At 56.8% G+C, this 56,866-nt stretch carries 55 protein-coding genes, 1 tRNA gene and 1 riboswitch; of the genes, 22 read left to right on the top strand and 34 right to left on the bottom strand.

Annotated features, from left to right (window positions below):
* Window positions 1-392 precede the first annotated feature (392 nt).
* The 5 genes from E8M78_RS23740 to E8M78_RS04925 form a co-directional block, all read right to left on the bottom strand.
* On the bottom strand, window positions 393-1,004 hold the full coding sequence (locus E8M78_RS23740; RefSeq protein WP_246658226.1) for a hypothetical protein: 612 nt from the start codon (window positions 1,002-1,004) through the stop codon (window positions 393-395).
* Window positions 1,005-1,107: 103 nt separating this feature from the next.
* Window positions 1,108-1,857, bottom strand: coding sequence for an ABC transporter permease (locus tag E8M78_RS04940; protein ID WP_137133993.1), 750 nt, complete (start codon window positions 1,855-1,857; stop codon window positions 1,108-1,110).
* Complete coding sequence (locus tag E8M78_RS04935) at window positions 1,857-2,792, bottom strand: ABC transporter ATP-binding protein (protein ID WP_137133992.1); 936 nt, start codon at window positions 2,790-2,792, stop codon at window positions 1,857-1,859. The genes E8M78_RS04940 and E8M78_RS04935 overlap by 1 nt, the downstream gene beginning before the upstream one ends.
* The gene (locus tag E8M78_RS04930) at window positions 2,789-3,955 is read right to left on the bottom strand and encodes an ABC transporter permease (RefSeq protein ID WP_137134015.1); all 1,167 of its coding nucleotides are present in this window, start codon (window positions 3,953-3,955) and stop codon (window positions 2,789-2,791) included. The genes E8M78_RS04935 and E8M78_RS04930 overlap by 4 nt, the downstream gene beginning before the upstream one ends.
* A gap of 76 nt (window positions 3,956-4,031) precedes the next feature.
* Window positions 4,032-4,946: an ABC transporter substrate-binding protein gene (locus tag E8M78_RS04925; protein WP_137133991.1), complete on the bottom strand. Its 915-nt coding sequence runs from the start codon at window positions 4,944-4,946 to the stop codon at window positions 4,032-4,034.
* Between the two features lie 228 nt (window positions 4,947-5,174).
* Between E8M78_RS04925 and dinB the strand changes: the two genes are divergently transcribed.
* Complete coding sequence (gene dinB / locus E8M78_RS04920) at window positions 5,175-6,314, top strand: DNA polymerase IV (RefSeq protein ID WP_281405052.1); 1,140 nt, start codon at window positions 5,175-5,177, stop codon at window positions 6,312-6,314.
* Between the two features lie 268 nt (window positions 6,315-6,582).
* On the opposite strand, the gene E8M78_RS04915 is transcribed toward dinB, so the two are convergent.
* Entirely contained in the window at window positions 6,583-7,164 is a 582-nt protein-coding gene (locus E8M78_RS04915; protein WP_246658231.1) for a J domain-containing protein, read from the bottom strand.
* Between the two features lie 61 nt (window positions 7,165-7,225).
* Window positions 7,226-8,446: an MFS transporter gene (locus E8M78_RS04910; protein ID WP_137133990.1), complete on the bottom strand. Its 1,221-nt coding sequence runs from the start codon at window positions 8,444-8,446 to the stop codon at window positions 7,226-7,228.
* Window positions 8,447-8,666: 220 nt separating this feature from the next.
* Here E8M78_RS04910 and E8M78_RS04905 point away from each other — a divergent pair, with 220 nt between their 5' ends.
* Window positions 8,667-9,092 (top strand): DUF4864 domain-containing protein, encoded by a 426-nt coding sequence (locus E8M78_RS04905; protein WP_137133989.1) that lies wholly within the window; start codon window positions 8,667-8,669, stop codon window positions 9,090-9,092.
* 1,410 nt (window positions 9,093-10,502) lie between these two features.
* Here the strand turns inward: E8M78_RS04905 and tgt are convergent.
* The 5 genes from tgt to coaD form a co-directional block, all read right to left on the bottom strand.
* Window positions 10,503-11,624 carry a tRNA guanosine(34) transglycosylase Tgt gene (gene tgt, locus E8M78_RS04895; RefSeq protein WP_137133988.1) on the bottom strand — a complete coding sequence of 374 codons (1,122 nt, stop codon included), beginning with the start codon at window positions 11,622-11,624 and terminating at the stop codon, window positions 10,503-10,505.
* Window positions 11,621-12,709 (bottom strand): tRNA preQ1(34) S-adenosylmethionine ribosyltransferase-isomerase QueA, encoded by a 1,089-nt coding sequence (gene queA, locus E8M78_RS04890; RefSeq protein WP_137133987.1) that lies wholly within the window; start codon window positions 12,707-12,709, stop codon window positions 11,621-11,623. The genes tgt and queA overlap by 4 nt, the downstream gene beginning before the upstream one ends.
* Window positions 12,710-12,830: 121 nt before the next feature.
* On the bottom strand, window positions 12,831-13,346 hold the full coding sequence (locus E8M78_RS04885; RefSeq protein ID WP_062554448.1) for a peptidylprolyl isomerase: 516 nt from the start codon (window positions 13,344-13,346) through the stop codon (window positions 12,831-12,833).
* Between the two features lie 34 nt (window positions 13,347-13,380).
* Window positions 13,381-13,947, bottom strand: coding sequence for a peptidylprolyl isomerase (locus E8M78_RS04880; protein ID WP_137133986.1), 567 nt, complete (start codon window positions 13,945-13,947; stop codon window positions 13,381-13,383).
* Window positions 13,948-13,972: 25 nt separating this feature from the next.
* A complete protein-coding gene (gene coaD / locus E8M78_RS04875) occupies window positions 13,973-14,467 on the bottom strand; it encodes a pantetheine-phosphate adenylyltransferase (RefSeq protein WP_137133985.1) in 495 nt (164 codons plus the stop codon).
* Between the two features lie 398 nt (window positions 14,468-14,865).
* Between coaD and E8M78_RS04870 the strand changes: the two genes are divergently transcribed.
* A complete protein-coding gene (locus E8M78_RS04870; RefSeq protein WP_137133984.1) occupies window positions 14,866-15,045 on the top strand; it encodes a hypothetical protein in 180 nt (59 codons plus the stop codon).
* Window positions 15,046-15,078: 33 nt separating this feature from the next.
* On the top strand, window positions 15,079-15,213 hold the full coding sequence (locus E8M78_RS24025; protein WP_280139178.1) for a hypothetical protein: 135 nt from the start codon (window positions 15,079-15,081) through the stop codon (window positions 15,211-15,213).
* 66 nt (window positions 15,214-15,279) lie between these two features.
* Here the strand turns inward: E8M78_RS24025 and E8M78_RS04865 are convergent, their stop codons facing one another.
* The 7 genes from E8M78_RS04865 to E8M78_RS04835 all read right to left on the bottom strand — a co-directional run bounded on the left by E8M78_RS04865 (window position 15,280) and on the right by E8M78_RS04835 (window position 25,141).
* On the bottom strand, window positions 15,280-16,686 hold the full coding sequence (locus E8M78_RS04865) for a YncE family protein (RefSeq protein WP_137133983.1): 1,407 nt from the start codon (window positions 16,684-16,686) through the stop codon (window positions 15,280-15,282).
* 79 nt (window positions 16,687-16,765) lie between these two features.
* A complete protein-coding gene (locus E8M78_RS04860; protein WP_137133982.1) occupies window positions 16,766-17,542 on the bottom strand; it encodes a 2,3-dihydro-2,3-dihydroxybenzoate dehydrogenase in 777 nt (258 codons plus the stop codon).
* Window positions 17,542-21,444, bottom strand: a complete 3,903-nt coding sequence (locus E8M78_RS04855; RefSeq protein ID WP_246658225.1) for an amino acid adenylation domain-containing protein — start codon at window positions 21,442-21,444, stop codon at window positions 17,542-17,544. Before E8M78_RS04855 ends, E8M78_RS04860 begins: the two co-directional genes overlap by 1 nt.
* The gene (locus E8M78_RS04850) at window positions 21,441-21,677 is read right to left on the bottom strand and encodes a phosphopantetheine-binding protein (RefSeq protein WP_137133981.1); all 237 of its coding nucleotides are present in this window, start codon (window positions 21,675-21,677) and stop codon (window positions 21,441-21,443) included. The genes E8M78_RS04855 and E8M78_RS04850 overlap by 4 nt, the downstream gene beginning before the upstream one ends.
* A gap of 11 nt (window positions 21,678-21,688) precedes the next feature.
* Window positions 21,689-22,327, bottom strand: a complete 639-nt coding sequence (locus tag E8M78_RS04845; protein WP_137133980.1) for an isochorismatase family protein — start codon at window positions 22,325-22,327, stop codon at window positions 21,689-21,691.
* Window positions 22,328-22,331: 4 nt separating this feature from the next.
* Complete coding sequence (locus E8M78_RS04840) at window positions 22,332-23,966, bottom strand: (2,3-dihydroxybenzoyl)adenylate synthase (protein ID WP_137133979.1); 1,635 nt, start codon at window positions 23,964-23,966, stop codon at window positions 22,332-22,334.
* Complete coding sequence (locus E8M78_RS04835) at window positions 23,963-25,141, bottom strand: isochorismate synthase (protein ID WP_137133978.1); 1,179 nt, start codon at window positions 25,139-25,141, stop codon at window positions 23,963-23,965. The genes E8M78_RS04840 and E8M78_RS04835 overlap by 4 nt, the downstream gene beginning before the upstream one ends.
* Before the next feature lie 324 nt (window positions 25,142-25,465).
* On the opposite strand from E8M78_RS04835, the gene E8M78_RS04830 reads away from it, so the two are divergent.
* From E8M78_RS04830 to E8M78_RS04820, 3 genes are all read left to right on the top strand, one after another.
* Window positions 25,466-26,419, top strand: coding sequence for a helix-turn-helix domain-containing protein (locus E8M78_RS04830; protein ID WP_137133977.1), 954 nt, complete (start codon window positions 25,466-25,468; stop codon window positions 26,417-26,419).
* 134 nt (window positions 26,420-26,553) lie between these two features.
* Window positions 26,554-28,062, top strand: a complete 1,509-nt coding sequence (gene adh, locus E8M78_RS04825; protein ID WP_137133976.1) for an aldehyde dehydrogenase — start codon at window positions 26,554-26,556, stop codon at window positions 28,060-28,062.
* A gap of 79 nt (window positions 28,063-28,141) precedes the next feature.
* Complete coding sequence (locus tag E8M78_RS04820; protein WP_137133975.1) at window positions 28,142-28,540, top strand: DUF779 domain-containing protein; 399 nt, start codon at window positions 28,142-28,144, stop codon at window positions 28,538-28,540.
* Window positions 28,541-28,701: 161 nt separating this feature from the next.
* Here the strand turns inward: E8M78_RS04820 and E8M78_RS04815 are convergent.
* Window positions 28,702-28,786, bottom strand: a tRNA-Leu gene (locus E8M78_RS04815).
* Window positions 28,787-28,975: 189 nt separating this feature from the next.
* Here E8M78_RS04815 and lipB point away from each other — a divergent pair.
* The 8 genes from lipB to E8M78_RS04775 all read left to right on the top strand — a co-directional run bounded on the left by lipB (window position 28,976) and on the right by E8M78_RS04775 (window position 34,792).
* Entirely contained in the window at window positions 28,976-29,698 is a 723-nt protein-coding gene (gene lipB, locus E8M78_RS04810) for a lipoyl(octanoyl) transferase LipB (RefSeq protein ID WP_137133974.1), read from the top strand.
* A gap of 68 nt (window positions 29,699-29,766) precedes the next feature.
* Window positions 29,767-30,684 (top strand): DMT family transporter, encoded by a 918-nt coding sequence (locus E8M78_RS04805; RefSeq protein ID WP_137133973.1) that lies wholly within the window; start codon window positions 29,767-29,769, stop codon window positions 30,682-30,684.
* 97 nt (window positions 30,685-30,781) lie between these two features.
* On the top strand, window positions 30,782-31,909 hold the full coding sequence (locus E8M78_RS04800) for an S-(hydroxymethyl)glutathione dehydrogenase/class III alcohol dehydrogenase (RefSeq protein ID WP_137133972.1): 1,128 nt from the start codon (window positions 30,782-30,784) through the stop codon (window positions 31,907-31,909).
* Window positions 31,906-32,367 (top strand): GNAT family N-acetyltransferase, encoded by a 462-nt coding sequence (locus E8M78_RS04795; RefSeq protein ID WP_137133971.1) that lies wholly within the window; start codon window positions 31,906-31,908, stop codon window positions 32,365-32,367. Before E8M78_RS04800 ends, E8M78_RS04795 begins: the two co-directional genes overlap by 4 nt.
* Window positions 32,364-32,822, top strand: a complete 459-nt coding sequence (locus E8M78_RS04790) for a YaiI/YqxD family protein (RefSeq protein WP_137133970.1) — start codon at window positions 32,364-32,366, stop codon at window positions 32,820-32,822. The genes E8M78_RS04795 and E8M78_RS04790 overlap by 4 nt, the downstream gene beginning before the upstream one ends.
* Entirely contained in the window at window positions 32,819-33,493 is a 675-nt protein-coding gene (locus E8M78_RS04785; RefSeq protein WP_137133969.1) for a DUF1345 domain-containing protein, read from the top strand. Before E8M78_RS04790 ends, E8M78_RS04785 begins: the two co-directional genes overlap by 4 nt.
* A gap of 21 nt (window positions 33,494-33,514) precedes the next feature.
* Window positions 33,515-34,348: an S-formylglutathione hydrolase gene (fghA, locus tag E8M78_RS04780; RefSeq protein ID WP_137133968.1), complete on the top strand. Its 834-nt coding sequence runs from the start codon at window positions 33,515-33,517 to the stop codon at window positions 34,346-34,348.
* 129 nt (window positions 34,349-34,477) lie between these two features.
* The gene (locus tag E8M78_RS04775; RefSeq protein ID WP_137133967.1) at window positions 34,478-34,792 is read left to right on the top strand and encodes a multidrug efflux SMR transporter; all 315 of its coding nucleotides are present in this window, start codon (window positions 34,478-34,480) and stop codon (window positions 34,790-34,792) included.
* A gap of 309 nt (window positions 34,793-35,101) precedes the next feature.
* Here the strand turns inward: E8M78_RS04775 and E8M78_RS04770 are convergent, their stop codons facing one another.
* The 5 genes from E8M78_RS04770 to crcB form a co-directional block, all read right to left on the bottom strand.
* Window positions 35,102-35,506, bottom strand: a complete 405-nt coding sequence (locus tag E8M78_RS04770) for a hypothetical protein (protein ID WP_137133966.1) — start codon at window positions 35,504-35,506, stop codon at window positions 35,102-35,104.
* A gap of 158 nt (window positions 35,507-35,664) precedes the next feature.
* Entirely contained in the window at window positions 35,665-36,447 is a 783-nt protein-coding gene (locus E8M78_RS04765; RefSeq protein ID WP_137133965.1) for an ATP12 family chaperone protein, read from the bottom strand.
* Between the two features lie 12 nt (window positions 36,448-36,459).
* Window positions 36,460-37,113: an HAD-IA family hydrolase gene (locus E8M78_RS04760; protein WP_137134011.1), complete on the bottom strand. Its 654-nt coding sequence runs from the start codon at window positions 37,111-37,113 to the stop codon at window positions 36,460-36,462.
* Window position 37,114: 1 nt separating this feature from the next.
* Complete coding sequence (locus E8M78_RS04755) at window positions 37,115-38,110, bottom strand: RluA family pseudouridine synthase (RefSeq protein WP_137133964.1); 996 nt, start codon at window positions 38,108-38,110, stop codon at window positions 37,115-37,117.
* An 88-nt stretch (window positions 38,111-38,198) separates the two neighbouring features.
* On the bottom strand, window positions 38,199-38,576 hold the full coding sequence (gene crcB / locus E8M78_RS04750; RefSeq protein ID WP_137133963.1) for a fluoride efflux transporter CrcB: 378 nt from the start codon (window positions 38,574-38,576) through the stop codon (window positions 38,199-38,201).
* 110 nt (window positions 38,577-38,686) lie between these two features.
* On the opposite strand from crcB, the gene E8M78_RS04745 reads away from it, so the two are divergent.
* The 5 genes from E8M78_RS04745 (at window position 38,687) to E8M78_RS04725 (ending at window position 44,384) form a co-directional block, all read left to right on the top strand.
* Complete coding sequence (locus E8M78_RS04745; RefSeq protein WP_137133962.1) at window positions 38,687-38,959, top strand: hypothetical protein; 273 nt, start codon at window positions 38,687-38,689, stop codon at window positions 38,957-38,959.
* Window positions 38,960-39,119: 160 nt separating this feature from the next.
* Window positions 39,120-39,207: riboswitch (glycine riboswitch) on the top strand.
* Window positions 39,208-39,427: 220 nt separating this feature from the next.
* A complete protein-coding gene (gene gcvT / locus E8M78_RS04740) occupies window positions 39,428-40,498 on the top strand; it encodes a glycine cleavage system aminomethyltransferase GcvT (protein WP_246658230.1) in 1,071 nt (356 codons plus the stop codon).
* A gap of 19 nt (window positions 40,499-40,517) precedes the next feature.
* Window positions 40,518-40,880 (top strand): glycine cleavage system protein GcvH, encoded by a 363-nt coding sequence (gene gcvH, locus E8M78_RS04735; RefSeq protein ID WP_137133961.1) that lies wholly within the window; start codon window positions 40,518-40,520, stop codon window positions 40,878-40,880.
* Window positions 40,880-43,744 carry an aminomethyl-transferring glycine dehydrogenase gene (gene gcvP, locus E8M78_RS04730; RefSeq protein ID WP_137133960.1) on the top strand — a complete coding sequence of 955 codons (2,865 nt, stop codon included), beginning with the start codon at window positions 40,880-40,882 and terminating at the stop codon, window positions 43,742-43,744. Before gcvH ends, gcvP begins: the two co-directional genes overlap by 1 nt.
* A gap of 316 nt (window positions 43,745-44,060) precedes the next feature.
* A complete protein-coding gene (locus E8M78_RS04725; protein WP_137133959.1) occupies window positions 44,061-44,384 on the top strand; it encodes a flagellar basal body protein in 324 nt (107 codons plus the stop codon).
* A 76-nt stretch (window positions 44,385-44,460) separates the two neighbouring features.
* Here the strand turns inward: E8M78_RS04725 and E8M78_RS04720 are convergent, their stop codons facing one another.
* The 4 genes from E8M78_RS04720 to E8M78_RS04705 form a co-directional block, all read right to left on the bottom strand.
* Window positions 44,461-45,285 carry a ferredoxin--NADP reductase gene (locus tag E8M78_RS04720; protein ID WP_137133958.1) on the bottom strand — a complete coding sequence of 275 codons (825 nt, stop codon included), beginning with the start codon at window positions 45,283-45,285 and terminating at the stop codon, window positions 44,461-44,463.
* A gap of 128 nt (window positions 45,286-45,413) precedes the next feature.
* Window positions 45,414-45,917 (bottom strand): DUF934 domain-containing protein, encoded by a 504-nt coding sequence (locus E8M78_RS04715; RefSeq protein ID WP_137133957.1) that lies wholly within the window; start codon window positions 45,915-45,917, stop codon window positions 45,414-45,416.
* A 15-nt stretch (window positions 45,918-45,932) separates the two neighbouring features.
* Complete coding sequence (locus E8M78_RS04710; RefSeq protein WP_137133956.1) at window positions 45,933-47,603, bottom strand: nitrite/sulfite reductase; 1,671 nt, start codon at window positions 47,601-47,603, stop codon at window positions 45,933-45,935.
* An 8-nt stretch (window positions 47,604-47,611) separates the two neighbouring features.
* Window positions 47,612-47,926, bottom strand: coding sequence for a DUF2849 domain-containing protein (locus E8M78_RS04705; protein ID WP_137133955.1), 315 nt, complete (start codon window positions 47,924-47,926; stop codon window positions 47,612-47,614).
* A 269-nt stretch (window positions 47,927-48,195) separates the two neighbouring features.
* Between E8M78_RS04705 and E8M78_RS04700 the strand changes: the two genes are divergently transcribed.
* Entirely contained in the window at window positions 48,196-48,783 is a 588-nt protein-coding gene (locus E8M78_RS04700; protein WP_137133954.1) for a nucleoside deaminase, read from the top strand.
* A gap of 18 nt (window positions 48,784-48,801) precedes the next feature.
* The gene (gene mazG, locus E8M78_RS04695) at window positions 48,802-49,641 is read left to right on the top strand and encodes a nucleoside triphosphate pyrophosphohydrolase (RefSeq protein WP_137133953.1); all 840 of its coding nucleotides are present in this window, start codon (window positions 48,802-48,804) and stop codon (window positions 49,639-49,641) included.
* An 8-nt stretch (window positions 49,642-49,649) separates the two neighbouring features.
* Here mazG and hflX read toward each other — a convergent pair whose 3' ends face one another.
* The 5 genes from hflX to E8M78_RS04670 form a co-directional block, all read right to left on the bottom strand.
* Window positions 49,650-50,990, bottom strand: coding sequence for a GTPase HflX (gene hflX, locus E8M78_RS04690; protein ID WP_137133952.1), 1,341 nt, complete (start codon window positions 50,988-50,990; stop codon window positions 49,650-49,652).
* Between the two features lie 238 nt (window positions 50,991-51,228).
* Complete coding sequence (gene hfq, locus E8M78_RS04685; protein ID WP_062554409.1) at window positions 51,229-51,471, bottom strand: RNA chaperone Hfq; 243 nt, start codon at window positions 51,469-51,471, stop codon at window positions 51,229-51,231.
* 329 nt (window positions 51,472-51,800) lie between these two features.
* Entirely contained in the window at window positions 51,801-53,177 is a 1,377-nt protein-coding gene (gene trkA / locus E8M78_RS04680; protein ID WP_137133951.1) for a Trk system potassium transporter TrkA, read from the bottom strand.
* Window positions 53,178-53,213: 36 nt separating this feature from the next.
* Window positions 53,214-54,578 (bottom strand): sigma-54 dependent transcriptional regulator, encoded by a 1,365-nt coding sequence (locus tag E8M78_RS04675; RefSeq protein ID WP_062554407.1) that lies wholly within the window; start codon window positions 54,576-54,578, stop codon window positions 53,214-53,216.
* The gene (locus E8M78_RS04670) at window positions 54,568-56,838 is read right to left on the bottom strand and encodes a PAS domain-containing sensor histidine kinase (protein WP_137133950.1); all 2,271 of its coding nucleotides are present in this window, start codon (window positions 56,836-56,838) and stop codon (window positions 54,568-54,570) included. The genes E8M78_RS04675 and E8M78_RS04670 overlap by 11 nt, the downstream gene beginning before the upstream one ends.
* Window positions 56,839-56,866: the final 28 nt, after the last annotated feature.

Genomic DNA, 56,866 nt, shown 5'->3' with positions numbered 1-56,866 from the left:
CCATCATCAACACCTGAGAAATCGAGCATTCACAATATAGATCATGATTACATGATAACAAATAGATATTTTGAACCAAGGCAAAGCAAATCAATGGAATAGTCTCCGTTATCTATTCGGATGCCAATAATGAAAATCGAAAATATCTAGACGCCGATTATTACACCAAATTTATATATTCTCATGTTCCTGGGAGGGTAACTTTGGAGCTTTCGTCAAACCACAATGCGACAGGTTTTCCGCTCTGGTTAACCGGTGAAAGGACAGTCTATGGCTGCGTTCATCTAGAGGTGACGGATTTTGAGCGTGCAATCGCATTCTGGCAGGGTGTTGTCGGTCTGAAACCGCGGAAACTTGGCACGGTCGCCGAGCTCGGAACAGCATGGCGCACGCTAATCGTGCTCCACCCTTGCGCTAGGGTTGCTGCGCAAAAGGGTTTTGACGGACTTCATCATCTTGCAATCCATGTTCCGTCCCAAGCGGAGTTTTCCCGAATCTTCAGGCGTCTGCTCAGCAAGAATGTAGAGGTCGAAGCAACCGACCGGGTCATTGCTAAATCTTTGTACTTCAAGGATCCTGACGGTTTGGGTGTGGAGGTCACGCTTGAGACTCCGGAGCGGCGAAGCGCGGAGCTCGAAGCAGGGTCCCGCTTCGCAGCAACTGGTGTCTCGGATCTGCCCCTCGGTCCTCCTCTTCCCCTCGATGTTGAATGGGAACTGGCGCAGGTCTGCGATCTGGCCGTCGTCGCTCCTGTTTCGGATCTTGCCTACATCGGCCATCTTCATCTCGATGTTTCCGGTTTGGAAACAGACTATGCCTTCTTCAAGGCGCTTGGCTTCCGGGAAAATCGCTTCTTGCCGGACATGGGTTTTGGCGATCTGAGCGCGGGCGGCGAATTTACCCATCGTCTGGCCTTGCAGGTTCGTCGCGACGGTGTTCGGCGCCCAGCTCCGAAAGGAATGGCCCGCATGCGCGAGTTTACGCTTTATGTGCGGGATGAACACTGTTTGCCTGTTTTCCGTGATAGCAGTGCCGCCGCCAGCGAGTCGGTTGACCTGCTCGACGGCATTTGTTTGCAGGCGCCTGGAGATGTGCTGGTTCGTCTCTTCAGTTACTCACGGGTCGTCGAAGACGTTGCATACGAAGTTCCACGATCATCAGAGTATCATGGATCAGCAAGGCAAGTGCCGCTACAAGCACTCCCCCCTGGAGAATGAAGGCGTAGTTGTAGCTTTGCAGGCCTGCAACGATGACTTCGCCCAACGTCTTCGCCGCCACCGTGGAGCCGATCGTGGCCGTAGCAACACTGATGACTGCGGACAGTCGAATACCGGATATGATCAAGGGCATGGCAAGCGGCATTTCGACCCGCATGAGCTTCTGTGACTCACTCATCCCGCTACCCCGTGCCGCCTCCAGAACCGCCGGATCTATCGTGCGTAGCGCCGTCAGCGCATTCTCAAAGATCGGAAGAAGGCCGTAGAGGATGAGTGCCACCAGGGTGGGTCCGTTGCCGAAGCCCAGAACAGGCACGCACAGGGCCAGAACTGCAACGGGCGGAAAGGTCTGGCCGATTGAAACGATGCTGCGAGAAAGCGGCATAAAGTCGATTCCGACGGACCGCGTGACGAAGATTGCGGCGGTGATAGCGACGAGAGTAGCTACCGTTGTTGCGGCAAGAACTAGGGCCAAATGCTGAAGGAGAAGAAAAAACAGATTACCCTGGCGATATACGACCGGCATATTCGGATCAACAAACAGCCCGAGAGCCGATTCAAACCATTCCGGTCTTGCCAGAAAAGCCAGAATGCCGAGGCCGAACAGCGTTCTGAAGACGATACCGGACGTGATCTGCATCATCGCTCCGCCGCAGCCGCAAGCAGACGCGACAGCGTTACCCGCCTTGGCGCCCGCCCATCCGGCTGAGCAATGGGCGCGGCATTGCGTCCGCTCCAGAGAAGTTGCGACAGTGCATCGCGCTGGTTCATGTCTGCCGGCAGCAGGTCTCCTTCTGCATGTCCATCTTCGGTAATTGCATCAATGCCGCTCAGAGACAGAAGGCGAAGTCCACGTTCTGCCTGCCCCACCATTTCCGCCACGAATGGATCTGCTGGATGTATCAGAAGCGTTCGCGGTTCTGCATATTGCAGCAGCCTACCCGCGTTCATGACCGCAATCCGATCGGAAAGACGAAATGCTTCATCAATATCGTGGGTCACCAGCAGGATCGTCGTGCCGAGTTTGTGCTGAATATCTCTTAGGTCGCTTTGCGCCTTGGCCCGGATGATCGGATCGAGCGCCCCGAAGGGTTCATCCATCAGCAGCAGTTCCGGCTCTGCCGCAAGGGCGCGTGCTACACCAACGCGTTGCTGCTGACCGCCGGACAATTCGTGTGGGTGCCGGCGGGCAAAACTATCGAAGTCAAGTTGAAAAAGGGTCAGCAGGTCGCGCACTTTTTGCTCGATACGCGATCTATGCCATTTCAGGAGACGCGGCACTGTCGCGATGTTGTCGTAGACCGTTTGGTGCGGGAAGAGGCCGTGTCCCTGTATGGCATAGCCGATCCGCCTGCGCAATTCGTGGGGCGGCGTGTCGGCAATGTCCTGACCGTTGATTTTGATCTGTCCGGAGGTGGGCTCGATCAGGCGATTGACCATGCGCATAAGCGTCGTCTTGCCGGAGCCGGATGTGCCCACGACCGCGGTGATCGTCGACGCCGGAATCTGCATCGAAACCCGGTCCACGGCAGCGCGCCCATCGTAAAGTTTGGAGATCTCGTCTATCTCGATCATGCGGTGGCAGTCTCCTTGCGAGCGCGGGTAGCAAGTTCGGTCAACGCGTCCATGATCACGGCAGCACACAGCGCGAGTGCAACGGTTGGTAGCGCCCCAAGCAGCACAAGATCAGTCGCAGTCTGACCGATCCCCTGAAAAACGAAAACGCCGAAGCCGCCACCACCAATCAGTGCCGCAATGGTTGCCATGCCGATGTTTTGCACCAAGACAATGCGAATGGCAGTGAGAATGGCGGGCATGGCAAGCGGCAGCTCTATCCGTCGCAGGATCTGGCCATCGGTCATGCCAAGACCTTTGGCGGCATTGCTGACGGCAGCATCTACGCCAACCAGACCGCTCACCGTGTTGGCCACGATGGGAAGAAGCGCATAGAGGACGAGCGCGATGAAGGCGGGCGCGGCTCCGATACCCCGGATGCCGAGTTCGGATGCGCCGGCAAGGTTTGCCGCGATCCAGCCGAGCGGCGCAATCAGAAGCCCGAAAAGCGCGATTGATGGAACGGTTTGGATAATGTTGAGGAGGCTGAGTATCGCAGCTCTCGCCTTCTCGACCCGGTAGCACAGTATGCCGAGTGGCAATCCAATGGCAAAGGCCGCTAAAAGAGAGCCAACTGCAAGCGCCAGATGTCGCCACGCTTCCCGCCAGAAACCGTCTGCTCGGGTTGAAAATTCCTTCAGCAGCGAAAGCTCGTTCCAAAGACCACTCATCACGAATGCCGCAATTGTCAGCAGGCCACCCAGCAACAAGAGCATCCGCGCGACGGGTTGCGGACGCAATCGGGCTAGCGCATCGATCAGCAGCATCGAAAGCGCAAACAGCATCAGCCAGAAGCCAGATGCCGTTGAAACACGTACAAAGCTGTTACCGTCTGGCGTCAGATGAATTGCTGCGAGACCGATGGCGATGAGCACCGTGACAAGACCAAGGCAGGCCGCAAGCACTCTCACCAGCACGCCCGTTTTTATCATAGCACTCAGGAGCACGCCGAATGTCACGCCTGTCAAACAGGCTGCTGCCCATGTTGGCAGGGCCGAATAAACCGAAACCGGCTGTCCGTGCACAATCCGGTTGGCCTTGAACGTGACGAACGGCACAAACAGGAGTGCTGGCATGGCAATTAGCGCGATGACGGCCCCCAGTTTGTCGATCCTCTGTTTGATCAAATCCACCCTGCCCGGTTTCACGTTCCTCGAATGGAGCCGAAAGCTGATCCGGCTCCTCGATGAGTTCGCGCGATTACTTCAGAAAACCGTTCTTCTTCAGAAATTCATCGGCCACCGCCTTGGCAGGTTCGCCACCCAGTTGAACGCGTCCATTCAGTTCCTGCAAAGTCATGAGATCAAGCTTCGCGAAAACCGGGTTGAGGATTTCCTCGATCTTCGGGTTTTTCTTGAGAATCTGCTCGCGAATAACCGGCGCCGGCTGGTAGACAGGCTGGACGCCCTTGTCGTCTTCCAGAACCACAAGCCCCGATGGCGCAATGCCACCGTCGGTTCCGTATACCATGGCGGCATTTGCACCATTCGTCTGATTAGCCGCCGCCGCGATTGTCGCGGCTGTGTCACCGCCGGACAGCGTAATCAACTGGTTTGGCTGGAGCTTGAAGCTGTAGGTTGTCTGAAAGGCTGGCAGAGCGGCCGGAGAATTGACGAACTCGGCAGATGCCGCGAGAACGACCTGCCCGCCGCCCGTCACATATTTTCCGAAATCCGACAGCGATTTCAGCTTGTTTTTGTCGACTACATCCTTGCGAACGGCAATCGCCCAGGTGTTGTTGGCAGGCGAGGCTGAAAGCCAAACTACCTTGTTAGCGTCGTAATCCAGCTTCTTTACGGTCTCGAACGCCTTTGCCGCATCCTTCCAGGCCGCGTCCTCCGCCTTGTTGAAGAAGAAGGCGCCATTTCCTGTATACTCCGGGTAAATGTCGATTTCGCCAGCCAGAAGCGCCTTGCGCACGATTGGTGTTGCACCCAGTTGCAGACGATCCGTCGCTTCAATGTTGTTTGCCTTCAACATGCTGAGGATGATGTTGCCCAACACGCCCCCTTCCGTATCGATCTTGGAAGACACAACCACCTGTCCCTGCGCGCCTGTCACCGAAAACCCCAGCGCCAGTATGAGCGCGCCCAATTGCTTGCGAATTCCAGTCATCGATAAACCCTTCCCCAATTCTGTACCTGCGGCCCGGAACCAATTGTCCAAGCCCGACCTCATGTAGAGCGACCGAAGCCCTCGGCGAGAGACACACGCAGAGATTCCGGAGAAACTACGCAATACCGGCACTCACCTGTTACCGAGATCTCTAATTTGGCTTCCCATTTGGAAGATTGGCTGATATGTTCCACATTTGTTCTTACATGTTCAAGCGGAATTGTCGCAGTGCAGCTCGCTGGAGAAGAAAAAACGCTAGAGAAGTCCAGAGGGCAGCAGCCCCTCGCCTCACGAGAAACCACGCCACGGAAGATCATCCATGTCGATATGGATGCCTTCTACGCGTCTGTGGAGCAGCGCGATAATCCTGATCTGAAAGGCAAGCCGGTTGCTGTTGGCGGGGCGGCGGCGCGCGGCGTGGTGGCTGCTGCCAGTTACGAGGCACGGAAATTCGGCGTCCACTCCGCCATGCCCTCGGTGACGGCAGCGCGCAAATGCCCGGACCTCATTTTCGTCCGCCCGCGCTTTGAGGTCTACAAAGCCGTGTCGCAGCAGATCCGTGAAATCTTTGCGGAATACACGCCTCTTATCGAGCCGCTATCGCTGGACGAAGCCTATCTCGATGTTACCGAGAACCTCAAAGACATGCCCATAGCCACAGAAATTGCGTTGGAAATTCGCCAGAAGATCAAGGTCGCCACGGGATTGAACGCGTCAGCCGGCATTTCCTACAACAAGTTCCTGGCCAAGATGGCGAGCGATCTGAACAAGCCCAATGGCCAGGCCGTCATCACACCGCGCCACGGTCCCGCCTTCGTCGAACAGCTGCCCGTGAAGAAGTTTCATGGTGTCGGTCCGGCGACCGCCGAGAAGATGCATCGCCTTGGCATCCACACCGGCGCCGATCTGAAGGCGAAGTCGCTGTCCTTCCTCACGGATCACTTCGGCAAATCCGGTCCGTATTTTTATGGCATCGCCAGAGGTATCGATAATCGTCAGGTCAAGCCGGATCGCGTGCGCAAATCCATCGGCTCGGAAGATACCTTCGCCACCGATATCAGTGACCTTGGTGCGGCAAAGGCTGAACTTGCGCCGCTCGTCGGCAAGATCTGGGCCTATTGTGTTGACCGCAACATGACGGCCAAAACGGTTACGGTGAAGGTCAAGTACAGCGATTTCCAGCAGATCACCCGCAGCAGAACCCAAACGTTATGCTTTGCCAGCGAGGCCGAAATTCTCGACATATCGGAATCACTTCTGGAAACTGTCTATCCCTTCCGCAAAGGCGTGCGATTGCTCGGCGTCACGCTGTCCAGCCTCGGCGAGGACGCAACAGAACCGTCCGCCCAACTCCCGCTTTTTATGTGAATGGTCTGAAACAGTCCGGGGTTGCGTCGGTTCGGCTATCGAACCCAGGCCGTGTCAAGCGGACGTGACAGGGATGGAGTACTCCTCGCATCGGACCGAAAAGTGGAAGCTGGTTTTCGGAAAATCCGATGCGAAAGCGATAGCCTGTATCATCGCGTCTTGTGAGTCTTACACGCCGATGATCCAAGCATTTTTCCGCTATCTGCCTATGGCAAACGAACAGGCAGGCGAGCTTCCCACCTGTCCAGCCCAAGATCACCCTTCCCATTTATTCCGCAGCCTTTGGAAGTTCAACTTCCAGCTCATAAGTATAGCCGTCTAGCATGGAATAGGCTTGTTCTATCACCTTGATCTCGCCCTCGGCCTTGGTGATGGCATCGGCGATCGTATCGCAACGAGCGGTCAACATGCGACCGATGACATCGCTTTCCGGGCGTTTTCCCATGCGGTCCATATGGTTGCGAATACGCCCGCGATGGCGCTCCAGTTCCAGAATATGAAAGCGTGTATTGACGATCCGGTCTGTCAATTTGCGGCGCATGGCGGCAATCGGGTCGAAGCTGCCGGGTGCCCGCTCGTCGAGAATGATCTCGTTGACCAGCGTATCAAGAACCAGCAATCCCTCCAGATCCTTGCTGTCGGTCAGTTGCGGATCATAGCCCGTGTCGTCGTAAACCTTGCGGCGCACGGGATCGAGCAGCAGTTCATAGGATGCTGTCAGCTTCGAAAATGCGTCAACATCGCCGCCCGCATCCGGATGCGCGGTCTTCGCGCGGGAACGATAGGCGGTTTTAATGGTTGCGCCGTCTGCATCGCGCGCCACGCCCAGCATCTTGTATGGGTCGATCACGGTTCCACCTGGTGCAAGATTTTCCAAGGTCACCCTCTCGTACTGCGTCACATCGCTCGCCTCAACCCCTCGCCGCATCTTGTGGCGAAACAGCGGCCAGCACCTCTTTTTCCCCATCATTCGCTGCAACAGGCACACGCCCTGTCAGCAATCGGGGCACTCGTCCCTGAGCGACCGGCGCCATGATGAAGCTTAAGACAAGGAAGGGCAAGAGCACAGCAAAGCTTGCTGGAAGCCCGGCATGTTCTGCAACAAAACCGAGAAGCGGTGGAACGCCGATATTCGAAAGCAGAAGCGTTAGCGATAGCGCGGCCAGATTGTCTGCTGGCTGCCCTTGCCCCCGCTCGATTGCCGTTGCCACGGCCAACGGAAACGCAAGCGCTACACCACATCCGATAAGGAAGAGCGCAATGCCCGCCTGCCACAGGCCCTGAGCCGTCAACAGCAGACCAATCCCAACAGCGACGCCGCTTGCAGAGCCACGCACCAGCGTCTTGGCACCGAACTTGTCCCGCAGCTTGTCACCAACAAGGCGGGTTGCGCCCATGCCAACCGTAAACAGTGCATAGAGAATGCCGGCGGTCGAGGCATCGGTAGAAAGAACTTCCCGCAGATAGAAAATCCCCCAGTCATAGACGGCCCCTTCGCTGATGCAGATGCCGAAGACCATGACGCAAATAAGAATGATGATGCGATCTGGCACTACGAAAACCTGTCGCTTGCTAGCCGTGGCCGTGACCCGCATATCCGGCGACGCGATACGCCAGACCGTAAAGCAGCAGATGAAGACCACAAGCACCGCAGCGCACTGGTGCAGAAAAGGACTGAGCCCTGCTTCTGCCAGATAACCCGAGGCCAGCGCACCAATCAGAAGGCCGATCGACCAGAAACCATGACTTCGCGAAAGCACCTTCTTTCCTGTGCGCTGCTCAATCCCGGTGGCAATCATGTTGGCGGCGACATCCTGAATGGTGCGCAGGAAACCGAACAGCAGGAAGCAGAGAAAGAACCCCCAGAAGGGCGTGATGGTCAGGAATGGCGTCGTCAGCGCTGCAGCCGAAAGTAGCAGCGGGGCCGCCACGCGAGGGGTCAGCGCGTTCACCACGCGCCCTGCAACTGGCAGCGCCAGGAAGGTGCCAATCGGCGCGCCAAGAAGCGCAAGGCCAAGCCAGGCCTTGTCCACGCCCAGGCTTTGCTGGATCGCAGGCAGACGGGTGAACAATGTAACGAAGACAATGGCGTTGCAGAAAAACAGCAACGCCGGAGCGCCAAGGATTTTCATGTCGAGATAACCGGGAGGGAGTGCGAACCAACGAATCTCACTTCGCTGTGACGGAAACAAGATCGCCGCCCAAACCAATGCATGATCGGATTCTGAATTATCGCCGTAGTTGCGTCTCGGAAACAGTTTGTGTCGGCTTTGTGAAAGGAAGGAAGGTTTCCCCTCTTCACCTCGGCAAAAACTGGATTATCCTGTTGCTCTATCTTCGAGGAGAACGCGCATGGCATTTCGACTCGCATTCGCTCTTGTTGCCCTCGTCCTTGCTTTTGTGCGCCCGGTTTCGGCGGAAGATCCGGTCGCGGAAGCGCAGAAGATCATCGCCGATCAGATCAAGGCTCTGAAGACCGATGACGCACGCACCGCCTACTCCTTTGCATCACCCGGCATCCGGAGCATGTTCCCCGATGAGCGGGTGTTCCTCACAATGGTGCGTGAGAAATACGAGCCGCTTTATCATTCCGTGAACTATGCATTCGGTCGGTCCAAACTTGTCGGTGGCGGCGAGGTCGTGTTTCAGGAAGTCATTCTGACGGGTCGCGGAACGAAGGATTTCACGGCGATCTATGACATGCGCCTGCAGGATGATGGCACCTACAAGGTGAATGGCGTTCGAATGCTGGCCAAGACCACCAGTCAGGGAATCTGAAAAGCCCGCCCAACGACACGCCGCATCGTGTACCACGCATCGTTTGAAACGGAGGGGAAGGCGCGCCAAAGGCCAAGTTGCTTGGAGGCCTCTGGCGGCCGGGGAGTTCGAAAGTCGTCAAATCACGACTGCCCTGACCTTTGGGTGCAAGCACCTTGAACATACGTCAGTGCCTCCCCAGCCATAGAAGGTGGAGAGCTTATAAGCCAAGCTCGCGCACTCAGCCACCAACCAGTGACTGAGAGAGCATCTTACGAAGGATGCCAGCCGGATTTGAAGGGGTTTCGACACCCCGGAAGCGTCCCATTACTTCCGGCTCCGCCGTCAGACTATTCCGTCAAGGTTGCGGCTGCAATTGCAAGATGTGGTGGATTTATTCCGTGTATGCGCATGCAATCAGTTGGTTGAGAGCCGGGGTGAGCGTGGGCCTTACAGCGCTTCGCGTTCGATTGAAAGCGCGAACGACGCTGCAAGATTGTGACTTGATGCACCGCAAACGTTTGATACCCCCCTCTGTCCTGCCGGACATCTCCCCCTCAAGGGGGGAGATCGGCAGAACGGCTGATGCTTGCACACCATCTCCCGTCGATGGAGTTTTGCTACGCACGACAGGGCAACATCTGGAGCGAAGGGCTAACCACGAATCGATCTCCCCCTTGAGGGGGAGATGTCCGGCAGGACAGAGGGGGGTTAAGCCCCGGATAAAGACTGTGCGTCGAGTACTGACACGCCGCAGCCTAAAAAATTGGTCTTCTCAAATTTTTTTAGCCCCTCACTCCGCCACCCCGTCGCACCTGTGTTTCAATTCCCTCGTTCCGCAACGGTTACACCGGCAGGCGTGCTGGCGATGCGGAGCCGGCGCGGGCGTTAAGGGCAAGACGCAAAACCTTCTCGTCCGGGTTCGCGGAAAATGGTCTCCCTCTGGCGACACGGGGGAAATGGCAGGGCTTCGGATCTAACCCTCCATTTCATCTCCGAACTGGCGCGTCAGGCGTGCGAGCATGTCCCGCGCGGTCAAGACCGCGCGAAAGGTACATGCTCCATCAAAGAATCGAAGCCAGCTTTCCGCGATCAAAGATCGCGGGCGGCTTCGTGTGGCACACATGGGGAATGGTGTCGGGAAGGTCTGTCGGGTCAAGTCCGCCGGATCACCGGGAGCCGATAGGTTTCAACAAACCTTTCCGGCATCCATTTCAGGCAGAGAGACCCAAGTCGCGGGCATAAACCGCTGAACGGGGCGCTGAGAGGTGTCACCTATACTACTTCTACGAGGCAGCTTTCAGCGCCCCGGCCGAATACCCCGTATCCCTCAGAAGGATACGGCCCGAACTGACCTTCAAGCCACGAGCAGGTTCTGCCGCGTGAGCGCGAAGTCGCGCCTGCTCTTTGACAATATCGGTCTCAGTCTTATCAATCGTCGCCGCGCGCCCAGGCTTCCTGAGTTTCAGCCATGAAATCCTCGTAACGCCCCTCGGCAATGGCCTTTCGAATGCCCTGCATCAGCTCCTGATAATAGGAAAGATTGTTCCAGGAGAGCAGCATGCCGCCGAGTGCCTCATTGGAGCGCACGAGGTGGTGTAGATAGGCGCGGGAATAATCGCGCGTTGCCGGGCAGCTGGATTGTTCATCCAGCGGGCGCGTGTCTTCGGCATGTTTCGCGTTGCGAATATTCACCTTGCCCTTACGCGTAAAGGCCAGGCCATGACGGCCAGATCGCGTTGGCATGACGCAATCGAACATGTCAATACCGCGGGCAACGGACTTGATGATATCGTCGGGCGTACCGACACCCATCAGGTAGCGCGGCTTTTCGGTCGGTAGAACCGGCAGCGTGATGTTGAGCATGTCCAGCATCACCTCTTGCGGCTCGCCAACCGCCAGGCCGCCCACCGCATAGCCCTTCAGGTCCAGCTGCTTCAGACCCTCGGCAGAGCGAATGCGAAGTGCCGGTTGATCGCCGCCCTGCACAATACCGAACATTGCTTTGCCCGGCTGGTTGCCAAACGCCACCTTGCAGCGCTCGGCCCAGCGCAGGGATAGTTCCATAGCACGTTCGATTTCCTTGGGCTCAGCAGGAAGCGCCACACATTCATCGAGCTGCATCTGGATATCGGAATCCAGCAGACCCTGAATCTCGATGGAGCGTTCCGGCGACATGTGGTGCAGAGAGCCATCGATATGGCTTTTGAAGGTCACGCCCTTCTCATCCAGCTTGCGCAGTCCGGAAAGAGACATGACCTGAAAGCCGCCGGAATCAGTCAGGATCGGCTCCGGCCAGCGAATCAACTCATGCAAGCCGCCAAGGCGCGCCACCCGCTCCGGACCGGGACGCAGCATCAGGTGATAGGTGTTCCCGAGAATGATGTCAGCGCCCGCATCCCGCACCTGATCCAGATACATGGCCTTGACGGTTCCAACGGTGCCGACAGGCATGAACGCGGGCGTGCGGATCGTACCACGCGGCATGGTGATTTCGCCAAGCCGCGCCTTGCCATCAGTGGCCTTGAGGTTGAACGTGAAGTTCTCGGTCATTGTGAATCGTTCCGGAAAAGCAGGCTGGAATCGCCATAGGAATAGAAGCGATAGCCTGTGGAAATCGCATGATCATAAGCCGCACGCATCGTCTCGTAACCGGCAAAAGCGGAAACGAGCATGAACAGCGTGGAGCGTGGCAGGTGGAAATTGGTCATCAGCGCATCAATGATCTTGAAGCGATAACCCGGCGTGATGAAGATATCCGTCGCGCCGCTCCAGGCCTTCAGGCTACCATCGTCAGCTGCGGCACTTTCCAGAAGTCGAAGTGAGGTGGTGCCAACGGAGACGATCCGACCGCCCCTCGTCCGCACGGCGTTCAGCGCATCCGCCGTCGCTTGCGAAACGTAGCCGATTTCGGAATGCATCTTGTGCTCGGCCGTGTCATCGGCCTTCACGGGCAGAAATGTACCCGCACCCACATGCAGGGTCACGAAATGGCGCTCGATCCCTGACGCATCGATGGCGGCAAAGAGGTCCGGCGTAAAGTGTAATCCGGCAGTCGGGGCAGCAACAGCGCCCTCTTCCCGCGCATAGATCGTCTGGTAATCCTTGCTGTCCTGCGCATCTTCCGGGCGTTTTGCCGCAATGTAAGGCGGCAGCGGAATATGCCCGACCGCCATGATTGCCTCGTCGAGCGCCGGACCGGACAAATCGAACCTCAGTGACACCTCGCCGCCGTCGCCCTTTTCTTCCAGTGTCGCGTCCAGACTGCCAACGGCGCAGGTTTCCGCCGAATGGCCGAAGTGAATGCGGTCGCCAATCTTCAAGCGCTTGCCCGGCTTGGCGAAAGCCTTCCAGACGTCCGGCTCGGTGCGCATGTGAAGCGTCGCGGAAACGGCGATATCGGGCGCGCCTTCGCGGGTTCGAACACCTTCCAGCTGGGCAGGGATGACTTTGGTATCGTTGAAAACCAGCGCATCGCCCGGTTTCAGAAAACGCGGCAGATCGCGCACGATCTGGTCCGACAACACGGTTTCACCCTGCGGCTGAACCAGCAGCAGCCGCGCGCTATCCCGCGGATTGGCGGGTCTCAGCGCAATGTTTTCCTCGGGCAGATCGAAATCGAATAGATCGACGCGCATGTGCAAAAGCCGTTTGTTGGATGGGGACGCCTGAAATCTGGCTCGCTGATAAAGGCATCACCCAAAAAAGAAAAGCGCCCCGGCCATACCGGAGCGCTTCAATTCGCTCACGATGGAGAGATCAGGCGGCGATATCCGCAGCAACCTTCATCGAAACGATGGAGTCAGGATCTGAAACCGGCTCGCCCTTCTTGATCTGGTCAATGAAGTCCATGCCCTCGATAACCTGACCCCAGACGGAATACTGCTTGTTCAGCCACGGAGCATCGGTGAAGCAGATGAAGAACTGCGAGTTGGCGGAGTTCGGGCTCTGCGAACGCGCCATCGAGCAGGTGCCGCGAACATGCGGAACAGCCGAGAATTCAGCCTTCAGGTCCGGCTTGTCGGAACCGCCCATGCCAGCGCGCGCCGGATTGAAGCTTTCGCCGCCCTTCTTGCCAAACTTCACATCGCCCGTCTGGGCCATGAAGTCTGCAATCACGCGGTGGAACACAACGCCGTCATAGGCGCCTTCGCGTGCCAGTTCCTTGATACGAGCAACATGGCCCGGAGCCAGATCCGGCATAAGGGCGATGACAACCTTGCCCTTGGTGGTTTCCATGATGATCGTGTTTTCCGGATCCTTGATCTCGGCCATCTTTAATCTCCTTGGTTTGCGGTATGCCCGCCCTTTATTTGCCGACGGTGACCTTGATCATCCGGTCGGGGTCTGAAACTTCGCCATTGCCGCCAGCGCCGCGCTTGATTTTGTCGACATTCTCCATGCCGGAGACGACCTTGCCGATGACCGTGTACTGGCCGTTCAGGAATGCGCCTGGCGCAAACATGATGAAGAACTGCGAATTGGCGGAGTTCGGATCCTGCGAACGCGCCATGCCAACCGTTCCGCGCTCGAAGGGAACCTTCGAAAATTCGGCAGGAATGTTCGGCAGATCGGAACCGCCCATACCGGCGCGGCGGGCGTCAAAGCCTTTCGTCAGGTTGCCGAATTTCACGTCGCCCGTCTGGGCCATGAAGCCGTCTATCACGCGGTGAAAGGCAACATCGTTATACTTGCCTTCCGCCGCCAGCTTCTTGACCTGCGCCACATGCTTGGGCGCGATCTCCGGCATCAACTGCACAACGACAGGGCCGCTCTTCAACTGGATCGTCAGGAAATCGTCTGCAGCGGCATAGGCCTGAGAAGCCAGCGAAGCGGCAGCCAGAAAGCCAGCAAAGGCAAGGGAAAGAAGCTTCATCGGGGAACTCCGTTTGAGAATATCATCAGCCTTCGAACTTGGCGATCAGCGCTTGCGCGACCGAGGCCGGAACGAACGAGCGAACATCGCCGCCCATTTTCGCGATCTGACGAACCAATGTGGCCGTTATGGGTCTGGACGAAACGCTCGCTGGCAGAAACACGGTCTGGATGTCCGGCGCCATTTGCGCGTTCATCCCCACCATCTGCATTTCGTAATCAAAGTCGGTGCCGTCGCGCAGCCCGCGGATCAACAGCCGCGCGCCATGTGCCCGTGCTGCATTGACGACCAGACCATCGAAGGCCACGACGTCCAGCGAGTCACGACGATCGGGCAGCGCTTCCGCCAGCGCGCTGCGGATCATCGAATCGCGCTCCTCGAAGCTGAACAGCGGAACCTTGCCCGGATGAACGCCAATGCCGACAATTACACGGTCGGCAACATTCAGCGCCTGCAAAAGCACATCCAGATGGCCGTTTGTCATGGGATCGAAGGATCCGGGATAGAAAGCGCTTGTCAAGCATACCTCCAGCGTCGCGTTCGCCTTGTGTCATGGACTGCCGCAAATCGCAAGACAGAGCACTCCCCGCGGTTGAACCGAAGATGAATGCCACGTTCAAACCCGTTTCAGATGGCACTTGCTTAAGTGGGATCATCGAAGGCAGAGGCAAGACGCCCTGCGCGGTAAAGGGGAAAACGATGCTGATCCTGCTGATGGCTGTGGCGGTTGTTGTGTCATTCGCGATTGAACTTGCAATCGAGGCGATCCGCGATGGCTGGGACGAGCAGGAAAGCTGAACGCCAGATGAACGGCACTTTCAGGGTCGCTTCAGAGCCCGTCGTTTAACCATTCTTTCATACTGGTGCGGAACCGGTTCGTGTTTAACGCGTTCTGGTCAATGAAAAAGGAATTCGGAGATGTTCGCCAAGAAGAAAACGGCAATGCCGGACACCATCACGATGATCAATCTCGTATGGACCGCCGTTATCGCAGTCATGATGACCGCCACTGTGACACTCTACCAGGACAGAAATGAAGCGCAGGCTGTGAAGTACACACAGCTGACAAGTCAACACTACGGACAGCCCTATTACTGAGAATAGGGCTCCTTGATCAGAAGGGAGATGCCTATGTACGTTACGATGATTGCACTTGCTGGATTGATCAGCACCATGTTTGTAGCGACAGTGGCATCCACCATAAGCGAGTTGCGCCGGGAGCAAGCCAATCTCCGAGCCTTCGCCAAGCGCCACAGCGCCTTCTGAGCAAAGAGATATGGTGAGAATTCGTTTAAGGCTCCGGCACGTGAATGCCGGAGCCTTTCTCTTTGCTTATTTTGCAGTGATCAGCGTGACGCGATCGCCGTTCGGATCGTCAGGGTTCATCGACTTGTTCACGGCGTAGACACCACCCTTGCCATCCGCAACCACATGATTGGCAAACGGCGCGACCGGAAGATTGGCGACAATCTTGCCGTTTGCGTCAACGACTGTCACCGTTCCCGCATCGCGGCTGCTGACATAGGCGTGCTTTTTGACGGGCTCAAAGGTTACGTTCAGGGAACCGGCGCCAACGGCAACATTGTGCAGGGTCTCGCCAGTCTTTCCATCCAGAATCAGCAGGTTGTCGCTACCCTGCCCGGCTACGAAGATACGGTCATCGGCTGCATCGTAGGCAATGCCTATCGTCGAGAGACCGCCCTTGACCGGCAGAACCTTATCCACCTTTCCTGCAGCGGAATCGATGATCGCCACTTCGTTCGTTGAGAGGCTGATGACAAATAGCTTGCCGCTTGCCGGATCGAAGTCCACGCTTGCAGGGGAAAATTTCTCGCCGCGCACCTTGGACTCGATCTTGACCGAGGGCAGCTTCTCCAAGGTCTTCGTGCTGAACACGGCGACTTCCGGTTCACCAACCTGGCTCACATAGGCCTTGCCATTCTTCTCGTCGACCTTGACGTCACGGGCATGCTGGGCGAGGCCGGGTTCGAATTGCTTGACCAGCGAAAGGTCGGATTGTTTGTAGACAGCAACGGTGTCCTGACGTGTGTTGGTGACCCAGATCGTGCCGTTGGCATCATCTAAACCAAGGCCATAAACGGCATGAACGCCGCCATCCTTCGAATCAGATGGCTTGCCACGGGCAACAACCTTTAGCGTTTCCGGATCAAGCTTCAGGAGTTCGGAATTCTTGACGGGCGGACGACCCGAGGCAGAGGTTACGAAAACCGCGTTGCTCTTGTCACTAAAACCGATCTGATAGAGTCCGGGGGAGAGCTTTTCCGACGTCAACGTGAACTTGTCTTCGCCGGACAGCGGCACCTTAGGAGAGATCTTCAACTTGGTCACATCCGCATAATAGGGAGCATCCGTCGTTACAATCAGCGGATAGGTGCCGACAGCCGCGTTCTCCGGTAGTTTGAACTTACCCTGGAACTTGCCTTCCTGATCGGCCGTGAAGCCACCTTCAACCAGCGCCACATTGCCCTTCAGAAGCTGAACTTTTTGGCCTGGTTTGAAGTTCTGACCCTGCACGGACACCTCACCGCCGGAAAGCAGCGGCTGGCCTCGCGTGGCTGATCCGAGGCGAACCTGACCCTTGTAATCTTTCTCCGGTTGGTCGAACGCGACCTGCGCAAAAGCGCTGGTCATGCCGAGCAACATGGTGCCCGTGAGGATTGCCGCCCGTGCCACACCGGTGCGCAGGGTAAGCTGGTTTGATCTCGAAAGTTTCGTCATTGTTTTCATCCTGTGATGACTGTGATGGATCGAAGGAAATACGGTATTGGTTGAACCCGACAGCTTGAGGTATTTGCGATCACGCCCGCATCGTCGCGCCACCATCGACGTAGAGATCCGTCATGGTGATGTGGCTGGCCTGATCGGAAAGAAGAAAGAGGACCGAATGCGCGACATCTTCGGGTGTCGCGAGCTTCTGAAGAGGAATGCCGGTCTTGAACTGCTCCGGCAATCCCGCAATCACGCGCTCAGCACCACGCTCATCTGCCCACATGCCTGTCTGCATCGGCGTCAGTGTGGAACCTGGCGCGACGATGTTGCAGCGAATTCCATGCGGCGCAAGTTCGAGACCCAGGCATCGGGTGAACATCGTTGCCGCCGCCTTGGAGGCTGCATAGGCGGCCATCGCCTGTCTTGGAATGCCAGCGGCATTGGAGCTGACGGTGACCATTGCTCCGCGTTTGCGAGGCAGCATGACGCGCGCAAGAGCACGCGAGACGTGAAACACACCATCCGTGTTGACCGCAAAAATGTTCCGCCAAGATGCGTCCTCCGTCTCGACGACCGTGGTCGTGGAAAGGATCCCGGCGACGTTGATCCCGAGGTCGATCGGTCCAAGCTGATCTTCAATTTCATTGACCAACGCATCCACGGCCGCGCTGTCTCGAACGTCGAGTTCAAGCAGCGTGACGTCACTCGTATGTTCTGGTCCGATTTCAAGCGGATGATTGGCGTTGTGATCGGTGGCGACGACATGAGCGCCTGCTTCTACGAGCAGTCTCACGACCGCAGCCCCAATGCCGCCAGCGGCGCCGGTGACAAGCGCGCGCTTTCCCTGAATGCCTGTCAAACGCATCAGGCAAGTCCTTTCTGTTCAATCACTGTGAGTCTGAACAGGATTTCCGGCGCGATGGTGTGAACAGCGTTAGCCGAAGTCATCTGTGGATGAAGGCACGTGACATCCACTGTCTCGACACCCGCGCAAAAGGTTGCCCAGAGTGTCGGAGTCAGGTTCTTGTCCTTGTGATCCAGCGCGGCGCGGAAATGGGTGAGCGTGCCATCGAAGCGTTTGTGATAGTGCCCCCGAACAAGCCGGTTCGTATCGAGAACAGAGCGGATGACGCCGTCCAGGGCAGCGTCCGGAAGACCTCCAAGCGAGCTGCCGTCCTGTTTGAGGAAACCGATAATCGCGTCCTTTGAGACGAGCTCCGGATGAGCAAGCGGATCGTGACCGGCAATGGCCAGCAGCGCCCGGAGTGCCGCCGTCTCATCCGGCTCCGGTTCTGCTCTCCAGCAGTCGCACGGATAGCTGTCGAGAAGCGCGACGAGACCCACCGGCTGCTGCCGTCGCTGAAGCTCCACGGCAATCGCCTGTGCGAGAATACCGCCGACGGACCAACCCACCAGATGATAGACACCGTCATGGTGTAGGCAGATCAGATCTGCGTAAGCGGAAGCCAACGCTTCGAGGCTTTCTGGAGATGGTGCTGCAGCAGAAAGCGTCGGAGACTGTATGCCGAAAACAGGCCGCCCACCCAATTGCTGTGCCAAGTGCCTGTAACCCCAGGCAATGCCGCCAGCCGGATGAATGAGAAAAATCGGAGCGAGATTGGGATGACCACGTTGAAGCCGGATGATCGGCCCCAGGCCCTCGTCGCTCCCTGCTTTCTCCAGCGCCTTTGCGAGATCGCAGATTACCGGATGCTCGAAGATTGCGCCAAGGCCAGGATCGGAACCGGTTTCGGTGCGAATGCGAAGGCAGAGTTGAACTGCAGACAGACTATCACCACCCAGAGAAAAGAAATCGCTCTCTGCCGTCGGTTCACTGTCCAGTTCCAGGATCTCCTTGAACAGCGTTGCGAGAAGCTGTTCCAGCGGCGACGAAGCACGCCGGCCGGCGGCCATCTCGATGACTGGCGCAGGCAAAGCGCGACGATCCAGCTTCCCGTTCGACGTGACCGGCAGAGCATCCAGCCTGACAAAGGCGGCTGGCATCATGTAATCCGGCACCTTTTTCGAGATGCTGTCGCGCAAGGTCTCGATCACAAGAGATGGTGAGGCTACGACATACGCAACGATCCGCTTGTCTCCCGGACGATCTTCCCGCGCCATGACGACTGCCTCACGCACAAGGCCGGACGCCATGATGGCAACCTCGATCTCACCAAGCTCGATCCGCAGGCCGCGGATTTTGACCTGATGATCGGAACGGCCGAGATAGACGATGGCGCCATCGGCACGAAGCTTCGCCATGTCTCCGGTTTTGTAGATGCGGTGGCCGTCAATAAAGGGATCTGGAAAGAAACGGTCTGACGTCAGATCGTCTCGCCCGAGATAACCCCGCGCCAATTGAACGCCACCGAGATAAAGATGACCCGCCACTCCGGGCGGCAATGGATGAAGATGATCATCCAGGACGTAGAGTTTTGTATTCCAGACCGGCCAGCCGATGGGCAATGGCGAAGAGCTATCAGATGCCGACGCCTCCCAATAGCTGACATCGACAGCCGCTTCCGTCGGTCCGTAAAGATTATGCAATTCACCCTTGATTAGCCTGTGGAAACGGTCGCGCTGCTCGGCGGTAAGTTCTTCGCCACTACAAAACACGCGTGAGACTGCCAAGCCTTCCACTGAGGGTTCGGCCATGAAAGCCGACAGCATGGACGGCACGAAATGCAGCGTCGTGATGTTTTCGTCGCGGATGATGCGCGCGATGGCAAGCGGATCACGGTGCGCTTCCGGCGGCGCCACCACCAATGTCGCGCTGCAAAGCGCAGGCAAGAAGAACTCCCAAACCGAAACATCGAATGTCGCGGGCGTCTTTTGCAGGATACGATCCTGCTGCCCAAAGCTGTAATGCTGGCGCATCCATTCAAGACGATTGACGATGGCGCGGTGCTCGATCATCACGCCCTTTGGCTCACCCGTGGAACCGGACGTGTAGATCACGTAGGCAAGGTTATCGGGGGATGAGACAGGCCAGTCCGTGCGCTGCGCACCCTGTCGCCAGCGGCTTGGAGGCAAATGCGCATCCTCGAAAAGATCGGCGGAATTCTTTTCTCCGAGAATGACCACCGGCTGCGCCGATGAAAGGATGCGCGATAAACGCTCCTTGGGATGGCTGACATCCAGCGGCAAGTAAGCAGCGCCGGACCGCAGGATTGCAAACAGGGCGATGATCAGCTCAAGGGAACGCGGAAGCGCCACGGCGACGAGGCGGTCCGGTCCTGCTCCTCGCTCGACAAGTTGCGATGCAAGCGCGAGGCTGCGACGATCGAGTTCCGCATAGGTCAGCGTCTGGCCTTCGAAGACGACGGCAGGCGCATCGGGATACGTGTGCATCGTCCTTTCGATCAGCTCGACCAGCGTGACATCTTCGACCGCATGTCCGGTCGCGTTCGCATCGAACAAATATCGTTGACGCTCATTCGGGCTAGCAAGTGGAACATCGGCCAGACGCTCCGCTTGCAAAGCGCTTTCAAGATAGGAAATCAGCCTCGCCGAATGGTCCTTGGTGTCCTGCTCGCTGTAGAGTGCTGGATTGCTATCCACCTCCATCATCAGGCTGGTTTTGGCGTCGCCCCGAAACGTGAAGGTAATGTCATCCACGGCCCCGGCACCGAGGATATGAAGGGCGACATCCAGACCGTCGAACTTCGGCGGCATGTCGAATGGCTGCACGTTGATCAATGGGCCGAACAGCCGACGCTGCCCACCAATCAAGCCCAGATCACGGCGCAATTGTTCGCTGCGATAACGACCGTGACGACGGCAGGCCATGAGACGTTTTGCATGGATGACAGCTGCATCATCGACTGGCAGATAATCCGTGTTTTCAAACCGTACCGGCAGCACATTCATAAGGGTACAAGGAACGCGCGCCGCCTTGCTGCCAAGCCGACCCATATGCGGCACGCCCGCAACGATTTCAGCGGTCGCAGCATAACGACGGCAGTAGGATGCAACGAGCGCCGTCAGCAAATCCGGCCAGGTAACCTTTGCACGTTCGGCCCGCGCGACAAGAGCGCTGAAGATATCCGTGGATAGATGCCTAGTCTCCCGCCTGAACGAATGTTCGCTGACGGCGCGGCCACCGGCCAGACTCACCACTTCGGGCAAGCTCGCCAGTTCATTGCGCCAAAATTCGGCATCACGCCGCCGCCTGTCGTCGGAAAGATAAGCAACTCCCTCGTCAATCGCCTGGGCGAAAGGAGCAAACGGTGTGCCCGTACCGGTGCCGGATTTGAGGGCAGAGTAAATCTCGCCAACACGGTTGGTCACGAGAACGATCCCATATCCATCGATCGCCAGATGGTGAATTCGCTCGTACCAATAGTGTCTGTCTTCGCTCAACCGGAACAGGGTGAAACGAGAAATCGGACCTTTGCCAAGATCGACCGGTCTTGCGGTATCTGCCTGCATAAGCGTTAGCGCGGCAGAGGCAGGGTCCGCTTCGGAACGCAGGTCCAAAATCTCAAGGAAAGGACGCGTGCTCGCATCAAGACGCTGCGATGGGCAGAAAGCGCCATTGTGGAATGTCAGCGAAAGGCAATCTGCCTCCTCGAGCATCTGCGCAAAAGCTTGGCGAAAAAGGTCAACGTCCAGTACGCCCGCAAGCTCCACATACTGGCTGGCATTCAGGATGGGGTTGGACAGATCGATCTGCTGAACATACCACAAGCCAGCCTGCGCTTCAGTCAGCAATTGCTCGCCGGATGGCATGGCAGAACCGATGAGATTGGCCGAAAGGCTGGTCATGCGTTTGCCCGCTTCGCCTCGATGGCTCGCCACCAGCCACTCAGCGTGAACTCCTCGGCAAACTCGCCGAAATCCAGGTCCACGCCCGCTTCTTGCCACGTGAGGATGAGGTTCATGAGACGCATCGAATCAAGGCCAAGATCCATCAGGTTGTCGTCAAAGCCAATCTCGGACGGATCTTCGTGAATGATCGCCGCCACATCGGCGCGCATCTTTTCGAGAGTGATGGTCATCGCTTTCTCCTTCACACTCCAAGTCGGGCGAGAGCCTGCTGCGTGGTCAGTGGAATGCCGCAGCGTCCCGCAACCCAATTGATGGCCAGGTCATGCTGTTCGCGTGAGAAATCCGCGAGAGCATCGGCAATGAAAAACGCCTCGATATCGCGCTGGAAGGCTTCTGCGGCTGTCATCATGCAGCCGATATGCGCGTAGATGCCGGTCACGATCAGCTGGTCCCGGCCTCTCGCCCGCATCATGGTGTCAAGGTTCGAGCGCTGGAAGGCACTGTAGCGGTGCTTGACCAGAACGAAGTCTGATGCTTCCGCCTGAAGCTCTGGTACAATCGATTGATGCTCTGGTGCGGAAGTCATGCCTGGCCCCCAGAGATCTGCCTGCAAACCGCGATCGCGACGATCCTGATCGCCGTTCTGCGCCGTGTAGAAAACCGGAATACCGATCGCACGGCAGGCCTTTGCCAGTTGTGCAATGTTCACGGTCGCAGGTGTTATGGGCGATGTATCCGGCGTGAAAACATTGACGAAATAGTTCTGCATATCATGGATCAGGAGAGCAGCCCTATTCGGCTCCAACTGCCATGGACCTTTCGGCGTCGGCAATTCCTGCGCTTTAGGCAGCGCATAAGGTGCAATCTTCGGCAAAGCCATCAGTCTATTGTCCTGCTTTCAATTCTTCATTGCCAAGAAACTGGGCTCTCAGCCGAGCCCGCAATTCCTTGCGGCTGACCTTGCCGACCGCTGTCAGTTCGAAGGCGTCAACGAAAACGATCTGATCCGGCACCTTGAAATCCGCGACCTTGCGGCTGCGCATAAAGGCTTTCAGGGCTGGTCCCTTGGGCTTCTCCCCCTGCGGAATGACGAAGGCGCAGATGCGCTCACCAAGGAAGGTGTCGGGGATCGAAACCACGGCGGCATCGAAGACATTTGGATGCGCCAGCAAGTGATCTTCCACCTCATCGGCGGAAATCTTCTCGCCCGCACGGTTGATGTGATCGGTCGCCCGACCCTGCACCACCAGATAGCCCTCGGGGGTGCGCTTTACGATATCCCCGGTCTTGTAGAAGCCGTCTTGCGTGAACGAACGGGAATTCGCACCCGGATCGTTATGGTAATTGCGGATTGTGTAGGGGCCGCGTGTCAGCAGGTTCCCCGCCTCGCCCTCCGCGACCGGGTTGCCTTGATCGTCGACGATCAGGATCTCATCATCCGGGGAGATGGGACGCCCTTGCGTATCAACGATAATCTCTTCGGGATCGTCCAGACGGGTATAATTCACCAGCCCTTCCGCCATGCCGAACACCTGCTGAAGCGTGCAGCCTAGTGTTGGACGCACGCGCTTTGCCGATTCCGGCATGAACTTCGCACCGCCAACCTGCAGCACCTGTAAACTGGAAAGATCATATTTAGAGGAAGGCGCCGCTTGCAGCCACAGAAGTGCGAGCGGCGGAACAAGCCCGGTGATCGTAACGCTTTCTCTCTCTATCAGCGGAAACGCAGTTTCAGGACTGGGCGATGGCGCAAGCACGACGGTGCCGCCCGCGTAAAACACTCCGAAATAGCCCGGCGAACTCATGGGAAAATTATGAGCAGCTGGCAAAGCGACGAGATATACACTTTCTTCCGTCAGCTTGCAGATCTCTGCACTCGCCCGAAAGGAGTAGATGTAATCATCATGCGTACGCGGAATGAGCTTTGAAAGGCCCGTGCTACCACCGGAGATCTGTAGGAAGGCAACCGTTGACGGATCGGCCGGCTCGAACGCGATGTGTTGGTCGCGCTCAAAGGAGGCAAAGGAGATGAAGTCCTGCGCTTCTCCAACGATGATCACGCGCTCCAGCTCCGGCCGCTCGAGCTTGATCGACCGCGCAAGATCGCGGTAGTCGAATCCATCATGGCTGGCAGCCGTCACATAGGCCGCAGCTTCTGATTTCTGAAGAAAATGCAGGATCTCGGTCTGGCGGTGTGCTGGGAGCGCATAAACTGGAACCAGACGAGCGATGAAGAGGCCAAAAACGACAGAGAAGAACTCCGGTATGTTCGGCAATTGAACGACGACGCGATCGCCCGGCTTCAGACCCAGCTTCAGAAATCCGAACGCGGCGACTTCGGCCTTCTCCAGAAGATCGGCATAGGTCCAGCGCTGGTCCCCTCCGACCACTGCCGTGCGAGAACCAAACTGTATGGCGCGCTCGCGAAGCAGTGACGGAAAGGTTTCACCGCACCAGTATCCTTTTTCCCGATAGCGAGCGGCGAAGTCGGTCGGGTAATTTGCGCTAAGCGGATTCATGCAGCGAACTCCTGCAACGGACGCCCCTGCTCGTCGATGCCGAGTGCAGTCAGCATGGCCGTGAACTTGGCGGAGGTCTCTTCCGTTTCCTTGACGGGATCAGACCCCGGCACAATGCCGGCACCGGCGAAGACCCGCGCGCGACGCTCCGAAATCTCAGCGCAGCGGATGGAGACGTACCATTCCCCATCTTGCTGATCGTCGATCCAGCCAACGGCACCGGCATAGAAGCCGCGATCATAGCCTTCCAGCCGGGAGATCAGATCTGCCGCTTCCCGCCTCGGCAATCCGCAAACGGCGGGTGTGGGATGTAGTAGCGAAAGCAAATCTGCAACCGGCGTATCGCGGTCCTTCAGCTTCGCGACGATCCGGGTTCCCAGATGATGCATGGTGGCCGTGGAGCGGATGGTCGTGCCTTCCGGCGCAGAAATCTCTATCGCGTAAGGACCAAGCGTATCGAAAATCATTTCCCGCGTGATGCGATGCTCTCGCTGGTCTTTTTCGGATCCAAGAAGATCGCGCGCCGCTTGACGGTCTGCCAAAGGATCACTCGAACGCCGCGCGGACCCGGCAAGCGGATAAGACACTGCCAGCTCAGCCTTCTTCGAAAGAAGCAGTTCAGGGGTCGCTCCGACAAGAGCGGTCGCAGCTCTAGCCGGAAGCGACGCTCGGAACACGGTCACGGAAGGATCGCGTCGCAGCCGGTTGATAACCTGTGCAACGGGGATAATAGCATCCGACTGCAACTCCAGACTTCTGGAGAGGACAGCTTTCGTTACCTGCGTTGCAGCCGCTGGGTCCGTGAGAGCAGCAACGCATCTTGCGACGCTCTCGGCATAGTCGTCGGCGGAAGGGTACGGGCGTAGCATCCAGCGCCCGGAGCCGGATGCGGTATCACCACCGGACTTTGCGCCTAGCAGGCGTCCAATGCGGGCAGGCTGGAACAGATAATCCTCATCGCTGGAAGCAAACGGCACCGCACCGACAAGGAGAGCAGGTCCATCTGACGCAGTCCGGAAGAAGCTCGAAACCCGGTCGCTCAGGCTATCGGCTGTTCCGCGCGGCAGAGTTCGGATCACGCCATGCGCTTCCAGTTCGTGTTCCGGTGTCGACAGAAGAAAGGTATGAGCATTCTGGAATCCAGGTGCCGCAAGGGGCGAAACTAACTCTGTCATCGCGAACTCCTATGCTGTTTGATCAAAGCGCAACTGACACCAGAACCCGAAGCGGCGGGCGGCTAGCAGGCTTGGCCGCCAGAAATGCCAAACGAAGTCGGGCGATAACTACTAACGTGACTAGGATTGTCAACTTTAATTCGCGTAAAACAGGTTAAAATTTGTCCACTTTAGAACCGTTAGAAACTACTCGTCTTTTCATGTAGTTAGTGGTAGCGCGGCTTCGATGACGCCGTTTGGTGATCATACCTGACGATTGTCAAAGGCAATTGCGTTGAACTGAAAAGACGCGCAAACTAGGCATGCATTTGGTTGGAGGAGCAGATGCGGCAGACTGTTGCGCATGCTGATCAGGTTTACGCGTCTGCGCAGTCGACTGCTGCGGGGTCAACGGTTGTTGCCTCCTGGCGCCGCTGCATGACTATGCACAAGCTGGCACCGGAGCAGGCAAGGCTTCCCGACAGGCTTACAGACGTGGAGTTTCGCCGCGCGCGCGACCGTGCCTCATCTCTTGTCGAAAGTTCTACCGATGAAATCGACCGCCTGTTTCACACTGTTGGTAAGGCCGGTTGCTGCCTGCTGCTGACGGATCAGGATGGAGTTGCGCTGGAGCGTCGGGGTACGCGCGGCGACGACAAGGATTTCCATCAGCTTGGGTTGTGGACCGGGTCGATCTGGTCCGAGGCAAGCGTCGGTACGAACGGTATTGGCACTGCACTGGCCGAAGAGCGATCTGTTGCGATCATCCGTGACCAGCACTTTCTATCTTCCAATATTGCGCTGAGTTGCACTACCTCCCCTATTCGCGACCATCTGGGCCGCTTGTGCGGTGCGCTGGATGTATCGACCTGCCGCGAAGATATGGATGCCATTACGTTGAGCATCCTTCAGCAGACGGTTCGCGACTCGGCAATGCGCATAGAGCTGAATCTCTTTGGTAGAGCCTATGCCGGTGCACGCTTCATCATGGTGCCGACGGAAACAGGGGCCACTTCCGCACTTCTTGCCGTCGATCGGAACGACCTTGTTCTGGGCGCGACAAGATCCGCACGCGCTGTGCTAAGGTTGACGGATGAGCGTATCTCCGCCGGTGTTCCTGCTGCGGACCTACTGCAGGATGGGTCTGGCCCCGACAACGAGGATCTGCAGCAGGCTGAGCGTGCAGCCCTCAAGCGCGCCCTTTCCCGTGCAAGCGGCAATGTTTCCCAGGCGGCGATTTCACTTGGAATGAGCCGGGCAACGCTTCACCGCAAGATGAAGAAGCTCAACCTCAACTGAACCCGCTTGGACTGTCTCAATCTTGCGACAGTGTGCAGTGCGATAGCTCCTTCCCCATCTTTGAACGTACCTTGAACGGGCGCACAGTCTCCTCACCGGTTCGGAAGAACCAGTTGAATCCATGGGAGGATGACATGCTGCACCAGAAAATCGTTGAATCACCGTTCAAGCTGAAATACGCCAACTACATTGGCGGCGAATGGCGTGAGCCGATCAATGGCCGCTACTTCGACAACATCACACCGGTCACCGGCGGCAAGCTCTGCGAGATCGCTCGCTCGGACGAGCACGATGTCAATGCCGCCCTCGATGCTGCCCATGCGGCAAAGGATAAATGGGGCCGCACCTCCACGACGGAGCGTTCCAACATACTGATGAAGATCGCCCAGCGGATGGAAGACAAGCTGGAAGTTCTGGCACAGGCGGAAACCTGGGACAACGGCAAGCCAATTCGTGAAACCATGGCCGCCGATATTCCGTTGGCAATCGATCATTTTCGGTATTTTGCGGCCTGCATCCGTGCGCAGGAAGGCTCTATCGGCGAGGTGGACAATGATACGGTCGCCTATCACTTCCACGAACCTCTGGGCGTTGTCGGCCAAATTATTCCGTGGAACTTCCCGATCCTGATGGCCGCCTGGAAGCTCGCCCCTGCCCTTGCTGCCGGCAATTGCGTGGTGCTGAAGCCCGCCGAGCAGACCCCGGCTTCCATTCTCGTTTGGGCTGAAATCGTTGGCGACCTGCTGCCGCCCGGCGTGTTGAACATCGTCAACGGCTTCGGTCTTGAAGCAGGCAAGCCGCTGGCTACCAGCCCGCGCATTGCCAAGATTGCCTTCACCGGCGAAACAACGACAGGCAAACTGATCATGCAGTATGCCAGCCAGAACCTTATTCCGGTGACGCTGGAACTCGGAGGAAAATCGCCAAACATTTTCTTCGCCGACGTGATGGCGGAAGACGACGATTATCTCGACAAGGCGCTTGAAGGTTTCGCCATGTTTGCCCTCAATCAGGGTGAGGTCTGCACCTGCCCCAGCCGCGCATTGGTTCATGAATCCATCTATGATCGGTTCATGGAGCGTGCAGTAAAGCGGGTTGAACTGATCAAGCAGGGCAACCCACTGGATCCGGCCACCATGATCGGCGCGCAGGCTTCCAATGAGCAGTTGGAAAAGATCCTGTCCTACATGGATATCGGTCGCCAGGAAGGCGCGGAAGTGCTGACAGGAGGGTCGCGTAATGATCTGGGCGGCGAGTTGGCTAACGGCTACTACGTGAAGCCAACAGTGTTCCGCGGCCATAACAAGATGCGGATTTTCCAGGAGGAAATCTTCGGCCCGGTTGTCTCTGTCACCACCTTCAAGGACGACGAGGAAGCGCTCGAAATCGCCAATGACACACTCTATGGCCTCGGCGCTGGTGTCTGGACGCGTGATGGCAACCGCGCCTATCGCTTTGGCCGTGAGATCCAGGCTGGCCGCGTCTGGACCAATTGCTACCATGCCTACCCGGCGCATGCGGCCTTTGGTGGCTACAAGCAATCGGGCATTGGCCGCGAAACGCACAAGATGATGCTCGATCACTACCAGCAGACCAAGAACATGCTGGTGAGCTACAGCTCGAAAGCACTCGGTTTCTTCTGATAGTTGCCCGACTATCGGACGGCGAAGGCTCCCGTTCCCCCGAGCGGGGGTCTTCTCGCATTCCAGGATGGAGGATCAGATGGACAAAATGCTGAACGCAGAGCGCGTGCGCGCAACCGACGCGGCACTCGAACTGATCCGCGAGATACAGCAGGATTATCCGGAGATCATTTTTCACCAATCCGGCGGATGCTGCGATGGCTCCTCGCCCATGTGTTATCCGGCGAACGACTACCGTATAGGTGAGACGGATGTAAAACTCGGAGAAATCGGAGGAGTGCCGGTCTATATCAGCGAGAGCCAATACGCCCTCTGGAAGCATACCCAATTGATCATAGGTGTCGTGCCCGGTCGTGGTGGGATGTTCTCGCTTGATAATGGCAGGGAAAGGCGATTTCTGACTCGCTCCCGCGTATTCAACGATGGAACGTGCCCTCTGCCGGTGACTGGAGTTGGGGGGGGGCAAGATACCGCCTGAGACATTAAACGCGCTGAACTCGGAACCGCCGGACACAAACAACCGGATTTCGCCGAGACCCCGCTATGTGCGTCTTCATGCGCTGTCGCGTTGAAATCATAGTCGGATGGAAAGTAAGCCGTTGGCGTAAAACAAAAAACCCGGCCGAAGCCGGGTTTGTTTGGTGCGGTCGAGAAGACTCGAACTTCCACGGGTTGCCCCACAGCGACCTCAACGCTGCGCGTCTACCAATTCCGCCACGACCGCATCGTGGTAGGCCTTCTTGCGTCGGCGAGGGAGCATCTAGCAAAGCGTTTTGACCCGCGCAAGAGCGCCGTGACAGTTTTTTGAAAGATAAATTTCTCGAAACAATCCCCATATGTGGAGGAGCCCGCATTTGAAGGGTTTTGCGCCTGTGGATATAAGCGGGCATCATCGAAAAAAGAGAGCCATGCCATGCTGACGCGCACCGATCTTGAGATTTCCATGCTGCCGAAAGAGGGCTCCCCGCCCGTTCGCTGGAGAATCTCTGATGATCTGGTGCCCTACGACCATGCGCTTGCGGTGATGGAACGCGAGGTAGCGGACATTGCTGATGGCAAAGCGGACGAACTTGTCTGGCTTCTGGAGCATCCGCCTCTCTACACGGCGGGCACGAGTGCAGATTCCGCTGACCTGATCGAACCGGATCGTTTTCCCGTTTTCGCCACAGGCCGCGGAGGAGAATATACCTATCACGGACCTGGTCAGCGCGTGGCCTATGTCATGCTGGATCTCAAGCGTCGACGCCAGGATGTGCGCGGCTATGTCGCCGCACTCGAAGAGGTGATCATCTACACATTGGACTCGATGAATGTTCGCGGCGAACGCCGCGAGGATCGCGTTGGCGTCTGGGTGCGCAGACCGGAAAAACCGCTTTTGCCAGACGGATCAATGGCCGAGGATAAGATTGCAGCGCTTGGTATCCGCCTGCGGCGCTGGGTCAGCTTCCACGGTCTCTCGCTTAATGTCGATCCCGACCTCTCGCATTTTTCAGGCATCGTGCCCTGTGGAATTTCGGCCTACGGCGTCACCAGCCTCATGGATCTCGGCCTGCCAATCTTGATGACAGACGTTGATGTCAGGCTGAGGCAGGCATTCGAAAACGTGTTCGGACCAACAGCACGGGAAATGGTCTGAGTGAGCGGACGAAGTGCTTGACGTATGGTGAGTCCCTGTGATTGATGTCGAACATAGGGAGAACACTTATGCAGAGCGCGAGCGCAAGCACCGACCGTACCTTGCCTGGAATGGCGCTCATGGCCTTCTGCATGATCGTGCTTCCGATGATGGATGCCATCGCAAAATACATGGCGACATTCGAAACCATGTCGCCCGGGCAAGTGACGTTCTATCGCTTCTTCTTTCAACTCGTTGTTTTGACACCCATCTTCTTCTGGAGCATTGGCAGCTTCCGTAACGTGAAGCGACCATGGATGAACCTGCTGCGCGGCGCGCTTCACGCCGCAGCCAGCCTGCTGTTCTTCACCGCCGTCAAATACATGCCTTTGGCAGACGTATTCGCCATCTATTTTGTCGAGCCTTTCTTACTGACAATCATGTCTGCAATCTTTCTGGGAGAGCGCGTCGGCTGGCGCAGATGGCTGGCAATCCTTGTCGGCTTTGCCGGTGCTATGATCGTCATCCAGCCGAGTTATGCCATTTTTGGCCTGACCTCGCTTCTACCGGTAGCCTGCGCCGCCCTATTCACCCTCTACCTTTTTCTCAATCGCGCCCTCGGAGACGCCGACTCGCCGCTGACGATGCAGATGATGTCTGGCATGGGTGGCACCCTGTTCATGGGTGCTATTCTGGTGATCGGCCATCAGGCCGGACAAACTGACTTCGAGATGTCTCTGCCCTCGTCGACCCTTGGGCTCACATTGCTTGTCATTCTGGGGTCGCTGTCCGGCTACGTCCATCTGCTCGTGGTTCGCGCGTTCCGAATGGCGTCCCTGTCTCTCCTGGCACCATTCCAGTATTTTGAGATCATTTCGGCAACGGTTCTGGGCTATTTGCTGTTTTCTGACTTTCCCACGCCGTCGAAGTGGGTGGGGATCGCCATCATCGTGGCATCCGGCCTCTTCATCATCTGGCGCGAACAGGTCAGCAAACGTTTGCAGTAAACGGCATATTTGAGACCTGCGAATGTCGCTGAAAGACTTGAGTGATCTTTCTGCGCATGCGACAAACGTGAGGAATCAAGAATATTGGAGATTGCAAATGGATGTACGCGCCGCCGTCGCCGTTCAGACTGGAAAACCATTGGAAATCATGACGGTACAGCTGGAAGGTCCACGGGCCGGTGAGGTTCTGATCGAGGTCAAGGCAACCGGGATCTGCCATACGGACGATTTCACGCTGTCGGGTGCTGATCCTGAAGGTCTCTTCCCGGCGATCCTCGGCCATGAGGGTGCCGGCATTGTGGTCGACGTCGGCCCAGGCGTAACCTCGGTGAAGAAGGGCGACCATGTCATTCCGCTTTACACGCCGGAATGTCGTGAATGCTATTCCTGTCTTTCCCGCAAGACGAACCTCTGCACAGCGATTCGCTCCACACAAGGTCAGGGCCTCATGCCGGATGGCTCTAGCCGCTTCTCCATCGGCAAGGACAAGATCCATCACTATATGGGTTGTTCCACCTTCGCGAATTTCACGGTTCTACCGGAAATCGCTGTCGCGAAAGTCAATCCGGACGCTCCCTTCGACAAGATCTGCTACATCGGCTGCGGCGTGACGACTGGCATCGGCGCTGTCATAAACACAGCCAAGGTGGAGATCGGATCGACAGCGATCGTGTTCGGTCTTGGCGGTATAGGCCTCAACGTCCTGCAGGGGTTGCGTCTGGCCGGAGCGGACATGATCATCGGCGTCGACATCAATCCGGACCGCAAGGCCTGGGGCGAAAAGTTCGGCATGACGCATTTCGTGAACCCGAAAGAGGTCGGCGATGACATCGTGCCATACCTCGTCAACATGACGAAGCGAAACGGCGATCTGATTGGTGGTGCAGACTACACATTCGACTGCACCGGTAACACCAAGGTCATGCGTCAGGCACTGGAATCTTCCCACCGCGGCTGGGGCAAATCCATCATCATCGGCGTGGCGGGAGCGGGCCAGGAGATCTCGACGCGCCCCTTCCAGCTTGTGACCGGACGTAACTGGATGGGCACGGCCTTTGGCGGCGCACGCGGACGTACCGATGTTCCGAAGATCGTTGACTGGTACATGGACGGAAAGATCCAGATCGACCCGATGATCACGCACACCATGCCGCTTGAGGATATCAACCAGGGCTTCGAGTTGATGCACAAGGGCGAAAGCATTCGCGGCGTGGTGGTTTATTGATCAGCCACGCTTCCTACACAGTGGACGTGCGGAGCCTTGATGAGTTTTCCGCACGCGAGCTTTATGCTCTATTGAAACTGCGCGTCGACGTTTTCGTCGTCGAACAGGCATGCCCCTATGAAGAACTGGATGGCAAGGACGACGGAGCGCTGCATCTGCGCATGATGCACGCCAGCGACCTCATGGCAGCTGCGCGAATTCTCCCGCCGGTAGACGGGAAGAACCCGCGGATCGGCCGGGTCGTGGTCTCCCCGTATTATCGCGGCAAACGCTTAGGCGAGGCTGTGATCAGGGAGGCGTTGGCAATCTGCGCCGATCGCTTCCGCGGTATCGACGTGGAAATTTCCGCACAAAGCCATCTTCAGCGTTTCTACGGCGGTCTTGGTTTCGTGGCGATCTCGGAAGAATATTTTGAGGATGGTATTCCCCACGTCGATATGGTGAGGTCTTCATCATGATTTATGTCGATGCTGACGCCTGCCCAGTCAAACCCGAGATCCTGAAAGTTGCAGAACGCTTCGGGATGGAAGTCACGTTCGTCGCCAATTCCGGGCTTAGACCGTCTCGTGATCCGATGATCAAGAATGTGATTGTTTCCGGTAAATTCGATGCCGCCGACGACTGGATCGCAGAACGCGCAGGAGCGGGCGATGTGGTGGTGACGGCAGATGTGCCACTGGCTGTTCGTTGCGTCGCCAATGGCGCACAAGTCACGGGACCAACGGGCAGGATTTTTGACGAGACAAACATCGGCATGGCGAGCGCTATGCGGGACCTCGGTGCGCATTTGCGGGAGACCGGGGAAAGCAAAGGCTACAACGCGGCCTTCACCCAGAAGGATCGCTCCGCGTTTCTCTCCGCCTTGGATGTTCTCTGCCGCCGAGCCATGCGCGCTGACGGATCTGCAGGATGACAACCGGGACACCCAGAGCGGGGCTGAAATGGCGTAGCCACCGCTACAGCCCGTTCTACGGTGCGGGATTGGCTGGCGTTGCTGTCGTGCCGTTGTTCGCTTATCTCGCCCCTAATCTCCTTATCGAAGGTGCGGCGGTCACGTTTTTCCTGATTTATCTGGGTATTATGGGACGGCGAATTCCGCACCTCACCGTGGAGCGTTACAAAAATAGTCGGGAGCGCGATGATGCGCCCGCCTACGCTATCATACTCGTCACGATTCTGGCTGTCGTCGCGGCAATCGGAGCACTATTCAACGCGCTCAATCGCGGTTTGCATGTCAGTGTTTTCGAGATTGCGCTTGCCTTCCTGTCCGTCATCGGCGGTTGGCTGACGCTCCATACGATGTTTGCGTCGCACTATGCGCATCACTTCTGGCGGCATGTGACAGGACCAGACGGTGTTTGCAAGATCCAGGGTGGACTTACCTTTCCCGAAACGGAGGAACCGTCTGGTTTGGATTTTCTCTACTTCTCATTCGTCATCGGCATGACGGCACAAACATCGGACGTCGCAATTACGACGACCGCGATGAGGCGCATCAATCTCTCTCATTCTTTGACAGCCTTCTTTTTCAATACCGTGCTGGTGGCGGCAACAGTCAACGCTGCCGTAGCATTGGCTGGCTGACCCCGCGTAAGGACATTAGAAATGAAAGTCATCTCCCAGAATACGGCGTTTGGCGGCATGCAAGGCGTTTTCCAGCATCAGTCGGAAGCGTGCAATTGTGAAATGACCTTTGCGGTATTTGTGCCTCCGCAGGCAATCACTGAAAAAAGACCGGTTCTCTGGTTCCTGTCCGGCCTGACCTGCACCCATGCCAATGTCATGGAGAAGGGGGAATACCGGCGGCTTGCAGCAGAACTCGGGCTGATCATCGTTTGCCCGGATACCAGCCCAAGAGGCAATGATGTTCCTGACGAACTGACGAATTGGCAGATGGGCAAAGGCGCAGGCTTCTACCTCGATGCGACCGCGATGCCTTGGTCTGAACATTACCGGATGTATACCTATATCACCGAGGAATTGCCTTCATTGATCGGCGAGCACTTCCGTGCCGACATGGCACGTCAGGGAATATTCGGGCATTCTATGGGTGGCCATGGCGCGATGACCATCGCGCTGAAAAACCCTGACCGCTTCAAAAGCTGTTCGGCATTCGCTCCTATCGTTGAGCCATCCACCGCTGATTGGTCCGCACCCGCGTTGGAAAAATATCTGGGCTCGGACAAAGCCAACTGGCGGGCCTATGATGCATGCGCCCTCGTTCAGGATGGCGCCCGCTTCCCGGAATTTCTGATCGATCAGGGTAAGGCTGATAGTTTTCTGGAAAACGGATTGCGTCCATGGCTCTTCGAGGAAGCTGTTCAGGGCACAGGGATCGGCCTGACCTTGCGCATGCACGAACGCTACGATCACTCTTACTATTTCATTTCGACCTTCATGGATGATCATCTGAGTTGGCACGCCGAGCGACTCGCATAGAATTCAGCAGGGCTTGAAATACGTCAGGTCGCGCATTATCTGCTTTCCTGCGCAGACGACTGCGTATGCTTTTCCTCTCGAAGCATGGTGAACCGGCGGGGACGACCTCGCTCTCAAAAGGAGCGATACATGCCCTGGATATACCTGTTCCTCGCCGGCGTGCTCGAAGTTGGTTGGGCCATCGGTCTGAAATATACCGAAGGTTTCACGCGCCCTCTCCCGACAATCCTGACTGTCTTATCCATGATTGCAAGCGTTGGCTTGCTAGGGCTGGCTGTGCGCGACTTGCCTATTGGCAAGGCCTATGCTGTCTGGACCGGCATCGGCACGGTTGGCGCCGTAACACTTGGCATGGCTTTGTTTGGTGATCCGGCGACAGTTGCACGCATTGCCTGCATTGGTCTTATCCTGATCGGCATTGCCGGATTGAAGCTGACCAGTTGACGCAAAGAGAAGCGAAGTTCGAAACCGCCGACCACACGCCTTTCTCGGCGTATTCTACCAGATCCAGATAGCGCGCTTTGCCTTGATCTCCCTTCAGCTTGAGATCGAACCAGGCCGAAGCAAAATGTTGAGCGATATTGTTCATGCGCACTCATCGCAACAATGCACGCCCCTGCCAGGAGGTTAAACTTCATCACTATCTCCTCCAAACGATTCCGTTTCGAAAAAAGGGAATCATGCTCACAACTCGTCCATCAAAACCGAAGATGCATAAGTTAGAAAGACAGAATATGAATATTGAATGAAATCTCAGAATCTTGGAAACAGGGCGGTGGCAAGGGTCGAGGGTCCAGTTTCCTGCAGACGAAACTCGAACGAGATGCGATCGGCGATCCGCTTCGCTAAAGCCACGTCACCATGCTCTGCATAAAGGGAAAATGAGGAGACGGAGAAAACTCCGGCCGCGATCTTTTCTCCATTGCCGACTGCTGTCGCATCAACGGAAACCTCAGCGCTGAAACGACCGCCGACAATGTATTCCTGTCGTTTTACCTCGATGATCCGGACAGTAAGAACGGCGCGGGGAAGCAACGTCGCTCGAAAAGTCGCGCGTATGGCTTCATCCACGAGCCGGTCGGTTTCCGTTACCAGTCGCCGGGATACGGTGGGTGATGCGCTGACGAATGCGCCACGGACATCATAAAGGACAGCCATTTCCGGAGGGCGATCTCCCGGCGTAAGGCGAAAGCTGCTGAAAGTCAGCCACGCCAGCAAAAGCAACAAAACTCGAACGAAAGCGCTGTTCATGGACCACCGGAAGAATTTATCCGATGGTCTCAGAACAGGGTTAGAGTTCCGTTAAATTCGGCCTTTCAGGAGCGCAAAGAATTAAATACTGCAACCGCTGCCTGCAGTTCATTGTAACGCTTGGAGCGCCTCGCCTCAGCCTCCGCATCGACGCCCCAGTGCTCATTGGTCCAATCTTCGTCCAGATGAGCTAGTCTCCATGCGTCGTCAATACCGATGAACCCCATGGCAAATGCCAGAGCCAGCATGGCTGACCCGGTGAGAGATGTGACCGTGTGAAGCGCGGCGAGTTCCAAAGGTGTGGCAAAGGGTCTGAGGGCATCGGCAAACGCCGCGACAGCGTCATCTGGCTGTTTCTGTGGCATGATCCCTTCAATCAGGATGAAGCGCGCACCAACCTCGCTGGCCAGCCACTCCATGACAGGATCCCATTCTGCGGTCTGGCGAGCGACAAGTTCCACCGGACCATCTGCGCGGTAGCACAGCATATCGCTGCCGGAGAAGCGAACGATTTCCTCGAATACCGCCTGCATCTCGATTGCGACGCCATCAATCGCGGTGTTGACCAGACGCGTGACCGGCATGGTGGATGGATCGACTGTTTCGCTTTGCGCATCCCACTCGGATCGAAGCAAGGCGGCCAATGCCTCCGTCGGGACTTTCAGGGTATGCTTTGCCGGCGTTTTGATCGCTTTCCCGTCGAGCAGGATGGCAAACTCTTCACCGACTGGACTTACGGAGACCTCCTTGTAGAAGCGCTTCGGAAGCGGCTTCTGCATTTGAATCTGCGCACGACGGGTTGGATCTGGATGGCTAAGACCATCTGGAAGATCAAAGAGTTCTCTCATTTTCGGGCTTCCTCAGCCAATCAGTCTCAAAAGGTCATCTGGTGTCCGGGCAATTACGTCTGCGCCGGCTGAAAGCAAATCGGCAACTGAGGCATAGCCCCAGGCTACACCAATCGCCGTGGCGCCGGCCGCTTTCGCCATCTGCATATCGTAGATGGCATCGCCAATGACAAGCGTACGCGAAGGGACAATACCGCTCTCATCGCAGCATTCAGTAACCATTGCCGGATGCGGCTTCGATGGACACTCGTCCGCAGTCCGGCTCACCGTGAACAGTCTGCCTAAGCGATGCGTTTCCACGATCATGTTCAGACCACGGCGTGATTTGCCAGTTACTGCGCCACAGATCAATTCATCGCGGGCTTCAAGTGAAGTCAGCACATCACGTATTCCGTCGAAGAGTGGTTCTTCGAAGCCGAGTTCGGCACGCGTTGGCAGGAAGATGGATTTGTAATAGGCCATCATGGCGACGGCCTCTTCATCTGCATGGGCTTTCCCCTGCAGCCGCGCGATTGCGATATCGAGCGTCAATCCAATTATGGACTTCGTTTGCTCCAGCGTTGGCGCCGCATGTTGGAACCGGATGAAGGTTCGAACCATCACCTCGTGGATCAGCTTCGCGCTGTCGACAAGCGTTCCATCGCAATCGAAAAGAACGAGACGCAGATCACTCATCGTCATCTATCGCGCCATCCGCCTGATCGAAACCAAGCAGGTTCCAGCTCTGCACCATGTGGGGCGGCAGCGGCGCAGTGACACGCAGGCGCCCGCCAGAAGGATGCGGGATATCGATGTGGCGGGCGTGGAGATGCAGACGCTTCTGCACACCGCCTGGGAAATCCCAATTCGGGTCGTCCTCGAAATATTTCGGATCACCAATGATGGGGTGACCGATGTGAAGCGCATGCACACGCAGCTGGTGCGTACGCCCCGTATAGGGCTCCATCTCGAGCCACGACAGTCTTTGCGCAGCGGTATCGATTACGCGATAATAGGAAACTGCGTGATCAGCCCCCTCTTCCCCGTGCTTGGCGATACGCATACGGTCGCCATCGGGCGTCTGCTCCTTGACGAGCCAAGTGGAAATCTTGTCCTCGCGCTTGCGTGGCAGCCCTTTGACCAGTGACCAGTAGGTCTTCTTGGTGTCACGCTCGCGAAATGCGGCAGTCAGCTTTTGGGCAGCACCGCGCGTACGGGCGATCACCAGAACGCCGGATGTATCTCTGTCAAGGCGGTGCACCAGGCGCGGCTTCTCGCCCTTCTGGCTCACCCAGGCATCCAGCATCTTATCGATATGTCTAGTGACACCGGAACCTCCCTGTACGGCCAGACCGGCAGGTTTGTTCAGAACGAAAACCTTGTCGTCCTCATGCAGCAACATACGCGCCAGCAAATGGGCATCATCGGCGTGCTTGAGATCCTTGCCAGCGATCGGGCCACTCTTGATCTTGGGATCAACGTCCATGGGCGGGACGCGTACCATCTGTCCCGGCTGAATGCGGGTGTCGGATTTGACCCGGCCACCATCCACCCGGATCTGTCCGGATCGCAGCAGCTTTTGGAGCGCGCCAAAGCCGAGACCCGGATAGTGGATCTTGAACCATCTATCGAGGCGCATACCCGCCTCGTCCGCGTCAACGCGGATATGCTCGATGCCAGCCATCGAACCTCTTTCCTGAAACCTGTTTATCAAGGTTCAGCCTTTAGATGATTTCGCGTCCGATTGGAAAGGGTCAGTTGGGAAATAGAGGTCAGAGCAGCGCGCGACCGACCGCAAAACCGGCAAAAGTTGCAATCAGCGAAATGACCACGCTGGAAAATACGTAAATCACGGCCGATGAGACCGCCCCCTTCTCGATTAGCGCCACGGTATCAAGGGAGAACGACGAAAACGTAGTAAATCCGCCAAGAATGCCAACGACAAGCAGCAGCCGCATTTCCAAAGACGCGTCAAACCTCCGCGCAACCAGTTCCGTCAGCAAACCGATTGCGAACGACCCGACAATATTGACCGTGATTGTCCCCCAGGGAAAAGCGGGGCCCATCAGCCTCGTCATCAGGATGCCGGTGAGATAGCGGCAAACAGAACCAAAGGCGCCACCTACGGCCACGAGGACTATGTTCAGCATTTTCGTACCAGATGAGTTGAAAGTCCGGTTGTCTACAATTCTAGGAAACAGCTTAAGCTTCCTTGAGGTCGGTGACGATATACTCAAGGAAACTAGACGTGGATATGGTCATGACACAAGTCCTATCAATTTCCGCCACAACGGCCGCTTACGCCATGGAGGCCGCGAAGCCGGCTCGCAGGATCTCGACGAAAGATCAAGTTCGCGATGTGAAGAACGATGCGGAAACCAACGAGATTGCTAAAACTGGCAGTGGGGAGAAGGCGGAAGCAGTGGCGCTTATACCTCCGCTTGCGCTGAGTCTCGGTGATACCATGCAGCGAAACGCCGAAAGCTTCCCGAGCCTGCAAGATGTCAGCAAGGCCTACGAGGAGACCGAATAGCCGGTCGCTATGTAGGTCATTCCCGTCTCTGTTCTTTCTGGATTTCGTCCCGTTACAGCCACAGAGCCTAAATTCGCAACACAGTAAAGTCGCGCGACAAATTTCGTGTCCATTGCGACATTTGCCCTTGCCAACTGGCATCCTGCTCTCATAATGACGGCACATCTCGTTGGGAGAAACCGCTTCGATGCGGCGCCGAAGGAGCAACCGCCCCGGAAACTCTCAGGCAAAAGGACCAGCGAGACCTACAGAACTCTGGAGAGAAGCCTTTTCTACGCGAAGGGCTCGCCGAAGGGATAACAATCTCAGGCGCAAAGGACAGAGGGGGCTCTTTGAAAGGCGCTGTTTTGGCGTCAGTAACTGAGCCCGTGCGGCCAAGCCGCACATGATCTGGAGGCGTTCTTGACCGATAGCGGCCCACTGTCCACAACTCCACTCCATGCACTTCACATCTCACTTGGCGCACGCATGGTGCCGTTTGCGGGGTATGACATGCCGGTGCAATATCCGGCAGGTGTTTTGAAGGAACATCTTCATACGCGTGCAAAGGCTGGCCTCTTTGACGTCTCTCACATGGGCCAGGTTCTGGTAACGGCAGCCACTGGTGCCGTTGCCGATGCAGCCCTCGCGCTGGAAAAACTGGTTCCGGTCGATATCCTGGGTCTGAAGGAAGGTCGCCAGCGCTACGGCTTCTTTACGGATGACAACGGCGGGATTCTGGATGATCTGATGATCACCAATCGTGGCGATCACTTGCTTGTCGTGGTCAACGCGGCATGCAAGGATGCAGATGTAGCTCACATGAAGACTCACCTTACCGGCTGCACCGTAACCCTTCTGAAAGATCGCGCCCTGATCGCGCTTCAGGGGCCGGCAGCGGAGGCCGTTCTCGCCTCGCTTGCACCCGAAGTTGCCGCCATGAAGTTCATGGACGTTCGTGATGTGACTTTGGTGGGTGTTGCCTGCATCGTCTCCCGTTCCGGCTATTCAGGTGAAGACGGATACGAAATTTCTGTTCCTTCGGATAAAGCCGAGGAACTGGCGAAGGCACTCCTGGCCCATGACGATTGCGAAGCCATTGGTCTGGGTGCACGCGATTCCCTGCGTCTGGAGGCGGGTTTATGCCTCTACGGAAACGACATCGACACGACGACCTCACCGATCGAGGCTTCACTGGAATGGGCCATCCAGAAGGCACGCCGGACTGGCGGCGAGCGTGAAGGTGGCTTTCCGGGCGCAGAACGCATTCTCAGCGAATTAGCAAACAAGACAAGCCGCCGCCGCGTGGGCCTGAAGCCCGAGGGCAAGGCACCTGTGCGCGCCCATGCCAAACTTTTTGCGGATGCTGAAGGCCAGCGAGAAATCGGCGAAGTTACATCCGGGACATTCGGTCCTTCTGTCGAAGGCCCCGTTGCCATGGGTTACGTGCCCAGCGAGCTCGCGGTGCCCGGCCAACAGGTCTTTGCGGAAGTTCGAGGCAAATACCTGCCGCTAACGGTCTCGTCCCTGCCCTTCATTACCCCTACCTACAAACGCTAAAAAACTTCCGGAGAGAACCATGTTGAAATTTACCGCTGAACACGAATGGCTGAAGCTTGACGGCGATGTTGCCACCGTTGGCATCACGCAGCACGCTGCAGATCAGCTGGGTGATCTCGTCTTCGTGGAACTGCCGGAAGTCGGCAGCACATTTGCCAAGAACGGTGAAGCCGCAACGGTCGAGAGCGTGAAGGCTGCGTCCGACGTGTATTGTCCACTCGACGGCGAGATCGTTGAGATCAACGAGGCGATCACCTCCGACCCATCGCTGGTCAATTCCGATCCGCAGGGCGCCGGCTGGTTCTTCAAACTGAAGCTCAGCAATGTTGCTGACGCCAATGATCTGCTGGACGAAGCTGCCTATAAGGAGCTGGTTGGCTAATGTCTGACACCCGCGATTTTCATTTCACCGACTATCAGCCCTATGATTTCGCCAATCGGCGGCACATTGGTCCGTCTCCTTCCGAAATGAAGGAAATGCTGAAGGTTATCGGGTATCCGTCGCTCGACGCCCTGATCGACGCAACGGTTCCGTCCTCCATTCGCCAGCGCGAGCCACTGGCATGGGGTGCGGCGCTGACCGAACGCGAGGCGCTGGATCGTCTGCGTGAGACCGCAAACAAGAACCAGCCCCTGACCTCACTTATTGGTCAGGGTTATTATGGCACCATTACGCCTCCGGTTATCCAGCGCAATATTCTCGAAAACCCTGCCTGGTACACGGCCTACACCCCCTACCAGCCAGAGATTTCCCAAGGGCGTCTGGAAGCCCTGCTGAACTTCCAGACCATGATCTGCGACCTGACAGGTCTGGATGTCGCCAATGGTTCGCTTCTCGATGAAGCAACCGCAGCCGCTGAAGCCATGGCGCTCTGCCAACGTCAGGCAAAGTCCAAGGCAACAGCCTTCTTCGTGGATGCGTCCTGCCATCCACAGACGATCGCGTTGATTGAAACCCGCGCGGCCCCGCTGGGCTGGAAGGTGATCGTTGGCAATCCGTTTACAGATCTCGATCCGGTGGATGTATTCGGCGCGATTTTCCAGTATCCGGGCACACATGGCCATGCGCATGATTTCTCCGGTCTCATAGCCCGTCTGCACCAGACCGGTGCCGTGGCAGCGATGGCGTCCGACTTGCTGGCGCTGACGCTTCTAAAGTCTCCGGGTGAAATGGGTGCGGATATCGCAATCGGTTCCTCCCAGCGCTTTGGCGTGCCGATGGGTTATGGCGGCCCACATGCGGCGTTCATGGCTGTGAAGGATGCGCACAAACGCTCCATGCCGGGTCGTCTCGTTGGCGTCTCGGTCGATGCACGCGGCAACCGCGCCTATCGTCTGAGCCTTCAGACTCGCGAGCAGCATATTCGTCGCGAAAAGGCGACCTCCAACATCTGCACCGCGCAGGTTCTGCTCGCCGTCATGGCGTCCATGTACGGCGTATTCCACGGTCCGGAAGGGCTGAAGGCGATTGCACAGCAGGTTCACAAGAAAGCTGTGCTCATGGCCAAGGGCCTGGAAAAGCTCGGCTATACGGTAGAGCCTGATGCATTCTTTGATACGATCACCGTCGAGGTCGGTCATATGCAGGGCCTCATCCTGCGCGCAGCCGTTGCCGAAGGCGTGAACCTTCGCAAGGTTGGCACGACAAAGATCGGTATGTCGCTGGATGAGCGCACGCGTCCGGCAACGCTGGAAGCTGTCTGGCGCGCCTTCGGCGGCAACTTCAAGGTATCCGACTTCGAAGCAGATTACCGTCTGCCGAAGGATCTGCTGCGCACGTCGGCCTATATGACGCATCCGATCTTCCACATGAACCGTGCTGAGAGCGAAATGACGCGCTACATCCGCCGTCTTTCGGATCGCGATCTGGCACTTGATCGTGCAATGATTCCGCTCGGCTCGTGCACGATGAAGCTTAACGCCACTGCTGAAATGCTTCCGATCACATGGCCGGAATTTTCCGACATGCATCCTTTCGCCCCGGTCGAACAGGCTGCAGGCTACAGGGAAATGATCGAGGATCTGTCTGCGAAGCTCTGCCAGATCACCGGCTACGACGCATTCTCCATGCAGCCGAATTCCGGTGCGCAGGGTGAATATGCGGGCCTCTTGACCATCCGCAACTACCACATCGCCCGCGGCGACACGCATCGCGATGTCTGCCTCATCCCGACCTCCGCGCACGGCACCAACCCGGCCTCTGCGCAGATGGTGGGCATGAAGGTGGTGCCGGTAAAAGCCAAGGACAACGGTGACGTCGATCTCGACGACTTCCGCGCCAAGGCCGAGCAATATTCCGCCAATCTCTCTGCCTGCATGATCACCTACCCGTCCACCCATGGCGTGTTCGAGGAAACAGTTCGTGAGATCTGCGAAATCACGCACCAGCACGGCGGCCAGGTCTATCTCGATGGTGCGAACATGAACGCCATGGTTGGTCTTTCTCGTCCTGGCGATATTGGGTCTGACGTTTCGCACCTCAATCTGCACAAGACATTCTGCATTCCGCATGGCGGCGGTGGGCCGGGCATGGGACCGATCGGCGTCAAATCGCATCTCGCCCCATATCTTCCAGGACACCCGGAATGGGACGGACGCGACGGCGCGGTCTCGGCTGCACCGTTTGGCTCTCCGTCTATTCTGCCGATCAGTTGGTCTTACTGCCTGATGATGGGCGGCGAAGGCCTGACGCAGGCGACCAAGGTGGCAATCCTGAACGCCAACTACATCGCCGCACGCCTGTCGGGTGCCTATGAAGTCCTCTACAAGTCTGCAGCCGGACGCGTGGCGCATGAATGCATCATCGACACACGCCCCCTGAGCGCTTCAGCCGGTGTCACCGTCGACGACATTGCGAAGCGCCTCGTCGACTGCGGCTTCCATGCACCGACCATGAGCTGGCCGGTTGCCGGAACCCTGATGATCGAACCGACCGAATCGGAAACCAAGGCGGAGATTGACCGCTTCTGCGATGCGATGCTGGCGATCCGCGAGGAAGCGCGCCAGATCGAAGAAGGCAAGATGGATCGGGAAAACAACCCGCTCAAGAATGCACCGCATACGGTCGAGGATCTGGTCGGCGAATGGAACCGTCCCTACTCTCGCGAGCAGGCATGCTTCCCGCCAGGCTCCTTCCGCGTGGACAAGTATTGGTCTCCAGTCAACCGTATCGACAACGTCTATGGTGACCGAAACCTCGTCTGCACCTGCCCTCCGATGGAGGAATATGCAGAGGCTGCTGAGTAACCGGAAAATCCGCTCCCGGTTCTCGGACCGGGAGCGGAATGTCGATGCCAAATTTGCCGTAACGCCCTGATGTTCGTCATATCAGCTGCATGAATAGCGGCTCCGTAGACACATACGGAGCCGATTTTTTATTAAACTGTAGTTAAGTTGGACGGGTTATTGCCAAGTCGTAAATTGTTCCACTGAAGTGGACCACATGGGCATACATCACTTGACTGAGTTTACATCTCATCAATCCTACCGGCGTATCATCCGCGACAACGATCTATTCGTTGGTTAGGGTCATCGTCAGGCAGAATTGCCTGGAGAGGTGAAAATGAGCTTGAGCGGTGTTATGAATTCGGCCCTGTCTGGCATGCAGGCACAGGTTACGCGGCTTTCTTCCACTGCCAACAACATTGCAAATGTTGACTCATCGAACTACAGTCGCCTCTCCACCCAATTCAGCGCCACTCCTGGCGGTGGCGTACAGGCAGATCTATTTCAACCTCAACAGCCGGGCGCTGAGGGAAATGGAGTAAACATCGGGCAGGAAATGCTTGAGCTAACAGAAGCTTCGCTATCATTCAAAGCCAACGCCGCCGTCTTTGAGACAGGCGCCGATCTGTGGCAGCTACTGGCGACAATCAAGCGCGACTAACACACTTTGTCTCCCAAGACAAAAAAGGCTCTGGATCGATCGATCCAGAGCCTTTTCCGTAAAACGTAGCGATAGATCAGCCCACGAATGCGCGTTCGATCACGAATTCTGCCGGCTTGTTATTCGCCCCTTCTGTAAGACCTGCCTTTTCCAGCAGCTCCTTGGTATCCTTCAACATTGCGGTGGAACCGCAAATCATGCCGCGGTCAACAGCGGGATCGAGCGGCGGAACACCCAGATCGGTAAACAGCTTGCCGTTCTCGATGAGATCGGTAATCCGTCCCTGATAGGTATAGGCTTCGCGAGTGACGGTCGGGTAATGCTTCAGCTTGTCACCGACAACTTCTGCCAGAAACTCGTGATTGCGAATTTCCTCCATGAGGTCGAAACCGTATTTCAATTCAGCTATCTCACGGCATGTATGTGTGAGAATAACCTCGTCAAACTTTTCATAGGTTTCCGGATCGCGGATAAGACTCGCGAATGGAGCAATGCCGGTACCGGTGGAGAACATGTAGAGGCGCTTTCCAGGCGTCAGCGCGTCCAGCACAAGAGTGCCGGTCGGCTTCTTGCGCATCAGAACCGTATCGCCAGGCTTGATCTTCTGAAGATGTTGCGTCAGCGGACCGTCCTGAACTTTGATGGAGAAGAACTCCAGTTCTTCATCCCAGGCGGGACTTGCGATGGAGTAAGCGCGATAAATCGGCTTTTCACCAACCATCAGGCCGATCATCGCAAATTCGCCAGACCGGAAGCGGAAGCCTGCAGGGCGCGTCATGCGGAAGCGAAACAAATGATCCGTATAGTGTTCGACGGCCAGAACAGTTTCCGCATAAACTCCATCCGGAATATTGGCGGGTGCCTTGGCGGCAAATTCTTCAGTCTTGGCGGAAACGTTCATTCGTGCGTCTCGTTCTATCCAGCTTCGTGTGCGCTAGCGACATATACCATGAACACACTGTTTTGAAGGCATCCGCGTTTATATGTCGCGGATGCTTGGAAAAATTTGCCTCTCGAACTCAGCTTTAATCAAGCCGAGCGACGGCGCCAGCTATAGGCCTCGCCTCCTGTCGCAGCGCGAGCTGTCGGCTGGTAGTGCACAGAAATGCCAGGCAGGCGATTTTCGGAAAGACGCCGAAGCGCGGTCTCATTGGTAACCGCGAAACTGTCGAAGCCACACCGCAGCATCAACGGAACCTGATCGATCAAGACATCACCCACTGCGCGCAACTCATTGGCATAGCCGAGCCTCTCGCGCAGCAGCGACGCGTGACTGAAGCCACGGCCATCGTTGAACGCGGGAAAGGCAACAGCTATCAGCGCCAGCCGGTAGAGATAGGGCTCCAGCCGCGAGACATCATCGGCGGGCTTGACGAGGACACCCAAGCCAACATCGTTGGAATTGTCGGCACGCTCGATCAACTCATCGATGGTGAGAAGAGCCGTCTGCCCCTGGCCTGCCTTGACCTCATCCGTTTCGATGATCCAGGGATCAGCATCCACGAAACCTTTTTCTGTCCAGATACGTGTCATCTTCAATCCCTAAACCTATGCTGCCTGTGCCGCTTCGCCATACAGAGCATCCTTGAAAGGCTGCGGACCAACACGACGATAGGCCTGAAGGAAGGTTTCCTCCTTCGACAATCGAAGGCCAAGATATGTATCGACGATCTTCTCAACGGCATCGGTTACTTTTTCCGGTTCGAAACCGCGCCCGATGATCTCACCGATCGAAGTATGCTCATCCGCCGAACCGCCCAGCGTGATCTGGTAGAGTTCAGCGCCCTTCTTCTCCACGCCAAGTAGGCCAATATGACCGACATGGTGATGGCCGCAGGCGTTGATGCATCCTGAAATCTTGATCTTCAGCTCACCGATTTCGGCCTGACGCTCAGCAGAGCCGAAACGCTGCGAAATCGCCTGCGCGACCGGAATGGAGCGGGCATTCGCAAGCGCGCAATAATCAAGACCGGGACAGACGATCATGTCGGTGATCAGCCCGGCATTGGCCGTCGCTAGCCCTTGCGCAACCAGCGCCTTATAGACGGCCTCGAGGTCCGCAAGCGCCACATGCGGCAAGACAATGTTCTGCTCATGCGTGATACGGATTTCATCCTGTGCATATTGCTGTGCGATGTCCGCAACAGCATCCATCTGCACATCGGTCGCGTCACCTGGAACGCCACCGATTGGCTTGAGCGAAATCGTCACCATGCCGTAGTCAGGATGCTTGTGTGGCTGCACGTTCTGTTGAACCCACCGCGCAAAACCAGCGTCTGCCTTCTTCGCACCCGCCAATTGAGCCCAGCCTTCGGGGCGCGCCACCAGCGCAGGCGGAGCAAAATAGGTGCTGATCGCCTCGATGTCGGCTTCAGGAAGCTTCAGTTCGGCACCCTGCAATTGGGCGAACTCGGCTTCTACCTGGCGCGCAAGTTCTTCCGTTCCCGTCTCGTGCACCAGGATCTTGATGCGCGCCTTGTACTTGTTGTCACGGCGACCGTGCAGATTGTAAACGCGCAAGATCGCTGTCGTGTAGGAAAGCAGATCCTGCTCCGGCAGGAAGTCACGGATTTTCTTTGCGATCATCGGGGTGCGACCCTGGCCACCACCGACGTAAACGGCAAAGCCGATCTCACCCTTGTCGTTCTTTTTCAGATGCAGGCCGATGTCGTGAACCTGAATGGCAGCACGGTCGCGCTCAGCGCCGGTCACCGCAATCTTGAATTTGCGTGGCAGGAACGAGAATTCGGGATGCACCGAAGACCACTGACGCAGGATCTCAGCGTATGGACGTGGATCGGCCACCTCGTCCGCAGCGGCACCAGCAAAATGATCAGCGGTCACATTGCGAATGCAGTTGCCGGACGTTTGTAACGCATGCATTTCGACGGAAGCGAGTTCCGACAGAATGTCCGGCGTATCGGAAAGCTTCGGCCAGTTGTACTGGATGTTCTGGCGCGTGGTGAAATGGCCGTAACCGCGGTCGTACTTGCGCGCGATGTGCGCAAGCATCCGCATCTGCCGGGAGTTCAGCGTGCCATAGGGTATCGCAACACGCAGCATATAGGCGTGAAGCTGCAGGTACACGCCATTCATAAGACGCAGCGGCTTGAATGCATCCTCTGCAAGCTCACCGGAGAGGCGGCGCGCGACCTGATCACGAAACTGGTCCACGCGACTTGAAACGAAAGCGTGGTCAAACTCATCATAACGATACATCGAATTCCTCAGGCAGCGATAAATGCCGGATCAGCGGGCTTATAACCGGGGGCGTAATCCATCGTCGGACCGGCAGCGCGAATACGTTCACGAAGACGCAGAGGACGGATAAGGCCACTGACCTCTTCCACGTCCACCACGTTGACGTCAACGACAAGATTTGCCGAAAAGTCGCGCTTGCCGATTTCTTCCAATGCCGCAACGGCCTCGGCGTGCCGCGCCACCAAGGCGCTCTGCAATGCCTCGTTCCACGCTCCACTCGCGTCAAGCCATACGGCGATGCCGTCGGTCAGGCGATTCGCGGTCAACACCTTTTCTGCCATCACTGGGTCCTGTCGTTCCTGTGCGCTCGCACAATGATGAGTTATTGCACCTAATATCGCAGTTTCATGAAAAATCGAGAAGCAACAGCAATCCGTGGAGACCGGACTTCTGATATTTTCATTCCGAATGTGCGCCAAATCACAGAAAATCAGCCTGATATGCCTTCGACGCAACACTGCGTGGCGGGGGCTACCAGGGGAATCGGTGTTTTCAAGCCGTCCACACCTGTCGTATGGTGGAGCAATATCAGAAAAAAGGACATGTGCGCGTGACTCCGAAAACAATCGCTACCCGACTGCTGGACGTTATCGATAATGATATCCTCCCGCTCACCGAGCGCGGAGTGGCCCTCGGCAACAAAGTGTTTGGTGCCGCTATCCTTCGCAAGGCGGATCTCTCACTGGTTCTTGCAGAAACCAACAACGAACTCGAAAATCCACTCTGGCACGGCGAAGTCCACACGCTGAAGCGTTTCTATGAAATGGCGGAGCGGCCGGACCCACGCGAGCTCATTTTCCTGTCCACCCATGAACCCTGCACCATGTGCATGTCGGCGATCACCTGGGCAGGTTTTGATAATTTCTATTTCTTTTTCAGCCACGAAGATTCGCGTGACGCCTTTGCCATCCCTCATGATCTGAAAATTCTGAAGGAAGTGTTCGGCTTGGAGCCCGGCGGTTACAAGCGTCAGAACGCGTTCTGGAAATCCTTCGCGATCAGCGAAATGGCCGATACCGAGGAAGAGAAACTCCGTACCGAACTGCACGAGCGGATCAATTCTATCAAAGCGCGGTATAATGAACTCTCGGACAGCTATCAGCAAAGCAAGTCAGACAATGGCATCCCCCTGAATTGATAGAATAAGGTATTGGCAATGCAGCCCTCCAAGGAAATCTCCGATCTTCTGAAACTCATGGCATCTCTGCGTGACCCTCAGACGGGCTGCCCTTGGGATATCAAGCAGGATTTCCAGACCATAAAACCCTACACGATCGAAGAAGCCTATGAGGTGGCAGACGCGATCGAGCGTGCGGATCTGGAAGACCTGAAGGATGAGTTGGGAGATCTGCTGTTTCAGGTCGTGTTCCATGCACAAATGGCGGAAGAAGCAGGCGCATTCAGCTTCGCCGATGTCGTTGAGGCGATCACAACGAAAATGATCCGGCGTCATCCGCACGTCTTTGCACGTTCTGATGTCAATACGCCCGAGGCAGTCAAGCTACAGTGGGATCAGATCAAAGCCGCCGAAAAGAAAGATCGCGCCGAGCGGCGTGCGAAGCGCGGAATGGTTGATGATGAAAATGTCGGCCTTCTGGGTTCCGTATCTCGGCATCAACCGGCTCTTGTCGAGGCACTGAAGCTGCAGGAACGCGCAGCAACTGTCGGCTTCGACTGGTCGGAAGCCGAACCAATTCTCGACAAGATAGAAGAAGAGATCGCAGAATTGCGAGAGGCTCTGCGGGAGGGGCAATCAGAAAAGATAAAAGACGAACTCGGAGATTTGATTTTTGCGGTCGTGAACATCGGTCGTCACGTTAAAACCGATCCCGAGCAGGCCTTGCGTGGAACAAATTCTAAATTTCGAAGCCGCTTCAAATACATAGAAATGGAACTTAAGAAATTGGGAAAGGAGCCTAATGAAGCCTCGCTTGAGGATATGGAGACGTTTTGGCAGGAAGCCAAGCGCGCTAAGTCCAAAGAAGCGGCAGAATAGGGAGCGGGTTACCGCTCCCAATCTTCCTTCTCCGCGACCGGGAAGACACCCAACTTTCTTTCGAGGGCGTTCGCCTGCTGCTCGGAAAGCCTCAGATCGAAAGCTACGGAGCCATCTTCCCGGTCCTCGCGCTGGTCGACCATGGCGTTCTCGTAGATCCATGCAATCAGCGACAGCTTCTCTGGCGGAAGCACGACAGTGGTTTCAGTCACGACACCCGCCAGGCGTAGAGAAATCTCGTCCATCAAACGATCGACGCCCTCACCGGAAATAGCCGAGACTGCCATGACGTTTTCACGGCCAAGAGCGCGTTCGGCAACTGCTTCGTGCGCCTCGGGTTCCAGGCGGTCGATCTTGTTCCAAACCTCGATAATGCGCTCGCTGCGCTCCTTCTCGTCGATGCCAAGATCATCGAGAATGCGCAGGACATCCGCCGACTGTGCGCCGTTATCGGGATCAGACATATCGCGCACGTGGAGAATGAGATCCGCCTCTAGCACTTCTTCCAACGTCGCGCGGAAAGCCGCAACCAGATGGGTGGGAAGGTCCGAGATGAAGCCGACCGTATCGGAGAGAATGACAGTTCGGCCGTGCGGCAACTTCATGCGACGAAGTGTTGGATCAAGCGTGGCGAACAACATGTTTTCTGCCAGTACGCCTGCGCCGGTGATCCTATTGAAGAGCGTAGATTTGCCGGCATTGGTGTAGCCCACAAGCGCGACGATCGGATGTGGAACCTTGCGGCGCTTGGCCCTATGCAGCTGCCGAGTGCGCACCACCTGCTCGAGTTCGCGCTCCAGCTTGAGGATGCGCTCCTGCAGCAGCCGACGGTCAGCTTCGATCTGCGTTTCGCCCGGACCACCCATGAAGCCCGCACCACCGCGCTGACGCTCAAGGTGGGTCCAGCTTCGTACGAGGCGACCCTTTTGATAGTTGAGATGCGCGAGGTCTACCTGAAGCGTCCCTTCTTTCGTGGAGGCTCGTCGCCCGAAGATCTCGAGAATGAGGCCAGTGCGATCAATCACCTTCGCCTGCCATTCCTTTTCGAGATTGCGCTGTTGCACGGGCGTCAACGGGTGATCGACGATCACCAGACCACAGTCATTCTCGTCCAGAAGAGCCTTGATCTCCTCGATCTTGCCGGTCCCAATCAGTGTCGCGGGTTTCGGCTGACTGACCGGTATGATCAGCCCACGGGCAATACTAAGGTCAATAGCGCGAGCCAACCCTGTCGCTTCTTCAAGTCTTGCTTCATCGGATCGCCGCGGCGCAGGTGTCGCCGTGTCCGAAGAGAGAGATGCAGAGGATCGGGCCTGCTTCAACACCGGAACCAGCACCAGCGCGCGCATATCATCGCGGCGCTTCTCTGCATCGGGGATCAGGGATTCATTTGAGGTATCGCGAGTGACTATCGCAGTCTTCCTTCAATTCTAGCCAATTAAGCCGTTGGCGGAAACAATCAGTTCGCTAAGACATGCGAAAACCGCCGAAAGGTGTCGGCGGTGTGAAGTTGCCTGCAATTGACGGCTTTCCTGAATGATAGATGGGGCAACTCATGTCGGTATTCAATGGCTGCCCTGATCGAGATCAGCCAGCGCTTTCTTCGGTTTCGAACATCTGCATCGGCTGTCCGGGCATGATCGTCGAGATTGCATGCTTGTAGACCAGCTGCGAATGACCATCACGCCGCAACAACACGCAGAAATTGTCGAAGGATGTTACAACCCCCGTCAGCTTGACACCATTGATGAGGAAAATAGTGAGTGAAATCTTCTGCTTGCGAACGGTGTTAAGAAACAAGTCTTGAAGATTTTGAGAACGTTCCGCCATAGCGCCGCTTCTTTCTTTTTTGCCAGCCATGCGGCCGGGATATGATCACGCTCGGAAAATTCGGTAGAGCACCCTCTCCTGCCTCCACCGTCCGTGCAATTGGTTATCAAATCGCCGTGTTTTGCGCAATGACCAATCGCACACGCGAAGAACTGGCCCTTGTTGAAAACAATGCTTGTAAAAGCAGCTACTTATCGAAAAATCTGGCACTTGCGAAGCTCTATAGGCCGTCCACACGACGCCTAATGAATATCATGCTATAGAACTATCCACAGCCCTTGGGAGCCGCAACCTGCACAGACCCAGTGGATTTCTCGCAAGGACATTTCTTAGAAATATTGGATAGACACCCGGAACAACTGCTCGACGTCGCGCACCGCTTTTCGAGTAGCCAGCAGAACAACCCTGTCCTTTGCCTTGATCCGCGTTTCACCGCCAGGTTTCAGAACCTTCCCGTCGCGGAGCATTGCACCAATTCGTATTCCTTCCGGTAGGTCGAGATCGCGTAGACAGGACCCAACCAGCGGTGAAGTCTCCAGAGCCTCGGCTTCGATCACCTCTGCGGCGCCATTCTGAACGGCATAGACGGATCGAATCCGCCCCTTGCGAACATGTTGAAGGACGCGGGAAATGGTGACAGCACGCGGATTGATAACGGAATCGATGTTCAATGAATCACTCACCTCGCTCAGCGAGGTGGAATTGACAAGAACGAGGTTGGATCGGCATCCGAGCGCCTTGGCCATGACCGCACTGAGAATATTGACCTGGTCATTGTTGGTCAGCGTGATCATCAGGTCGGCATCCTGGATATCGGCCTGCTGCAGAAGGCTCTGCTCCAGCGACGAGCCTTGAAGAACGACGGCGTTCTTCAGCTCCTCTGCAATGAATGTGGCGCGCGCCCGATCTGTTTCGATGATCTTGACCCGACTTCTTGGCTGCATCTGCTCGATACGCTGTGCGACATAGAGCCCGATATTGCCACCGCCGGCGATCACGATCCGCTTCGCTTCCTGCTCTTCATGGCCGAACAGACCGAGCGTGCGTCGTGTATGTTCGCGCTGGCAAATCACATAGGCCAGATCCCCAACATGAAGCTGGTCACCTGATCGCGGAATGAAAAGCTTTCCTTCCCGCAGAACTCCCACGACGGTCGCAATCAAATCCGGAAACAGTTGGCTCAATTGCTCAAGCGGCGTATCCACCACTGGGCAATCTTCCATGCATTCGATGGCAACCATCGCAATGGCGTCTTCAGCAAAACGGGCAACATCCACAGCACCGGGAAACGATATGCGCCGTAAGACCATCTTGCCGACTTCGATTTCCGGAGAAATCGTCACGTCGATCGACATGTTCCGGCTGCTGAAGAGATCCGCATATTCCGGCAGTAGATAGCTTTGTGAGCGAATTCTGGCAATCTTGGTCGGCACGCTGAAAAGCGCATGAGCGACCTCGCAGGCCACGATGTTGACTTCATCGTACAACGTGACGGCAATGATCATATCCGCCTGTTCGGCACCAGCCTTAGCGAGCACATCCGGATGCGCGCCGTGACCGACATAGCCGCGCACATCGAGCGTTTCGGTGATGGCATTGATCAACGCCGCCGAAGTATCGATGACCGATACCTCGTTTTCTTCCTGTGAAAGACGCTCGGCAATGCCGTAACCCACCTGCCCGGCACCACAAATGATGACCTTCATTTTGCTCTTTCAACGTAATGGGTGGGAATTTTTGATTCAGACGCCCAGCGACTTCAGCTTACGATGAAGTGCTGAACGCTCCATACCAACAAATTCGGCCGTGCGGGAGATGTTGCCACCAAAACGATTGATCTGCGCCACAAGATAATCGCGCTCGAACATTTCGCGAGCCTCGCGGAGCGGCAAGGTCATGATGTGATGATCGCCCTTCGTAGAGATTTTCGGCAGCATGTCGCCAAGATCCGTCGGAAGCATATCCGCCGAGATCGGCGAATCCGGACCGTCGGTGCGCGCTAAGATCATCAACCGCTCGATGTTGTTACGCAACTGTCGAATATTGCCAGGCCAGTCATGCGCCTGCAGGACGGCCATAGCATCATCGCCGATCTTGCGCGGACGAATGCCCGCCTGCTCCGAGATCTGTCGCATGAACATGTCCACGAGGAAGGGTATGTCTTCGCGACGCTCGGCCAATGCAGGAACCTTGACGGGCACCACGGCGAGACGATGGTAAAGGTCCTCACGGAATATGCCTTCCGCAATCAGGTTCTCGAGGTGGTATGCCGTGGACGAAATGATGCGAACATCGACCTTGACTCGCTTGGACCCGCCAACGCGCTCGAATTGTTGATCAACCAGCACTCGCAGGATCTTGTTCTGCGTCTCGCGCGGCATCTCGCCGACTTCGTCGAGGTACAAGATACCGCGATGCGCTTCTTCGAGCGCACCGATCTTGCGTGGCTGCCCCGGCCCGCCCTCCGTCCCGAACAACGCGATCTCCATCCGGTCCGGCGTAATGGTCGCAGCATTCAAGGCGACGAACGGACCGCCCGCGCGGGATGACCGCTTGTGGATCATCCGCGCAACCAGTTCCTTGCCCGAACCGGAAGGGCCGAGAATCATGATGCGGCTGTTGGTTGGCGCAATCTTTTCGATCGTTTGGCGAAGCTGCGATATGGCAACCGAGGTCCCGACGAGCTCGGAGGAGTCACCCGCCCGCTTCTTCAGCTCGGTAACCTCGCGCTTCAGCTTCGAATTCTCAAGCGCGCGCTCGGCAATCAGGATCAGGCGGTCGGCCTTGAATGGCTTCTCAATGAAATCGAAAGCGCCGCGCTTGATAGCGGAAACGGCGGTCTCGATGTTGCCGTGACCTGAGATCATCACGACCGGAACCTCAGGATGCCGAACCTTGATTTCATCTAGCAAGGCCAATCCATCGAGCTTGCTTCCCTGCATCCAGATATCCAGAAAAATCAGGCGCGGCACCCGATCAGAGATCGCCGCAAGGGCGCTGTCACTGTCATGCGCCATTCGCGTCTCATGTCCTTCATCGGACAGAATACCCGCAACGATTTCACGAATGTCTGCTTCATCATCCACGACGAGGATATCAGACGCCATAAGCTGCTTCCTTGTTCATATCTGTTTGAGGCGCGGCAGCACTCTGAACATGCGGCAGGATCACGCGGATCATGGCACCCTTGCCCTGATCGAAATCCGCCGGTGCGTCGTGCAGTTCCAGTTGGCCGCCGTGCTCCTCAATGATTTTCTTCACGATCGCGAGTCCGAGTCCGGTTCCCTTTTCCCGCATCGTCATGTAAGGCTCGAGAATGCGGTGCCTGTTTTCAACCGGCAGACCGTTTCCATTGTCGATGATGTCCACCCGGAACTGATCCTTCGTCGCATCAAAAACCGATCGGACCAGAACCTTTCGACCATCACGCTCGGCGTCACTGGGGACCGCCTCGATGGCCTCAACCGCATTCTTGATAAGATTGCCGAACGCCTGACCCAGCATGCGCGAGTCAAACAGCCCTTCCAACCGCTCGTCTCCCAGTTCGCGGAGAAACGTTACATGACTGGCGCCCATTTCGCGCAGGAAAATTGCGTCCCGTAAAATATCTCGAAGATCGCCCTTTTCCTTCGTCGGCTTCGGCATACGGGCGAACGAGGAGAACTCATCCACCATACGGCCAATGTCACCTACCTGCCGCACGATTGTATCTGTGCACTGGTCGAAGACTGCCCGGTCGCTTTCGTCTATCTGCTTGCCGTATCGACGCTTCAATCGTTCTGCTGACAGCTGGATTGGCGTCAGCGGGTTCTTGATTTCATGCGCAATACGTCGAGCGACGTCGGCCCAGGCTGTCGACCGCTGTGCAATCACAAGATCAGTGATGTCGTCCAGCGTGATGACATAGGAATCGGTGCTACTCCGTTGCTCTTCACGTGTGACCTGCACACTCAGAGTACGTTCCTTGCCACCGCGCACAAGATTCACTTCCTTGCGCAGTTCTCCACGCGCCCTGCCCGCTGCCTCCTTCAGAACCTGATCGATCTCTGGCGCAACGTCTTCAAGTCGCTCGCCAACAAGTTGGTCCGCCTGCATGCCGAGGAAATCTTCGGCAGACGGATTGACGATCGTGATCCGGTGGTCGTTTTCGACACCGATAACAGCGGCTGTGACTCCTGAAAGCACAGCCTCGATGAAGCGACGGCGATCATCCACCTCATCCTTCGCTTCCAGAATTTCATTCCGCTGGCTGCGTATCTGCGAAATCATCTTGTTGAAGGTGCGCGACAGATTGCCGACATCGCCATCTGCGGAGCGCACCGGCACCACGACATTGAAATTGCCCGTAGCGACATTATCCGCAGCGCTGATCAGCAACCGGATCGGGCGAACGATACGGTCGGCGACGGCGATGGCAGTCCAGATCGCAGCTAGAAGAACGATGAGTGCGAAGCCAAGGTAAAGAACCGCAAAGGCAACCTGCAGGCTCATTCTGCCGGCTTCCATCGCCTGGTATTCGGCCCGATTATCCTCCATCAACCGCATGGCGCTCATGACCTTAGGGTCGACGGCCCGGATGGTGTAGAGAAACGCGCCGGGAATGGCTTCCAACTTGATGATTGCGCCCACGAGGTTCGTAATTCCAGGCGGAATGAGCGTGGGCTGACCGGCAGCCGAACTGGCCAATGCATCCTTGGGGATTGCAGGCAGCGGCTTTTCCGTCTGAATATCCGCCTGCGCGATCGCTTCTCCATCTTCACGGACCAGAAATGCACCCAGCATTCCGCGGCCTCTGGCCTGACGCGTCATCAGATCAACGAATCCGGTACGATCCAGATAGAACATAGCGCGGTTTCGTTCGAGGTCATTTGCCATCGATACGGTCTGGCCCTGCAGATAGCTCGCATTCTCGAGCATATAGGCGCGCGCGACGTCCAGCGACGACTGGACGATTGACTGGGTGCGCAAGGAGAACCAGCGATCAAGGCCGACATTGAGCGTCAGACTTGCGAAAATCGCGACCAGAACAGCAGGCGTGATCGCCACAATCGAAAACAGAACCACGATACGGACGTGTAGACGCGCCGCAGCGCGACCGCGCTTGCGGGCTTTGACAAGGCGTGAAACTTCCCGTGCGATCAGGTAGATCAGCCCCAGCACGAAAAGCGTGTTGAGAACAGCAGAGGTGATAACGACATTTGACGTCGGCGCGATAGGCGTGGCGCCTAGAAGCACAAGCAAAGTTGCGACGGCGCAGATGAGTGCGCCGCCTGCAAGCAGAAGCCCGGGCAATGCGAAGGATGCACGCCGGTCCTGCACCAGTGCCGCCGGCTCTTCACCCGCGGGCGCTGACAACGCATCTGCCATGCTTAACCCCAATCCCAGTCCCTGCACG

Source organism: Rhizobium sp. FKY42, assembly GCF_005222835.1.
In the GTDB taxonomy this organism is placed as follows: Bacteria; Pseudomonadota; Alphaproteobacteria; order Rhizobiales; family Rhizobiaceae; genus Neorhizobium.
The sequence above is the reverse complement of the archived record's forward strand: the minus strand, read 5'-3'. Positions and strand labels throughout refer to the sequence as shown.

What these genes read in the sequence shown, in the direction of transcription:
- E8M78_RS04940 (WP_137133993.1), bottom strand. Translation starts at nt 1,857, where the DNA reads ATGCAGATCACGTCCGGTATCGTCTTCAGAACGCTGTTCGGCCTCGGC.
- E8M78_RS04935 (WP_137133992.1), bottom strand. Translation starts at nt 2,792, where the DNA reads ATGATCGAGATAGACGAGATCTCCAAACTTTACGATGGGCGCGCTGCC.
- E8M78_RS04925 (WP_137133991.1), bottom strand. Translation starts at nt 4,946, where the DNA reads ATGACTGGAATTCGCAAGCAATTGGGCGCGCTCATACTGGCGCTGGGG.
- E8M78_RS04910 (WP_137133990.1), bottom strand. Translation starts at nt 8,446, where the DNA reads ATGAAAATCCTTGGCGCTCCGGCGTTGCTGTTTTTCTGCAACGCCATT.
- E8M78_RS04905 (WP_137133989.1), top strand. Translation starts at nt 8,667, where the DNA reads ATGGCATTTCGACTCGCATTCGCTCTTGTTGCCCTCGTCCTTGCTTTT.
- tgt (WP_137133988.1), bottom strand. Translation starts at nt 11,624, where the DNA reads ATGACCGAGAACTTCACGTTCAACCTCAAGGCCACTGATGGCAAGGCG.
- queA (WP_137133987.1), bottom strand. Translation starts at nt 12,709, where the DNA reads ATGCGCGTCGATCTATTCGATTTCGATCTGCCCGAGGAAAACATTGCG.
- E8M78_RS04885 (WP_062554448.1), bottom strand. Translation starts at nt 13,346, where the DNA reads ATGGCCGAGATCAAGGATCCGGAAAACACGATCATCATGGAAACCACC.
- E8M78_RS04880 (WP_137133986.1), bottom strand. Translation starts at nt 13,947, where the DNA reads ATGAAGCTTCTTTCCCTTGCCTTTGCTGGCTTTCTGGCTGCCGCTTCG.
- E8M78_RS04870 (WP_137133984.1), top strand. Translation starts at nt 14,866, where the DNA reads ATGTTCGCCAAGAAGAAAACGGCAATGCCGGACACCATCACGATGATC.
- E8M78_RS24025 (WP_280139178.1), top strand. Translation starts at nt 15,079, where the DNA reads ATGTACGTTACGATGATTGCACTTGCTGGATTGATCAGCACCATGTTT.
- E8M78_RS04865 (WP_137133983.1), bottom strand. Translation starts at nt 16,686, where the DNA reads ATGACGAAACTTTCGAGATCAAACCAGCTTACCCTGCGCACCGGTGTG.
- E8M78_RS04860 (WP_137133982.1), bottom strand. Translation starts at nt 17,542, where the DNA reads ATGCGTTTGACAGGCATTCAGGGAAAGCGCGCGCTTGTCACCGGCGCC.
- E8M78_RS04855 (WP_246658225.1), bottom strand. Translation starts at nt 21,444, where the DNA reads ATGACCAGCCTTTCGGCCAATCTCATCGGTTCTGCCATGCCATCCGGC.
- E8M78_RS04850 (WP_137133981.1), bottom strand. Translation starts at nt 21,677, where the DNA reads ATGACCATCACTCTCGAAAAGATGCGCGCCGATGTGGCGGCGATCATT.
- E8M78_RS04845 (WP_137133980.1), bottom strand. Translation starts at nt 22,327, where the DNA reads ATGGCTTTGCCGAAGATTGCACCTTATGCGCTGCCTAAAGCGCAGGAA.
- E8M78_RS04840 (WP_137133979.1), bottom strand. Translation starts at nt 23,966, where the DNA reads ATGAATCCGCTTAGCGCAAATTACCCGACCGACTTCGCCGCTCGCTAT.
- E8M78_RS04835 (WP_137133978.1), bottom strand. Translation starts at nt 25,141, where the DNA reads ATGACAGAGTTAGTTTCGCCCCTTGCGGCACCTGGATTCCAGAATGCT.
- E8M78_RS04830 (WP_137133977.1), top strand. Translation starts at nt 25,466, where the DNA reads ATGCGGCAGACTGTTGCGCATGCTGATCAGGTTTACGCGTCTGCGCAG.
- adh (WP_137133976.1), top strand. Translation starts at nt 26,554, where the DNA reads ATGCTGCACCAGAAAATCGTTGAATCACCGTTCAAGCTGAAATACGCC.
- E8M78_RS04820 (WP_137133975.1), top strand. Translation starts at nt 28,142, where the DNA reads ATGGACAAAATGCTGAACGCAGAGCGCGTGCGCGCAACCGACGCGGCA.
- lipB (WP_137133974.1), top strand. Translation starts at nt 28,976, where the DNA reads ATGCTGACGCGCACCGATCTTGAGATTTCCATGCTGCCGAAAGAGGGC.
- E8M78_RS04805 (WP_137133973.1), top strand. Translation starts at nt 29,767, where the DNA reads ATGCAGAGCGCGAGCGCAAGCACCGACCGTACCTTGCCTGGAATGGCG.
- E8M78_RS04800 (WP_137133972.1), top strand. Translation starts at nt 30,782, where the DNA reads ATGGATGTACGCGCCGCCGTCGCCGTTCAGACTGGAAAACCATTGGAA.
- E8M78_RS04790 (WP_137133970.1), top strand. Translation starts at nt 32,364, where the DNA reads ATGATTTATGTCGATGCTGACGCCTGCCCAGTCAAACCCGAGATCCTG.
- E8M78_RS04785 (WP_137133969.1), top strand. Translation starts at nt 32,819, where the DNA reads ATGACAACCGGGACACCCAGAGCGGGGCTGAAATGGCGTAGCCACCGC.
- fghA (WP_137133968.1), top strand. Translation starts at nt 33,515, where the DNA reads ATGAAAGTCATCTCCCAGAATACGGCGTTTGGCGGCATGCAAGGCGTT.
- E8M78_RS04775 (WP_137133967.1), top strand. Translation starts at nt 34,478, where the DNA reads ATGCCCTGGATATACCTGTTCCTCGCCGGCGTGCTCGAAGTTGGTTGG.
- E8M78_RS04770 (WP_137133966.1), bottom strand. Translation starts at nt 35,506, where the DNA reads ATGGCTGTCCTTTATGATGTCCGTGGCGCATTCGTCAGCGCATCACCC.
- E8M78_RS04765 (WP_137133965.1), bottom strand. Translation starts at nt 36,447, where the DNA reads ATGAGAGAACTCTTTGATCTTCCAGATGGTCTTAGCCATCCAGATCCA.
- E8M78_RS04755 (WP_137133964.1), bottom strand. Translation starts at nt 38,110, where the DNA reads ATGGCTGGCATCGAGCATATCCGCGTTGACGCGGACGAGGCGGGTATG.
- crcB (WP_137133963.1), bottom strand. Translation starts at nt 38,576, where the DNA reads ATGCTGAACATAGTCCTCGTGGCCGTAGGTGGCGCCTTTGGTTCTGTT.
- E8M78_RS04745 (WP_137133962.1), top strand. Translation starts at nt 38,687, where the DNA reads ATGACACAAGTCCTATCAATTTCCGCCACAACGGCCGCTTACGCCATG.
- gcvT (WP_246658230.1), top strand. Translation starts at nt 39,428, where the DNA reads ATGGTGCCGTTTGCGGGGTATGACATGCCGGTGCAATATCCGGCAGGT.
- gcvH (WP_137133961.1), top strand. Translation starts at nt 40,518, where the DNA reads ATGTTGAAATTTACCGCTGAACACGAATGGCTGAAGCTTGACGGCGAT.
- gcvP (WP_137133960.1), top strand. Translation starts at nt 40,880, where the DNA reads ATGTCTGACACCCGCGATTTTCATTTCACCGACTATCAGCCCTATGAT.
- E8M78_RS04725 (WP_137133959.1), top strand. Translation starts at nt 44,061, where the DNA reads ATGAGCTTGAGCGGTGTTATGAATTCGGCCCTGTCTGGCATGCAGGCA.
- E8M78_RS04720 (WP_137133958.1), bottom strand. Translation starts at nt 45,285, where the DNA reads ATGAACGTTTCCGCCAAGACTGAAGAATTTGCCGCCAAGGCACCCGCC.
- E8M78_RS04715 (WP_137133957.1), bottom strand. Translation starts at nt 45,917, where the DNA reads ATGACACGTATCTGGACAGAAAAAGGTTTCGTGGATGCTGATCCCTGG.
- E8M78_RS04710 (WP_137133956.1), bottom strand. Translation starts at nt 47,603, where the DNA reads ATGTATCGTTATGATGAGTTTGACCACGCTTTCGTTTCAAGTCGCGTG.
- E8M78_RS04705 (WP_137133955.1), bottom strand. Translation starts at nt 47,926, where the DNA reads ATGGCAGAAAAGGTGTTGACCGCGAATCGCCTGACCGACGGCATCGCC.
- mazG (WP_137133953.1), top strand. Translation starts at nt 48,802, where the DNA reads ATGCAGCCCTCCAAGGAAATCTCCGATCTTCTGAAACTCATGGCATCT.
- hflX (WP_137133952.1), bottom strand. Translation starts at nt 50,990, where the DNA reads ATGCGCGCGCTGGTGCTGGTTCCGGTGTTGAAGCAGGCCCGATCCTCT.
- hfq (WP_062554409.1), bottom strand. Translation starts at nt 51,471, where the DNA reads ATGGCGGAACGTTCTCAAAATCTTCAAGACTTGTTTCTTAACACCGTT.
- trkA (WP_137133951.1), bottom strand. Translation starts at nt 53,177, where the DNA reads ATGAAGGTCATCATTTGTGGTGCCGGGCAGGTGGGTTACGGCATTGCC.
- E8M78_RS04675 (WP_062554407.1), bottom strand. Translation starts at nt 54,578, where the DNA reads ATGGCGTCTGATATCCTCGTCGTGGATGATGAAGCAGACATTCGTGAA.
- E8M78_RS04670 (WP_137133950.1), bottom strand. Translation starts at nt 56,838, where the DNA reads ATGGCAGATGCGTTGTCAGCGCCCGCGGGTGAAGAGCCGGCGGCACTG.